Here is a 57,671-nt window from a genome sequence, read left to right on the forward strand (position 1 = left end):
ATCTTCACCCAGCGCTGGACCCACGGGCAGATCGCGCTGCAGGCGCTGCGCGCGGGCAAGCACGTGTACTCCGCGGTGCCGATGGCGATCAAGGAGGACGAGATCCGGGCGATCACCGAGGAGGTTGCGCGCACCGGCCTCGTCTACATGATGGGCGAGACGAGCCAGTACAACGCGGCGGTCGTGCTCGCCCGCCGGATCCACCGCTCGGGCGCCTTCGGCGAGGTCTTCTACGCCGAGGGCGACTACGTGCACGACATGGACCTCGGCTTCTACGACGCCTACAAGTTCTCCGGGGGCGACGACTGGAAGGCGACCGCCTCCTACCCGCCCCTGCTCTACCCGACGCACTCGATCGGCGGCGTGCTCGGCGTGCTCGAGGACCGCCACGCGGTGTCGGTCTCCGCGCTCGGCCGGCCCGACACGCGCGGCGACGGCGTCTTCGACAGGTCCGTCTCGATGTTCGACAACGACGTCTCCAACGCCTTCGCCCTGTTCGAGATGGACAACGGCGGCGCCTTCCGCACCAACGAGCTGCGGCGCGTGGGCTACCCCTCCCACAAGCGCGAGTCGCGCTTCCGGTACTTCGGCGAGAAGAGCAGCTTCGAGGAGACCGTCGACGTCACCTACTTCCACGACAAGGAGGACGTCGTGGAGGTGACGGACCTGATCCGCACCGACGCCACCATGAGCCTGGACGACCCCCGCCTCGCGGAGGTCTCGCCGACCCTGCGCGACGCCTTCGTCGCCGGTGCCGCCCCCGTCCACCATCAGGACCGCCTCCCCGACGAGTTCCAGGGCGCGCCCAACGGCCACGAGGGCGCCCATCACTTCCTCGTCGACGACTTCGCGTGCGCCGTCGCCGCGGGCGTCCAGCCCGTCGTCAACGCGTGGCGGGCCGCCCGCTACACGCTGCCGGGCGTCATCGCCCACGAGTCGATGCGCCGCGGCGGCGAGCGCCTGCCCATCCCCGACCTCGGCGACTGCCCGCTGCCCGTCCAGGACCTCGACGCCGACCAGTCGGCTCTCGACAAGGACGCGCTCGAGGCCCTCGTGGCCTCTCCCGACAGCGCGAGCTGAGGCTCAGGCGAGGCGCTCGGCCAGGTCCTCCGTCTCGTCCGGGTCGAGCACCGCGGCGGGATGGGGGCCGGCCGCGAGCCACGCCTCGGCCTGCTCGGGGGCGATGCCGGGCCCGGCCACGAGGACGAGGTTGCCCTCGCCGAAGCGCTCGAGCAGGGTCGCGTCGGCGAGGGTCCACACCCCGGGGCGGCCGGCCTGCTCGGCCGCCTCGGCGAGGGCGAGGGCCTGGCCCGCCCAGAAGCGCAGGCCGGGCTCGTCGCCCACGTTGACGGCGAGCAGTCCCGCCTCCGTCAGGTGGTCGAGCGCCTCGGCGTAGAACTCGGTGCACGCGAGGTGGGCGGGCGAGTCGAGGCCGCTGAACACGTCGAGCACGATCGCGTCGAAGCGGGCCCCGGTCATGCCCGCGAGCGCCTCGCGGGCGTCGCCGATCACGATCTCGAGATCGGTGCCGGGGGCCAGCGGCAGCGCCGAGGCGACGAAGTCCGGGAGCTCGCGCTCGATCTCGACGACCACCTGGGGCGAGCCGGGCCGCGTGGCCTGGACGTAGCGGGGCAGCGTGAGCGCGCCCGCCCCCAGGTGCAGCACCGACAGAGGCCGGCCGGGAGCCCGGCATCCGTCGAGCACGGTGGCGATCCGACGCAGGTACTCGTGCCGGATCGTCGTCGGCTCCGCGAGGTCCACATGGGACTGGACGAGGCCGCCGATCTCGAGCCACCAGCCGTGCTCCGTCAGGCCGTCGGGGCTCACGCGGGCGGCGAGGCCGGATCCGGACAGCTGCACGGAGCGGACGCGGGGCGCGGGGGTGAAGGCCATGCTGTCATTGTGGCGCGCCGGCCGTATCGTCGTGACCATGCCTGCGCTCCGCCGTCCTCTCATCGTCTGGGGTGCGGGAGTCCTCGCCTACATCGCCGCCGTGCTCCAGCGCACGACCCTCGGGGTCTCGGGCCTCGAGGCCGCCGACTACTTCGGCACGAGCGCCTCGATCGTCGCGACCTTCGTCGTGGTCCAGCTGCTCGTCTACGCGCTCGCCCAGGTCCCCGCGGGCCTCCTGCTCGACCGCTACGGCGCGCGCGTCACCCTCACCGCGGGAGCGGTGCTCATGGCCGCCGGCCAGCTGCTCATCGCGAGCACCGACGTGATCGGGCTCGCGATCCTCGCGCGCGTGATCGTCGGCTGCGGGGACGCCCTCACCTTCGGCAGCGCGATCCGGCTCGTGCCGGCGTGGTTCCCCGCCTCGCGGGTGCCCCTGCTGACCCAGCTGACGGGCATCGTCGGCCAGCTCGGGCAGGTGCTCTCGGCGGTCCCCTTCGTCGGCATCCTGCTGGGCCACGGCTGGTCGGCGGCCTTCGGCGCGGCCGCCGCCTTCGGCCTGGTCGCCGGCGTGCTCGCCCTGGCTCTCGTGCGCGCGACCCCGCCGGGCCACGAGCGGGAGGTCGTGCGCCAGGACGTGCGGCGCCTGCCGTCGGACGTCCTGCAGATCGTGCGCCATCCGGCCACCCAGCTCGGCTTCTGGACCCATTTCACGTCGGGCTTCCCCGGCATGGTGTTCGCGATGATGTGGGGCCACCCGTACCTGACCGCGGGGGAGCACCTGCCCGTGCCCCTCGCCTCGAGCATCATGACCCTCTTCGTGCTCGCCTCGATCGCAATGGGCCCCTTCGTGGGCGCGATGACGCAGCGCCACCCGCTGCGGCGCTCGACCCTCGTGCTGCTGATCGTCTCGACGTGCGTCGCGCCGCTCGTCGTGCTCGTGGCCTGGCCCGGCCCCGCCCCGCTGTGGCTGCTCCTGGTGTGGGTGCTCGGCCTCTCCTTCGGCGGCCCGGGCTCCTCGGTCGGCTTCGACTTCCCGCGCACGAGCCTGCCCGGCCATCGCCTGGGCACCGCGACCGGCGTCGTCATCATGGGCGGTTTCCTCGCGGCGCTCGTGTGCATCCTGCTGATCGGCGTCGTGCTCGACGCCGTGGCGCCCTTGGGCGCCTACCGGCTCGGCGACTTCCGCCGCGCCTTCGCCGTCGAGCTGCCCTTCCTCGCCCTCGGCGTGGGCGGCATGCTCGTGTCGCGACGCGCCCTGCGCCGCCGCATGGCCGACCACGGCCTGCGCGTGCCGCGCTGGCGCGAGGTGGTGCGGTCCGGACGCATCACCCGGCTGTGAGCGGGGCCACACGTGCGGTAGGTTCGGGCCGTTGTGACCGTCACCTCCCCACAAGTTACGCAACCGTAGGTTAAGGTCGTGCCCGTGAGCGTCTTCCGCACCACCATCCCCGCCGACCCGCACGACGAGCCCATGCTCCAGCTCCTCGCGCCCGACGGCACCCGCACGCCCCACGACGAGCTCGACCCCGTCCTCGCGCACCTGACGGCCGACGACCTGCGCGGCTACTACCGGGACATGGTCATGATCCGCGCCGCGGACCTCGAGGCCACGAGCCTGCAGCGTCAGGGCCAGCTGGGCCTGTGGGCGAGCGCGCTGGGCCAGGAGGGCGCCCAGATCGGCGCCGGCCACGCGGCGCGCACCCAGGACTACCTCGTGCCCACCTACCGCGAGCACGGCGTCGCGTGGGCGCGCGGCATCGAGCCCATGACCCTGCTCGAGCTGTTCCGCGGCATCTCCCACTGCGGCTGGGACCCCTTCGCGATCCGCACCCACCCGTACATGATCGTGCTCGGCGCCCAGACCCCCCACGCGGTCGGCTACGGGATGGGCCTCCAGCGCGACGGCGTCGTCGGCACCGGCGACGTCGACACCGACACCGCCGTGCTCGCGCTGTTCGGCGACGGCACCTCCTCCGAGGGCGAGGTCTCGGAGTCCTTCACCTTCGCCGCGAGCTTCCAGGCGCCCGTCGTCTTCTACTCCCAGAACAACCAGTGGGCGATCTCCGTGCCCACCTCGGTGCAGACCCGGGTGCCGCTCGCCCAGCGCTCGCGCGGCTGGGGCATCCCGAGCCTCCGCGTCGACGGCAACGACGTGCTCGCGTGCCTGGCCACGACCCGCATCGCGCTCGACGCGGCCCGCGCGGGGGAGGGGCCCCGCTTCATCGAGGCGCTCACCTACCGCATGGCGGCGCACACCACGAGCGACGACCCCACCCGCTACCGGCCGCGCGCCGAGGAGGAGGAGTGGGCCGCCAAGGACCCGATCCTGCGCCTGCGCCTGCACCTCCAGCAGATCGACGAGATCGACGACGCCTATATCGCGCGCTGCGACGAGGAGGCCCACGACCTCGCCATGCGCCTGCACCACCACATCCACGAGATGCCCGACCCCGATCCGCGCACGCTGTTCGACGACGTCTACGCCGAGCCGCACCCGCTCGTCGAGGAGGAGCGCGCCGCGTACGCCCAGTACCTGTCCCAGTTCGAGGACGACGCCGAAGGAGCCGCCCGATGAGCATCGTGAAGCTCCCGATCGCCAAGGCCATCACGGCCGGTCTGCGCGACGCCATGCGCGCCGACGACCACGTGCTGCTCATGGGCGAGGACATCGGCGTGCTCGGCGGCGTGTTCCGTGTGACCGACGGCCTGCAGGCCGAGTTCGGCCCCCAGCGCGTGGTCGACACCCCCCTCGCCGAGGCCGCGATCGTCGGCACCGCCGTCGGCCTCGCCTTCCGCGGCTACCGGGCCGTGTGCGAGATCCAGTTCGACGGTTTCGTCTACCCCGCCTACAACCAGATCACGACCCAGGTCGCCAAGATGCACTACCGCACCGGCGGACGCGTGAACCTGCCGCTCGTGATCCGCATCCCGCACGGCGGCGGCATCGGCGCCGTCGAGCACCACTCCGAGAGCCCCGAGGCGCTGTTCGCGCACACCGCGGGCCTGCGCATCATCGCCCCGGCGACCGCGCAGGACGGCTACTGGATGACGCGCCAGGCGATCGAGTCCGAGGACCCCGTCATCGTGCTCGAGCCCAAGCGCCGCTACTGGATCAAGGGCGACGTCGACCCCGACGTGCGCCCCGAGCTGGGCCTGCACGAGGCCGCGGTCGTGCGCGAGGGCACGGACGCCACGCTGCTCGCGTGGGGCCCCTCGGTGCCCGCCGTGGTCGAGGCCGCCGAGACCGCGGCCGCCGACGGCATCGACCTCGAGGTGATCGACGCCCGCTCGCTCTCCCCGCTCGACATCGACACCATCGCCGACTCCGTGAGCCGCACCGGCCGCCTCGTGATCGTGCACGAGGCGCCCGTCTTCGGTGGCCTCGGCGGCGAGATCGCCGCACGCGTCACCGAGCGCTGCTTCTACAGCCTCGAGGCCCCCGTCCTGCGCGTCGGCGGCTTCCACACCCCGTACCCGCCCGCGAGGATGGAGGAGGCCTACCTGCCCGACCTCGACCGGATCCTCGACGCCGTCGACCGCGTCCTCGCCCCCTGAGCAGCTCCCGCCCCAGAAAGGCACCGCCCATGTCCCATCCCGTGCAGATCAAGCTCACCGATCCCGGCGAGGGCCTCACCGAGGCCGAGATCATCGACGTCAAGGTCTCCGTGGGCGACACGATCGAGATCAACCAGATCATCGTCGAGGTCGAGACCGCCAAGTCGGCCGTCGAGCTGCCCAGCCACGTCGCGGGCACCGTCACCCGCGTGCTCGTCGCGGTCGGCGACGAGGTCGAGGTGGGGGCGCCCCTGATCGAGGTCGACACCGACGGCGGCAGCGCGCTCGAGGCCGAGCCCGAACCCGAGCCCGCCGCGTCCGAGGCCGCGGCCGAGCCGGAGACGCCCTCGCTCCCCGAGGCCCCGGAGCAGTCCGAGGAGCCCGACGAGCCCAAGAACCTCGTCGGCTACGGCTCGCGGCCGGCCGCCTCCCGGCGCCGCCGCCGGCGCGGTGCGCAGGACGACGAGGACCAGCAGGTGCCGCTCGACCGCGTGCTCGCCAAGCCGCCCGTGCGCAAGCTCGCCCGCGACCTCGGGATCGCGCTCGCCGACGTGCTCGCGACCGGCCCCGGCGGCACGGTCACGCGCGACGACGTGCTCGCCGCCCAGCAGCGCGCGATCTCCGGCGACGAGGCCCGCGGCGGCGACTACTTCCCCGACGAGTCCCCGCAGGCGCCCGCCGGTCTCGACGCCTCGATGAAGACGAGCCGCCACCAGCCCTTCCACGGGGTCACGAGCGACGAGCGCACGACGCGCGTGCCGATCCGCTCCGTGCGCAAGCGCACCGCCGAGGCGATGGTGTCCTCGGCGTTCACGGCGCCCCACGTGACGGTGTTCAACGAGATCGACATGACGGCCACGATGGAGCTCGTCGCGCGGCTGCGGGCCGACCGCGAGTGGGCCGACGTGCACGTCTCCCCGCTCGTGATCGTCGCCAAGGCCCTGCTCGTCGCGATCCGCCGCAACCCCGAGGTCAACGCGTCGTGGGACGAGGCCGCCCAGGAGATCGTCTACAAGCACTTCGTGAACCTCGGGATCGCCGCCGCGACCCCGCGCGGGCTCATCGTGCCCAACATCAAGGACGCCCACCTGCTCACGCTGCGCGAGCTCGCCGAGCAGATCAGCGAGCTCGCCCGCACCGCGCGCGCGGGCCGCACCTCCCTCTCGGCGACGCGCGAGGGCACGATCACGATCACCAACTTCGGGGTCTTCGGCATCGACTCCGGCACCCCGATCCTCAACCCCGGGGAGTCGGTGATCCTGGGCCTGGGCGCCGTCAAGGAGAAGCCCTGGATGGTCGACGGGCAGATCGTGCCGCGCCGCATCGCCCAGCTCGCGCTGAGCTTCGACCACCGTCTCATCGACGGCGCGCTCGGCTCCGAGCTGCTGCGCGACATCTCCCGCGTGCTCGAGCAGCCCGAGATGGGGCTCGTGTGGGGCTGAGCCGTACCCTGGTGCGGTGAGCCCTGCCCCGCTGCCCCGCCGTGACGATCCACGGATGCACACCGTGGAGATGGCGGCGCTGTCCCCGGCGGACCTCGGCGAGGACGGCGGCGCCCGCCGCCCCCGTCGCGCGCCGCTGACCACCCGGCAGACGGCCCTGCTCGTCGCCGGGGGCGGGGCCCTCGGCTCCGTGCTCCGCTTCGTGCTCGAGCTCGCCCTGCCCTCGACCATCACCCCCACCCTCGTCGAGATTCCGTGGGCCACCTGGCTGGCCAACGCGGTCGGCTGCCTGGGCGTCGGGCTCGTCTCCGGGCTGATCGAGGTGCACCCGCGCGCCCCCCGCTGGCTCGAGCCGTTCGTCGTGATCGGCCTGTGCGGCGCCTTCACCGCCGTCTCGACCGTCGTGCTGCAGGTCGGCGCCATGATCGGCGCGGACTTCCCGCTCGTGGGCCTCGAGTACGGGATGGCGACCGTCGTCGTCGCGCTCGGGGCCGTCGTGCTCGGCATCGCCGCGGGTCGCCTGCTGGGCAAGCGGGTGAGCGCATGATTGTCGTGCACCTGCTCGCGGTCGCCGTGGGCGGCGCCGCCGGCACCCTCGCCCGCTGGGGCCTCACGGTGTTCTCCCGGCGCTCGCCGAGGATGCGGTCGACGCTCGGGGTCCCGTGGGCCACATTCGCGGCCAACGTGCTCGGCTGCTTCCTGCTCGGGATCTTCGTCACCGAGCTCGGCACGGCGGCCGGCGGGGTGGGCCGCACCGCCTACCTGCTCCTGGCCACCGGGTTCTGCGGGGGCCTGTCGATCCTGTCGACCTTCGCCCTCGAGGTCGTGAACCTCTCGCGCCACGGCACCGCAGTGATCGCCGTCGGCTACCTCATGCTGAGCGCCGGCACCGGGCTCGCCGCGCTGTGGGCCGGCCTGGCGCTCGCCTCATGACGTCCCGCCGCACGCGCGGGATCGCGACGACCGGCGTGGTCGTCGCGCTCGCCGTGCTCGCCCTGGTCTCCGTGCTCGCCGCCGACGCGGCGGGCGGGCCCGCCGCGACGATCCTCGCCGACGCGGGCGCGGCGGCGCGCCACGGCGGCCCCGTCGCCTCCCTCGTGGCCGACCTCGCCGGGGCCCTCGTGCTGGGCGGCGCCGTGCTCGGCGGCTGGGTGCTGGGCTCGACCGCCGACCGGACCCGCGCCCTGCTCGTCGTCGCGATCGCCGCGGGCGTGTGGACGCTCGCCCAGCTCGTGCTCATCGCGACCTCCTACGCCGTGGCCACGGGCCAGCCGATCGGCTCGGACCGCTTCGGCTCCGACCTCGGCGTCTATCTCACGACGGACCTGGGCGCGTGGCTGCTCGCGAGCCTCGTGCTCGCCGCCGTCACGACCGTCGTCGCCGTGAGCGGGAGCTCGCGCGCGACGGCGCGCGCGGTCACGGTCGCGGCGGGCGCAAGCCTCCTGGCCAAGGCGATGACGGGGCACGCGGCGGGCACGGCGAGCCACGAGACGGCGACCTCGACGATGCTCGTCCACCTGCTCGCCGTCGGCGTGTGGGTGGGCGGCCTGGCCGTGCTCCAGCTCCTGCCCGACGGCCCCCGCGACGACGCCGCCGTGGTCCGCGGCTACTCCCGCCTCGCCCTCGTGTGCTGGGCGGCCCTGTGGGCCAGCGGCGTCTGGGCGCTCGCCGTGCGCATGAACGGGATCGGGGACGTGGTCACGAGCGCCTACGTGCAGCTCGCCCTCGTCAAGGCGCTCCTGCTCGCGCTGCTGGGCGGCGCCGGCGTCGTGCAGCGCCGCCTCCTGGCCGATGCGGCCGGCGCCCCCGGCGCGGAGGGCCGCCCGCTGGACCGTCACCTGTTCCGCCGTCTCGCGCTGCTCGAGCTCGCGCTCATGGGGCTCGCGGTCGCGCTCGCCGCCGCCATGAGCAGCTCCCCGCCGCCGGCCGCGGCGGCCACCGCCCCGGGCGACCTCGCCGAGCTGCTCACGGGCTACCCGCTGCCCGCCGCCCCCGGTCTCGGCGCCGTCGCGACGGCGTGGCGGCCCGACGTGTTCGCCCTCGCGGCCTGCTGCGCGATCGCGCTCGCCTGGTGGTGGCCGACCGCACCGCGCCGCGCGCGGCCGCGCACGATCCTGCTCGTGGTCGCGCTGATCGCGGCCCTCGTCGTCCAGTGCGGGCCGCTCGCCGTCTACGGCAAGGTCCTGTTCTCGGCGCACCTGGCCCAGCACGTGCTGCTGCTGACGGTGGTGGGGCCGCTGCTCGGCGCGGCCTGGTCCTGGCGCCCGCCGCGGCGCGCGGGGGTGCTCGTCGCGGCCCTCGCCGTGGTGCTCGCGGGCGCCGCCTACGTGACGCCGCTCGTGCGCCTCACCCTCGACTCCCACGTCGCCCACCTCGCGCTCGTGGTCGGCGCGACGGCGTGCGGCGTGCTCGTCGGCGCCGCGATCGCGGCGGACCGCCGGGCCGCGCCCGCGGCCGGGATCGTGCTGGTCGCGGGCGGTCTCGTGCTCGCCCTCGGGGACCGCGTCGTCGCCCCCTCGTGGTTCGGCGCGACGGGCAGGCCGTGGCTCGCCGACGCGCTCGCCGATCAGCAGCGCGCCGGCTGGGCGCTCGTGGCGTGGGCGGTCGTCTGGACGTCCGCCGCGGCCCTCGCTCAGGCGCGGTCGGCGCGGTCCTCGAACAGCGAGCGCACGGTGCGCAGGCGCGCGAGCAGGTCCTCGCGGTCCGCGAACGGCAGCTGACCCGGCTCGGTCACCCGGGGGGGCAGGGCGCGGCGGCGCGCCGCGCCCTGGACCTGGTCGAGGCGCTCGGCGATCCGGCCCCGCCACCCCTCGGACCGCTCGGAGGCCGGCCGCACGGGCACCGCGTCGTCGCTCCCGCGGCGCAGACGCCGGAAGCCCTCGGCCGCGGCGTCGCCGTCGACCGCGGCGCGCAGGAACAGCGCCGCGAGGTCGGCCTGCTGGGCGAGCACGGGCCAGATCCCGCCCGTGACGCGCACCTGGCCGAGCACCGCGAGGTCGTCGCGACCGCGCGGGAAGGCGCCCAGGAAGAGGTCCGGGGCCCCCGAGGCGGTGCGCGGCACGACGCCCTCGCCGAGCGCGTCGACGCCGTCCTCGTAGCCGGTCGCGAGCACGATCACCGACGGCGCCCACGTGCGGCCGTCGGCGAAGGCGACCGTGCCGTCGTCGTCGAGGGAGGTCACGTCGGGCATCGGGGCGATGCGGCCCTCGCGGATGCGGCCGATCACGTCGTCGGAGACGATCACGCGGTCCTCGAGCAGGCCGGCCGCAGGGCGCGGCAGGCCCACGGCGGCGGGATCGCCCGCGACGCGCCGCACGACGGTCTCGGCGACCTTCTCGTTGAGCGCGCCGAGCACGGCGGGCTCGCGCGAGGCCGCGACGTCGCCGGGCGTGCCCGCGATCGTGCGGGGAACGATCCAGTGCCCGGTGCGCACCGACCAGCGCACCTCGAGGGCGCGCGAGGCGGCGTCGACGGCGATGTCGGCGGCGGACTGGCCCGAGCCGACCACGAGGACGGAGCGCCCCTCGAGGCCCTCGGGGCCGTGCCAGTCACGCGCGTGCACGAGCCGGACGTCGCCCGTCGGCTCACGGTCGCGGGCCCAGCCGGGCAGGTGCGGGCGGGAGCTCGTGCCGGTCGCGGCGATCACCGCGCGGTACACGCCGATCTGCCCGGTGGAGAGCTCCACCTGCCACACGCCGTCGTCGAAGGGCACGGCGCGGCGCACGGTCGTGCCGGGCTGGAAGTGCTCCGTCAGGTGGTGCCGCGCGGCATAGGCGCGCAGGTACTTGGTGAGCTGCTCGGGGCTCGGGAAGGCGGGGAACGAGGCCGGCATGACGAGGTCCTCGAACTGGGTGAGCTCCTTCGAGGACAGCGGGTGCATGCCCTCCCACACGGGGGAGCCCTCCTCCCCGTTCCAGATCCCGCCCACGTCATGGCCCGCGTCGACCAGGTCGAAGGGCAGGCCCACGGACCGCAGCGCGGCGGCGGCGGCCAGCCCGGCGGGTCCCGCGCCGATGACGAGCACCTTCTCGCGCGTGGGGACGGAGTCGTCGCGGTGATCGGACATGGAGGGGCCTTCCGGACGGGGTCGCAGACCCGTTGATTGTACGGTCCGCGCTCAGGCCGCGCGGCCCCCGGCGAGCAGCCACGCGCCCTCGATCCCCGAGGGCGCGATCGCGATCGCGGGGTGGCCGGCGGCCTCGAAGCCGCAGATCAGCTCGTCGCGGATGGGGCCGCCGCTGCACAGCACGGAGCCCGCGAGCACGAGCGGCAGCTCCGCGCCCGGGTCCAGACGCCGCACGTTCTGGCTCAGGGCGCGGATGGCCCGGTCGAGGATCTTCCGGGAGACCGGGTCGGGCAGGGTCTGGCCGGGCAGCGGGGCGAAGCGTCCCCACTGGGCGGGGGTGAGGCCGTCGAGGGCGCGGATGAGGTCCTGGCGCACGTCGCCCGTCGGGGTGTCGATCCCGTCGCGCAGCTCGAGGTCGAGCACGTCGCCGAGGGCCTCGGTGAGGGCGGTGCGCGGGCGCCGTCCGTCGATGTCGGCCGCGACCGCCTCGAGCACGTGACGCCCCAGCCACACGGCCGAGCCGATGTCCCCGAGCAGCCAGCCCATGCCGTCGACGCGCCGCACCAGACGACCGCCCTCGAAGCGGGCCGCCACGGCGCCCGTGCCCGACAGCAGCAGCACGCCGTCCTCGCCGACGTCGCCGGAGCGGAAGGCCGCGTGCTGGTCGTCGGTCACCTCGACGCGCTCGGGCGCGATGCCCAGCGGTGCGAGCAGCGCGCGCACCGCGTCGGTGATCTCCGCGTGGCGGGCGGGACCAGCACCGGAGACGGCGAGCACGGCGCGGCCGACGTCGGCGCCGTGGCGGCCCGCGAGGGCCGTCCGGATCGTCGAGACGAGGGAGGAGAGCGCGTCGGGCCCGCTCGAGCGGATGTTGCAGCCGGGCCCGAGGACCGGCTCGGGCACGGGGCCGACGGGACCCAGCGCGATCCGGCTCGAGGTGCCGCCGATGTCGGCGGCCAGGACCAGGGCGCCCGGCCCGGTCACCGGCGGGGGACCTGGATTCGCGGCGTCGTTCACAACGCCCCCTTTGTCGTGGTAACTTCACTCGACCAACAGGTGGATCGAAGGCACTTTCATCCTTCGCCCTGAGGAGCTCTCATGATCGCACGTCGGGTGCGGGACGCCGGATCCGCATCCGCCTGGGACGCCGACGCCCTCGGCGTGCTGCTCGCGTCCTTCGAGGGGCCCGAGGTGCCCGCCTGGCTCGGGGCCCCGCTGCGCGAGGGCCTCGGCGGCGTGGTCCTGTTCGGCTCGAACACCCCCGACCCCGCGGCGTGCCGTGACCTGGCACGCTCCCTGCACGCGATCGCCCCCGACCTGCTCGTCGCGATCGACGAGGAGGGCGGCGACGTCACCCGGCTGCAGGCGCGCACCGGCTCCTCGCTGCCGACGGCGTGCGCGCTCGGGAGGATCGACGACGTCGACCTGACCCGTCGGGTGGGCCGGACCCTCGGCGACCTGCTCGCCGCGTGCGACGTGGACCTCGACCTCGCCCCCGTGCTCGACGTCTCGACCGACCCGCGCAACCCCGTCATCGGCACCCGCTCCTTCGGCGACGACCCCGACCTCGTGTCCCGCCACGCACGGGCGCTCACGAGCGGGCTGCGCGAGGCCGGCGTCGGCGCGTGCGGCAAGCACTTCCCGGGCCACGGCGCGACCCACGTCGACTCCCACACCGCCCTGCCCCGCATCGACCTGCCCGCCGACGAGCTGCGCCGCGAGCACCTCGAGCCGTGGGCGCTCGCCCCGTGGCTCGACGCCGTCATGACCGGCCACCTGCTCGTGCCGGCCCTGGGGGAGGGCCCGGCCTCGATCTCGCCCTGGTCGCGTCCGCTGCTCGACGAGGTCTCGGGCTCGGGCGGGTACAGCGGGCTCGTGGTCACCGACGCCCTCGACATGGCGGCGGTCGCCGCCGACCCGGGCCCGCTCGAGGCCCCCGTGCGGGCCATCGAGGCGGGCGCGCACCTGCTGTGCCTCGGACGCGCGGGCAGCCGCGACGGCCAGGAGATGCTGCGCGAGGCGCACGGGGCGATCACGGGCGCCGTCGCGAGCGGTCGCCTCGACCGCGAGGTCCTGCACCGGCGCGCCGTCGAAGCCCGGCGGGACGTGCGCTTCCTGCGCACACGCCGCACGGCCGTCCCGGCACCCTCGTGCGAGGAGGCCCTCGAGGGCGCCCGCCGGATCGGCGCCCTCGCCGCCGCCCGTGCCGTCGAGCTGCGCCGGGCCGTGCTCGTCGGGCCGCGGGTGAGCGTGGTCGACGCCCGGGCCCGCCCCGACCACGCCGCGGGCCCGCGTCCCGAGGTGCTCGTCTCGGAGCTGCGCTCGCGCGGCTACGACGCCGCCGCGGCGCACGACGCGCACGACGTCGCGACCGCCGACACGGCCCTCGTCCTGACCCGCCTGCCCCGCGCCGACGCCGACGAGGCGCGGGCGCTCGCGGCGGTCCTCGCCGACCGTCCCGACGCGATCGTCGTGCACACGGGCGTGCCCGGCGCGGCGCCCGACTGCGAGCGTCGCGTGCTCGCCCTCGGCGGCGGCCCGGCGATGCTCGGCGCCGCCGTCGATGCGATGATCCGGGCCGGCACCCGGTGACCCGCGCGCACGCCCCGGCAGCCCCTCTCCTCTCCACCGACCCCCAGGAGCATCCATGACCGCACCGACCCCTGGGCCGCCCGCGTGGCACGCCCTCGTCGACCTCGCCTCGCCGACCGAGGAGCGCAATCCCGCGAGCATGCACCTGGACACCCTCGACGCGCCGTCCCTCGTGGACCTGATCCTCGCCGAGGACGCGCGCGTCGCCGTCGCCGTCCAGGCACAGGCGTCGGCGATCGCACGCCTCGTGGACGTGTGCGTCGCCGCGATCGACCGCGGCGCCACGGTCCACTACGTGGGGGCGGGCACGTCGGGCCGCCTGGGCGTGCTCGACGCGGTCGAGCTCGCCCCGACCTACCACGCGACCGAGGACATGGTCTGCGCGCACCTGGCGGGCGGGCCGGCCGCGATGACGGGCGCCGTCGAGGGGGCCGAGGACGACGAGGGCGCCGGCGCCGCGCTCGTCGCCGCCTGCGAGGACGGGGACGTCGTGATCGGCCTCGCCGCGAGCGGCCGCACCCCGTACGTGGGCGGCGCACTGCGCGCCGCGCGCGGGCGGGGGCTGGCCACCGCGCTCATCGCGGCGAACCCGCGCGCCCCGCTCGCCGCCGACGCCGACCTCGCGATCCTGCTCGACGTGGGCCCCGAGGTGGTCACGGGCTCGACCCGGATGAAGGCCGCGACCGCGCAGAAGATGACGCTCAACGCCCTGTCGACGGCGACCATGGTGCGGCTCGGCACGACCTACGAGAACCTCATGATCGACGTGTCCCCGACCAACGACAAGCTGCTCGCGCGCACCGTGCGCATGCTCGTGCAGGCCACCGGCGCGAGCGCCGGGACGGCGGCCGCGACGCTCGAGGAGGCCGACGGCAGCGTGCGCGTCGCCCTCGTGGCCCTGCTGTCCGGGGCGGACGTCGAGCGGGCGCGCGAGGCCGCGGCCGCCGCGCGTCCCGACCCCGGCCGCCGCGGGGACCCCGCGGGGATCCGCACGGCCGTGGCCCGCCTGACCGAGGACCGGTCGTGACGAGCCCCGTGCCCGCCGGGCCCGTCACGGTCCGTCTGCGCGGCCACCTCGGGGACCTCCAGCCGGCCCTGCGCCGCATCGCCGAGGTGGTCCTCGCCGATCCCTCCGGGGCCGGCGCCATGACGATCGGGGACCTCGCACGCGCCGCCGGCTGCTCCGAGGCCACCGTCGTGCGGCTCACCCACGAGCTCGGCTACCAGGGGTATCGCGACTTCCGCTTCCGCCTCGCCGAGGAGACCGCCGTCGCGCGCGAGCGCAGCGGGCGCACCGTGTACGAGGGCGACATCGACCCCGCCGACGACCTCGCGGCGGTCGTCGGCAAGATCGCCACGGCCGACGCCCGCGCCGTGGGCAACACCGCCCGGGTGCTCGACCTCGAGGTGCTGGGCGCCGTCGCCGACCACGTGCTGGGTGCGCGCCGGATCGCCGTGTTCGGGGTCGGCGCGTCGGGCCTCGCCGCGACCGACCTGCAGCAGAAGCTCGCGCGCATCGGCCTGCTGTGCACGGCGCACGTCGACAGCCACGACGCGCTGCCCACCGCGGCGCTCCTGGGCGAGGGCGACGTCGCGATCGGCCTGTCCCACACGGGCCGCACGGTCGACGTCGTGGACGCGCTGCGGATCGCGCGGGAGCGGGGGAGCGTGACCGTCGCGATCACGAACTCCCCGGCGAGCCCCGTGATCGAGGAGGCGGACGCCGTGCTGCTCACGGCCGCGCACGAGTCGGCGTTCCGCTCCGGGGCGACCGCGTCGCGGATCGCCCAGCTCACCGTCATCGACTGCGTGTTCGTCGCCGTGGCCCGGCAGCTGCCCGACCTCGGGCGCGAGGCGCTCCGGCGCACGCGCGCCTCGGTCGAGGACCGGCGCCTCGGCTGAGGCGCCGGCGGGGCCTCACAGCCCCAGGTCGGCCTGGACCGCGCGCAGCGCGTCGGCGGAGGCGTGCAGGCGCGCGAGCTCCTTGTCCTCCATGGGGATGTCGAGCACCCGGACCACGCCGCGGATCCCGACCACCGACGGGATCGACATCGCGACCCCCGAGATCCCCTTGTAGTCCTCGAGGACCGTGGACACGGGCAGGACGGCGTGCTCGTCGCGCAGCACCGCCTCGGCGATGCGGGCGGCGCTCACGCCGATCGCGAGGTTGGTCGCGCCCTTGCCCTTGATGACCGTGTACGCGGCCTGCGCGACCTCGCGGCCCAGCTCGTCGAGCACGTCGTCGGTGAAGTCGATCAGACCGTGCTCGCCATGGCACTCGCGCAGCGGCACCTGGCCGATCGTGGCCGTCGACCACAGGCCGAACTCGCTGTCCCCGTGCTCGCCGATGATGGTGGCGTGCACGCTGCGCGGCGACACCTCGAGAGCCGAGGCGATCTGCCAGCGCAGCCGCGAGGAGTCGAGCACGGTGCCCGAGGCGAACACGCGCCCGCGGGGCAGCCCCGAGATCTCCTGGGCCGCGACCGTGAGCACGTCGCACGGGTTGGTCACGAGCACGTAGACCGCGTCGGGCGCCTGCTCGAGCAGCTGCGGCATGAGCGAGCGCAGGATGCCCACGTTGACCCCCGCGAGGTCCAGCCGGGTCTGCCCCGGCTTCTGGGCGGCGCCCGCGGTGATGACGACGACGTCGGCGCCGGCGACGCACGAGATGTCGTCGCCGCCGATGATCCGGGCGCCCGAGGCGAGCGGGCTGCCGTGGGCGAGGTCGAGCACCTCGGCGTCGACCTTGGCCTTCTTGACGTCGTAGAGGGCGATCGTGCGGGCGGTGCCGCGCAGCATGGCGGCGTAGGCGACGGAGGAGCCGACGGCCCCGGCTCCGATGACGGCGAGCTTCGAGTTTCCGATGGACATGTCCCCATCGTCGCCCGGATCGCGGCGGGTGCCAAGGACCTTCGGGAGGAATTCGCTCGTCTCCGTGCTCCGGCGCTCGTACAGTGGTGCCCATGTGGATCTGATCGGCCCCCGCCCTGCCCGCCCCGCGACCCCGGAGCCGATCCATGCCCGCACCCCGATCCCTGCACCTGCGCCTCGACGGCGTCTCCCACTCCTACGGCGCACACCGCGTCCTGACCGACGTCTCGATGACCGTGCCCGCCGGGACCCCCACCGGCCTGCTCGGCGAGAACGGCGCCGGCAAGTCGACCCTGCTCCGCCTGATCGCGGGGGACGAGACCCCCGACCGCGGCACGATCGAGGCGCCCGGGCCGGTCGGCCTGCTCCGCCAGGATCTGCCCTTCCCCGCCGAGACGAGCATCGCCGCGGTGATCGACGACGCCCTCGCCCATGCCCGTCGGCTCGAGCGCGAGCTCGACCGCGCGGCCGCCGAGCTCGCGGAGGCCCCGGGGTCCGCCGCCGCGGCCGGGCGCTGGGACGAGCTGCTCGCGCGGGCCACGCTCGCCGAGGTGTGGGACGCCCCGCGGCGCTCCGAGGAGATCGTGGCGGGCCTCGGCCTGGCCGAGCTGCCCCGCGACCGGCCGCTCGGCGGGATCTCGGGCGGCCAGCGCGAACGCCTCGCCCTGGCCCACCTGCTCATCACCGCGCCGACCACCCTGCTGCTCGACGAGCCCACCAACCACCTCGACGACGCGGGCGCCGACTTCCTCGCCGCGCTGCTCGCCCGCCACCGCGGGCCCGTGCTCGTGGCGAGCCACGACCGTGCCTTCCTCGACCGGGCCACGACCGCCCAGATCGACCTCGACCCCGCCCCGGGGCCCCTGGACGGCCCCGCCCCGGGCGCGACCGCCTACACCGGCACCTTCACCGACTACCTGCTCGCCAGACTGTCGGCGCGCGAGCGCTGGGAGCGCCGCTTCCGCGACGAGCAGGAGGAGCTCGCACGGCTGCGGGCCCTGCAGAAGGACTCCCACCAGGTGGGGCACGAGGGGCGCGGGCCCCGCACGGAGGCGCGCGGCGCCAAGAAGTTCTACTCCGACCGCAACGCGACGGTCGTCTCCCGCCGGGTCCGCGACGCCGGTCGCCGCCTCGAGGTGCTTCAGGCGGAGCAGGTGGCCAAGCCCCCGGCGGAGCTGCACTTCACGGGGCTGCCCGTCGCTCGGCGCGGCGCCCGCGGCGGCGTGTTGCTCGCCGGGAGCGACGTGGCCGTCGACGGTCGCCTGGCCCCCGTCTCGCTCGCGCTCTCGGCCGGCGAGAAGCTCCTGGTCACCGGGGCCAACGGAAGCGGCAAGTCGACCCTGCTCGCGGTCCTGGCCGGCACGCTCGAGCCCGACCGCGGGAGCGTGCAGCGCCCGGGCGCGCTGCGCATCGGCCATCTCGCCCAGGACGAGCGCCTGGACCCGGCGGCCTCTCCGCGGCGCCTGCTGACCGCGGCCGCGCATCTCGTCCCCGACGCGACGCCCGAGCTGTTCGGGCTGCTCCACCCGCGCGACCTCGACCGCCCGCTCGCAGATCTCTCGCGCGGGCAGGTGCGCCGCGTCGCGCTCGCCGCGGTGCTCACCGACCCGCCCGACCTGCTCGTGCTCGACGAGCCGACCAACCATCTCGCGCTCGACGTCGCGACCCGCCTCGAGCGTGCGCTGCAGGACTGGGAGGGCAGCGTCGTCATCGCCTCCCACGACCGCTGGCTGCGCAGCCGCTGGAGCGGTCGGACGCTCGCCCTCGGCGCGGACCGAACGCCGTGATGTCACGCACGTTCACAGGGGTTGCCGGTCCGGACCCGGGAGCAGGCACCCTGTGCCGGACGGTCGGCATCGGCCGGCACCGTGCCCGCGCGAGAGAAGGATCGCCATGACCGAGCAGCCCCTGCACTTCGAGACCCTCGCGATCCACGCCGGCCAGGAGCCGGACCCCGCCACGGGAGCCCGCGCGCTGCCGATCTACCAGACCACGAGCTTCGTGTTCCCCGACGCCGAGACCGCGGCCAACCGCTTCGCGCTCGCCGACCTGGGGCCCATCTACACGCGCATCACCAACCCCACCCAGGCGGCCGTCGAGGACCGGATCGCCGCCCTCGAGGGCGGGGCCCTGGGCCTGCTGGTCTCCTCCGGGCAGAGCGCCATCACGCTCGCGGTCCTCAACCTCGCCGGCGCGGGCGACTCGATCGTCGTCTCGCCGAGCCTGTACGGCGGCACGTTCAACCTGTTCAAGCACACCCTGGCGCGCCTGGGCATCGAGCCGATCTTCGTCGAGGACCCCGACGACCTCGACGCGTGGCGCCGGGCGGCGCGCGAGAACACCAAGGCGTTCTTCGCCGAGACGATCCCCAACCCGCGCCAGGACGTCCTGCAGATCCGCGAGGTCGCCGACATCGCCCACGAGGCCGGGGTGCCGCTCATCGTCGACAACACGGTGGCCACGCCCTACCTGCTGCGCCCGCTCGAGCACGGCGCCGACATCGTCGTGCACTCGGCGACGAAGTTCCTGGGCGGCCACGGCACCACGATCGCGGGCGCGATCGTCGACGGCGGCACCTTCGACTTCGCGGCCGACCCGGAGCGGTTCCCGACCTTCAACGAGCCCGACGCCTCGTACAACGGCCTCGTCTACACCCAGCTCCCGCGCCCGCTCACGCCGTTCGCCATCAAGGCCCGCGTGCAGCTGCTGCGCGACCTCGGCCCCGCCGTCGCGCCCCACAGCGCCTTCCTCATCGCCCAGGGCCTCGAGACCCTGCCGCTGCGCATGGAGCGCCACGTGGCCAACGCGACGCGGGTCGCCGAGTACCTCGCCGCGCGCGACGACGTCGAGTCGGTCTCGTGGGCGGGCCTGCCCGGCTCGCCCTACCACGAGCGGGCTCAGCGCTACCTGCCGCGCGGCGCGGGCAGCGTGCTCGGCTTCACGCTCGCCGGTGGCGCGGAGGCCGGGCGCCGCTTCGTCGACTCCCTGCGCCTGCACTCCAACGTCGCCAACATCGGCGACGTCCGCTCGCTCGTCATCCACCCCGCCTCGACCACCCACTCCCAGCTGAGCGAGGACGAGCAGCGCGCCGCGGGCGTCGAGCCCGGCTTCGTGCGCCTGTCCGTGGGCCTCGAGCACATCGACGACATCCTCGCCGACCTCGACCGGGGGTTCGCCGCGCTCGCGTGAGACCCCGGCGCCGGGCCCGATACGCTGGGGGCGATGAGCACCTCACCGCTGCTGCCGTGGCCCCCTCGCGCCTGGACCCCGCTCGCCGTCGTCTTCGACTGCGACGGCCTGCTCGTGGACACCGAGTCCCCCTGGATCGAGCTGCAGGACGCCTATCTCGCCTCGCACGGGGCGGCCCTCGAGCCCGAGGTCCGGCGCCGCATCACGGGACGCAGCATGGAGACGGTGATCACCACGATCGCCGAGACCGTCGGCCGTGACGCGCACGCCGTGGCCGAGGACCTCCTGGCCCTGCACACCGAGCAGGCCGGGGCCGAGCTGATCGTCATGCCCGGGGCGCTCGAGACGGTGCGCGCGGCCGCCGCCAAGGTGCCCGTCGCGATCGCCTCGAACTCGCCGCGCGCCATGCTCGACGAGAAGCTCGAGGCCCTCGGCCTGGTCGGTCTGATCGACGCGAGCGTCGCGGTCGAGGACGTCGAGCACCCCAAGCCCGCCCCCGACCTCTACGCGCGCGGCGCCGAGCTGCTCGGCGCCGACCCCGCGCAGACGCTCGCCCTCGACGACTCCGAGACGGGCGCCCGGTCGGCGACCGCGGCAGGCCTGCGCCTGATCGCGGTGCCCTCCCTGCCCGGACAGGAGCCCGAGGCGGCCGTGACCCTGAGCAGCCTCGAGGACCCCGACCTGCACGCCTGGATCGACGCCTGGGAGACCCGCCGATGACCGAGACCGCGACCGCCCCTAGCCGCTTCGCCGAGGTGTTCGGCGACTGGTCGCCGCGCGCCGTCGTGTTCGACTGCGACGGCATGCTGCTGGACACCGAGACCGTCTGGAACGAGACCCAGGACGTGATCCTGGACCGGCTCGGGACCGAGCTCGACGCGGCCGACGCCCAGGCGATCGTCGGCTCGACCCTCGAGGACGCCGCCGCGATCATGGCGCGCGCCGCAGGGGCCGACTACGAGCGGGTGCTCGCCGAGACCCGCGAGGAGTTCATCGCGGCGCTCGCCGCGGACCTGCGCCTCATGCCGGGCGCCGAGGCCGTCGTCGCGGCCGCCGCCGCCCGGGTGCCGATCGCGTGCGCCTCCAACTCGTGGCACGACGCCCTCGTGGACAAGCTCACCCGGGCCGGCCTGATCGAGCACTTCAGCGCCCTCGAGTCGACCGACACGGTCGAGCGGGGCAAGCCCTTCCCCGACATGTACGCCCAAGGCGCCGCGGCGCTCGGCGCCGACGCCGCCCAGGCCCTCGCCTTCGAGGACTCCCGCACGGGCGCCCGCGCCGCCGTCGCCGCAGGGCTGCGGCTGATCGCCGTGCCGTCCCACGGCGAGGACCTCTCGCTCGCCGACCTCACGCTCACGTCCCTCGAGGACCCCGCGCTGCTCGCGTGGATCGACTCGTGGCCGCGCACGCGACGGTGACGGCGACGGCCACGACAACGGCGACGGCACAAGCACTGCCGCGCTCGCGACGGACCGTCCAGGTGCCGGTGATCGGCCACCTGGCACACTGGGGCGCATGACTTCTTCACCCGACGACGCCCGCGTGCGCGCGAGCGCCCTGCGCGGCCGCGGCTGGCTGAACACCGGGGGCGTCGATCTCTCCCTCGAGGACCTGCGCGGCAAGATCGTCGTCCTGGACTTCTGGACCTTCTGCTGCGTCAACTGCCTCCACGTGCTCGAGGAGCTGCGTCCCCTCGAGCACTCGTGGTCCGACGAGGTCGTCATCGTCGGCGTGCACTCGCCCAAGTTCGAGTTCGAGAAGGACCCCGACGCGCTCGCCGCGAACGTGCAGCGCTACGAGGTGGCCCACCCCGTGATCGACGACCCCGAGCTGCGCACGTGGTCGGAGTACGGCGTCAAGGCCTGGCCCACGCTCGTCGTGCTCGACACGCACGGGCGCATCGCCGCGTCGATGTCGGGGGAGGGGCACGCCGAGAACCTCGACGCCGTGATCGCACGGCTCGTCGCCGAGGGCGAGGTCGACGGCTCGCTGCGACGCGGCCCCGCGCCCACCGTGCTCGAGGAGCGCACCCCCCAGACCCTCCGCTTCCCCTCCAAGGTCGCCGAGCTGCGCGACGGGCGCGTCATCGTCTCCGACACCGGCCAGCACCGGCTCGTGATCTTCGGCCCCGACGGCGCGACCGTCGACGAGATCATCGGCGCCGGCCAGCGCGGGCACGACGACGGCGAGGGCCCCGAGGCCACCTTCACCGAGCCCAACGGCATCGCGGTCCTGCCCGACGAGGTCGCCGAGCGCGTGGGCTACGACCTCGTGGTCGCCGACACCGCCGGCAACCGCCTGCGCGGCGTGGCCCTCGGCCACGACCGCTTCCTGCGCGGACGCACTGCGACCGCCGTCACGACCCTCGCGGGCACCGGCGAGCAGTGGATGCAGGGCGCGCCCCTGCCCGCCGGCGAGGGCGACCCGCTCGGCTTCGCGCTGTCGACTCCGTGGGACCTCACCTGGTCCGACGCGCTCGGCGCCGTCGTCATCACGATGGCGGGCATCCACCAGATCTGGACCTTCGACCCGGTCGCGGGGACCCTCGCGGTGCTCGCCGGCACGACCCACGAGGGCCTCGTCGACGGGGACCTCGTGCGCTCGTGGTGGGCCCAGCCCTCCGGCGTCGCCCCCCTCGCCGACGGCCGCCTCGTCGTCGCCGACTCCGAGACCTCCGCGATCCGCGTGATCGACCCGCAGGACCTCACCGTCACGACGCTCGTGGGCGAGGGGCTGTTCGACTTCGGGCACGTCGACGGCGCCTTCGGGACCGCTCGCCTGCAGCATCCGCTCGGCGTGACCGTGCTGCCCGACGGCCGGGTCGCCGTCGCCGACACGTACAACGGCTCGATCCGCCTGCTCGACCTCGACGCGCGCACCGTCGTGACCGTCGCGACCGACCTGTCGGAGCCTTCCGACGCCCTCGTCGTGCCGCCCGTCGACGGGATCGACCAGCTCGCCGTCGTCGAGTCCGGCGCCAACCGTCTGACCTGGGTGCCCATCGCCAAGGCCGCCGAACGCCACGTGGACGAGGGGGCCCAGCAGTCCGAGCGCCCCGTCACCGAGATCGCTGCCGGCACGCTCGCGGTGCGGGTCCTGTTCACCCCGCCCGAGGGCCAGAAGCTGGACGAGTCGCTCGGCCCGTCGACCCAGGTGAGCATCTCGACCACGCCCGCCGCGATGCTGCGCTCCGGCGGCGGCACGTCGACCGCCATGACGCGCACGATCGAGCTGGACCCCGCCTATCCCGAGGGCGTCCTCCACGTGAGCGCCCGCGCCGCCTCGTGCGACGCCGACCCCGCCGTCGAGTTCCCCGCCTGCCACATGCACCAGCAGGACTGGGGGGTGCCGGTCCGCGTCGCCGACGGCGGCGCCGACGGCCTCGACCTCGCCCTGCTGGGCTGACCGCACAGGAGAACACGTGGACGTCATCACGTCATACCCGCTCGGCGACGACATCGCCTGGACCCTGCTCGCCGTCACCCTCGTCGGCGTCGCCTCCGTCGTGCTCGGCGCCGTCGTGCCGCGGCGCCTCGCGCGCGACGAGGACTCGGCGGGCCTCGACCCCGACCTCGGCACCCGCCTGGGAGCGCTCCTGTCGGCCGCCGTGCGCACCGCGCTCTCGATCGGCGTGCCCGTGCTGCTGCTCCTGCTGCTCGTGCCCGGCAGCCTCGAGGTCCGGGTGCTGCGGTCGGCGATGATGCTCGTCGGCATCCTCGCCGGCGCGGCGGCCGCCTGGCGGGCCACCGGCATCCTGGTGCCGGCCCTCGCCCTCGAGGGCGAGGCGCGGCGCCGCGGCATCTCCCGCATCGGCGCGCTGCTGATCGCCTCGACGCTCGCCCTCGCGGTCGTCCCGGTCGCCGTCATCGTGTGGTTCCTGCGCGGCGACGCCGGCACGTCCCTGCTGGCCTTCGCCCTCGGGGCTTCGGTCTTCGCCCTCTCGGCGCGGGTGACCACGTCCTTCACCGACATCGCCGCCGACGCCTCCGCCCTGCTCGGGGGCGCCGACGAGAACGAGCTCGACCGCGAGGCCGAGGACAACCCGGGCGCCGTGCACACGCGCCTGTCGGCCCTGTTCCGGCGCGGACCCGCCCGCGCCGCCGAGATCGTCGCGGTCGCGGCCGCCGTGCTGGCCGCGGGCATCGCGATCGGCGTCGCGGTCCTCACGGTCGAGGGCATGATCGTGCCGCTCCTCGGCGGCGGCATCGCGATGCTCGTCGCGCTCCTGGTGGCCGTGCTCCCGCACTTCGGGACCGAGGGCAGCGAGCGCGAGACCCTGCGCCTCGGGGCGCTCATCCCGTCGATCGTGGGCGCGGGCGCGCTCGCGGCCACCGTCGTGTTCTGGCTGCCCACGACGTACAAGTCCTTGCGCTTCGCGAAGGTCGGCCTCGACACCTTCACCGACGCGGCCCTCACGGGCGGGGACCCGGTGGCGCGCAGCGAGCTCGAGCCGCAGATCGAGCAGGCCGCCCAGCAGTTCTCCACGATGCTGTCCCAGGCCGACGAGTCCGCGGGCTCGCGGACCATCCTCGACACGATCGCGATCTACGGCGTGAACCCGGCCGTGGTGGTCGCGGTCGCGGTCGCCGTGGGCGCCGTCCTGGCCCTCGTCGCCCAGGCCCTCGTCTCCTACGCGGCCGACCGCCGCAACACCCCGACGCTCGCGATCGCGCGCACCTCCCGCACGGGCGGCGCCCTCGGCGCGCTCACGGCCCTCGGCTCGGCCGGCACGACAGCCGCCCTCGTGGTCGTCGTGCTCGTCGTCGGCCTCGTGGCGCTCGGCGTGACGGCGGGCGGCATCGGCATGCTCACCCTGCTGCTCGTCGCCTATGCCGGCCTCGGCGCCCTCATCGTCGTCGCGGGCCATGCGGCCGTGCACGTCGCCGCGTCCCTCGGGGACCGCGCCGGCTCCGAGCAGCCCCTGCGCGACGCCACCCGCTCGGCGGACGTCGCCGCCGGGACCGGCATCCAGGTCGCCGCCGTGCTCGCCGCGCTCGCGGTGCTCGCGCCGGTCACCAACGCGATCTACGCCTCCGCGCGCGCCTCGAGCCTGTGGGAGGACCGGGCGATGCACGACATGACGCCGGGCTCCGTGTTCGGCCTCGCCGGCATCGCGATCGGCATCGCGACCGTCCTGTTCGTGGGCACCTCCCTGCTCGAGTCCGGCCGGCGCATCGGCGCCACCGCGGTGATCGACACGCGCGCGGCCCTGCTCGAGAAGGGGACCGGCCGCGTGCACCTCGCCGAGCTGACCCCCCTCACCCGCAAGGCCGCCGTCGCGCCCCTCGTGATCGCCGTCGTCATGCCCGTGCTCGTGGGCTTCGGGATCGGGGCGGCGGCCCTGCCCGGCTACCTCGGCGGCGTGGTCCTGACGGCCCTCGTGCTCGCGGTGTGGACCGGCGCGGCCGACGCCTCGATGCGCTCGGCGGTCGACGTGATCGAGACCGGCCGCTACGGCGGTCGCGGCTCGTGGGGCCATTCGGCAGCGCTCGGCAACGCCGTGCTCGGCACCGGGCTGCGCGCCGCGATCGGCCAGCTCGCCCTGCCGGCCGCGATCACGACGTCGCTCGTGACCGTGATGGGGATCGGGGCGTTCGTCTCGCTGCCCACCAACGGCACGAGCGTCTACCTGCGCTGGGGCATCGCCGTGGTCGCGCTGCTCGTCGTCATCGTGGCGAGCTCGGTCACCGCCTCGGTGCCCGAGCCCGACCTCGAGGACTTCGCGGAGGATCTCGACGAGCCGCTGTTCGGGCGCCGGGTCGAGGAGACCGAGGCCGAGGCGACGGACTGGGACGCGTTCGCCGGCGACGACGAGTCCGACCGCGAGGAGGTCGTCGTGCCCCGCTCCGCGCGTGGCCGGCGGGAGACGTCGAAGAAGTCGGCGTTGACGAAGAAGCCCGCCACGTCGGGTCGGCGCCGCTCGCGGCGCTGAGGCTCAGGCGCGGGGGGCGGCGCCCAGGCCGCGCACCACGAAGGCGACGAGCGCGTCGACCTCGTGGTCGGGCATCGTCGAGCGCCCGATCAGCAGGGAGTTGACGATGCGCACGGTCGCGGGCACGTCGAGGTCCGCGGCGAGCTCGCCGGCGGCGATGCCGCGCAGCAGGATCTGGCGCAGGACGTCCTCGATCATGACGACGTGCTCGCGCATCCGCTGTGCGGTCTCGGGGGCGAGCGAGGCGCCGCCGCGGCTCGAGGGCATGTGGAAGGCGCCGCGCAGGCTCACCTGGGTGCGCACGTACAGCTCGATCGCCTCGACGGTCGAGCCGGCGCCGGCGATGCCCTCCCGCAGCCGGTCGAGGTAGCTCGAGGTCTCGTGCATCGCGAACTCGACGAGGAGGGTGTCCTTGTCGGGGAAGTGGTTGTACAGCGCGGTGCGGCCGACCCCGGCGGCCGCGGCGATGCGCGAGAACGTCAGCTCCTCGAAGTCCTCGGACTCCATCAGGTCGCCGAGCGCGGCGAAGATCCGCGCGCGGGTCTGCAGCCGATGCTCCTCGAGGGAGCCGCCGATGATCTTGGGCATGGGGAGCATTCTTCCATCCGCCCGCGCGCCGCGCTCCTAGACTGGGTCGCATGATCGATCTCGATGTCGCCACCCGTCTGCGCGATCGCGGCCTCGCATGGGAGCCCGCCGACGGCGACTGGTTCGTCATCGACGCCGAGCTGCTGCGCGATCAGGCGTTCATGCTGTCCTCGATGGTGGTCGAACGCGCCGTGGGGCGGCGGGGCGAGCCGCTCCTGCGCTTCAACGGGACGACCGAGTGGGCGCTCGACGCGATCGAGCCCCACGAGGCGATCTGGATCCCCCGCGAGGACCAGCTGCGCGAGGCCCTCGGGGAGCGCTTCGGCTCCCTCGTGCGGGATGCGGAGGGGCACTTCACGGTGAGCGTGCTCGACGGCGAGGGCCAGGTGCGCGAGATCCGCGCGCCGCACGCGGAGGACGCCTACGCGGGCGCCCTGCTCGTGGTGCTGGGGTCCTGAGGGTCTGCGGCGGGGCGGGCAGGAGGCGAGGCTCCGAAGGGAGCGGGTGACGGGAATCGAACCCGCGCTGTCAGCTTGGGAAGCTGAAGTTCTACCATTGAACTACACCCGCGCGGCACGCCCGGAAGCGTGCGGGGACCAGTGTAGCCCGCTCGCCGCACATCACGAAAACGCTGGGATAGCCTGTGCCCGTGCTGCTGAGCGACCGAGACATCCGCGCCGCGTTCGACGACGGGCGTGTGCGCCTGGACCCCTATGACCCCTCGATGATCCAGCCCGCCTCCGTGGACGTGCGCATCGACCGGTTCTTCCGGGTCTTCGACAACCACAAGTACGCGATGATCGACCCCGCCCAGGAGCAGGCCGAGCTCACGCGGGAGATCGCCGTCGACCCCGCGGACCCGTACATGCTGCACCCGGGGGAGTTCGTGCTCGCCTCGACGTACGAGCAGGTGACCCTGGGCGACGACATCGCCGCGCGGCTCGAGGGCAAGAGCTCGCTGGGCCGGCTGGGGCTGCTCACCCATTCCACGGCCGGCTTCATCGACCCGGGCTTCACCGGGCACATCACGCTCGAGCTGTCCAACGTCGCGACATTGCCCGTCGCCCTGTGGCCCGGCATGAAGATCGGCCAGCTGTGCTTCTTCCGGCTGTCCTCGCCCGCCGAGCACCCGTACGGCACGGGGCCCAACCAGAGCCGCTACCTCGGCCAGCGCGGGCCCACCCCGTCCCGGTCCTACCTGGGCTTCCACCGCACCGTCATCGAGCCGGGTCGGGAGCGCTGACCGGGACCGGGCGGCCTGCGGCGCCGAGCCGGATGGGCACGAAGGCGACCAGCCCGATCGCGAGCACCACCAGGATGCCGAGGATGCCCATGCGGGTGTCGCCGAAGAGCGTCACCGACAGGGCGAAGGCGCCCGTGCCGAGGAACCCGAGGGCCCGGCCCGTGGTCGCGTAGAGCCCGAAGTTCTCCGTCTCCCGCTGGGGGAGGGAGAGGCGCGTGAGCAGGTTGCGCGAGGCCGACTGCACGGGGCCGACGAACAGGCAGATCAGGAGCCCGCACACCCAGAACACGAGGGCGGAGTCGACCAGTAGGATCACCGTGCCGATCACGACGATGCCCGCGCATCCGGTGATGATGACGGCGCGCGAGCCCACGCGGTCGTCGACCCGGCCGCCCAGGAAGACCCCGCACCCGGCGATCAGGTTCGCGGCGATCCCGAAGATGATGACCTCGGTGGTCGAGAAGCCGTAGGCGCCGGCCGCGAGCACCCCGGCGAGGGAGAACACGGCGCCGAGGCCGTCGCGGTAGACGGCGGAGGCGACGAGGTACTGCAGCATGACGGGCTCGTGGCGGAACGCGCCCGCGATGCGGCGCCCGATCTCCGCATAGCCCTGCCAGGGCGTCCAGCGCCGGGCCTCGGGGGGTCGGGGTGTCGCGGGAGCCCGTCGCATGAGGGGGAGGGTGCCCAGCAGGATCCAGACGGCGGTGAAGATCGGGATGGCGCGCAGGTTCCAGCCGTCCTCGCCCGTGATTCCCAGCAGGCCCGTGCCCGGCATGACGAAGCCGACGAGCACGATCGCGAGGCACCCGATCGAGCCCCAGTAGCCGACGGCCCAGGCCGTGCCGGAGATCCGCCCGCGGTCGGCGGGGGTGGAGATCTGCGGCAGCACCGAGTTGACGAACACCCCGGCGAGCTCGGAGAAGGTGAGGGCCACGGCGATCAGCACGGCACCGAGCACGAGGTAGTCGGCGTCGAGCCGCACGAAGGGCATGAGGGCCACGGTCACGACGGTGCCCACCGTGGTGACGCGCAGGAGCAGGTTCCGCTTGCCGCCCGTGTCCGCGAGGTTGCCCAGCAGCGGGGCGAGCAGGGCGATCGCGACCGCCGCGACGGACTGCGCGCTCGAGAGCACCGTCGAGCCGTGGTCGCGTGCCGCCTTGATGGCCGCGTCGCCGACGGCGCCCTCGGAGGCCACGGCGTTGGTCACGTAGGTCGCGAAGACGAACGTGAGGATCACCGAGGAGAACGCCGACATGCCGCCGTCCCACAGGTTGAAGGCACGGATCTGCGAGCGGAGGGACGCCGGGGCGCCCCCGCGCCGGCGCGGGGAAGGGGAGGACATGAGCACACTGTAGGGGCGGGTGCGGTGCCCGGCGGGCACTTGAGGCATGGGGCGGAGGGCGATGCGCGGGGTGGGTTGTCGGCCCGAGGCCGATCCCGGTTTGGCGGGGCGCCCCCTCATAGGTCACGATGTGCCCAATCTCCGGCCTCGGAGGGGTGGAGCGGCGGTGTTTCCGCCGGTGGGCGAAGGAGCCTGCGATGAGCCTTGCCGGTGTCCGTGCTCGGACGGGTGATGTGTCAGGAGGACGGCGGCAAGGACATGGAGGCGCGGGTGCGCCGAGCGGGATGAGCTTTCCGGCCGTGGCGTTGCTCGATGACGAGAGCTTCCTGACCATCGATGTCGCAGATGCGCTTGACGCAGAGGTCTACGAGCTGGTGCTGCACGGAGACCTCATCTGCGTGCTCGCCGCGGACGGGTCCACCTGGGTGTGGAGCGAGCCGCCCTCGCCGACGGCATATCAGCGCGGCCATTGGCTGCGCAGTGAGGAATCGGCGGCGATCCTCTGCGCGCGAACGCGTGAGAGCGAGAGGGGCTGACATGAGCCCAGGAACACGATCTCGGTCCACGATCGCCGTCATTCTGGCCGCGGTGCTCCTCGCGTCACTCGGATGCGCATGCGTCATCGGAGTTCATGTCTACCGCGAGTTCAACCCGTGCTCGCACACGGAGGGGCGGATTCAAGCGATGGGCGCAAGGAACTCTGCGAGCTTCTCTGATGGTGTCAGATAGCCCAGCGTCTTGCGGGGGCGTCCGTTGAGGCTGTCCTGGATCGCGTCCAACTCCTCGCGGCTGACGACGCTCAGGTCGGTGCCTTTGGGTAGGTACTGGCGCAGCAGGCCGTTGGTGTTCTCGTTGCTCCCCCGCTGCCAGGGCGAGTGGGGATCGCAGAAGTAGATCGGGATTCCTGTGGCGATGGAGAACGCGGCGTGCTTGGACATCTCCGCGCCTTGGTCCCAGGTGATCGTTCGGATCAACGAGGACGGCAGCTTGCTGATTGCGGCGCGCATCGCGGCCTCGACCTGCTCGGCGCTCTTGCCGTCGGGCAGGTGCAGCAGCAGTGTCATTCGCGTCGAGCGCTCAACGAGCGTGCCGATGGCGCTGCGGCTGCCCTCGCCGAGGATGAGATCACCTTCCCAGTGGCCTGGCACGGCGCGGTCGTCGGCTTCTGCGGGGCGCTCGCTGAGCATGACCATGCCGGGGATGCGGCCGCGACCGTCCGTGGTTCGGCGGGGCTTGCGGGCCGATCTTCCGGACCGCAGGCACCGCGCCAGCTCACGGCGCAGTTCGCCTCGGCCCTGCACGAACAGCGACTGGTAGATCGTCTCGTGGCTCACGCGCATCTCCGGGTCGTCGGCGTGATCCAACCGTAGGCGCGCCGCGATCTCCTCAGGTGACCACAGTTGCTCCAGCCGGCTGGCAACCTCCTCGAGCAGCCGGCCCGACGCAAGCTTGAACGGCTTCGGTCGGCGCGCCTGCTCGCGGGCACGTTCATGACCACGCCACGCCGAGTAGCCGCAGCGACCCCCACCGCGCTTCACCTCACGGCTGACGGTCGACATCGCACGCCCCAGCTGCTCGGCGATCGCGGTGAAGGTATCGCCGCGATTGATGCCCAGCAGGATCTGCTCGCGCTCGTCGATCGTCAGACAGCCCTGACGTGGCTCCCACCCGAACGGCCTGGCGTCAAGGTGCCTGCCGGTGCGGGCCATGATGCCGACCATCGGCGCGCTGCAGCCGATCTCCTTCGCGATGTCGACCAGCCGCCAGCCCTTCCCGTGCAGCCTGAGCGCGAGCTGCTTCTGCTCCCGGCTGAGATGACCGTGCCTACCCTGCATCCGGATCCTCCTGTGATCAGTGACTGCCTCATCTCACAGGACTCGTTGCACTGACCGCTTGAATCCGCCGAAACAGTCCGACGGGACGGTCGCTCCGAAGGCGGTCCCCGACGGCGTGGAGCTGGCTTCGACCGTCACGGGCACCGAGGACGCTCCGGCGGAGGTCGCGTCCATCTCGGCAGCCGATGACGCCGACTGGAGCGTGGCCCTCGCGTGGGGTGGCACGCTGGCAGCGCCCACCCTGAAGGGGCCGACGGCCACCTATCCCCACGCCTGGCCGGGTATCGACCTGACCGTGAAGGCGTCGCGTGACGGCTTCGAGCAGTCGTTCGTGGTCACGGACAAGGCCTCCGCCGATGCGTATGCGGCGGGCCAGACGGGGGACCAGGTCGCGTGGGAGCTGCCCTTGCTGGTCGAGGGCGTGACGGCCCGGGAGGCAGACGGCGAGAGGATCGAGTTCGTCGACGCCTCGGGCGCGGTGGTCTCGACCTTCGAGGCACCCTTGGCGTGGGACGCGAAGGTGGACAAGGCCTCTCTGGAGCATGTGAACCATGTGCCCTTGCAGGTCTCCATCGCAGCGCAGGACGGCGGGCGGATCACCCTGCGCCTGTCCATGGATCGTGCGTGGCTGCTGGACGCGGATCGGCAGTTCCCCATCACGGTGGATCCCGTGTATGCGGCAGCGACCGCCCGCCCCACGTTCGATGCCTTCGTGCAGTCGGACATCTCGACGGACCGGTCCGGGGAGCAGGAGCTCAAGGTCGGGACGTATGACGGCTCCCACGTGGCGCGGTCGTTCCTGTCGATCCCGAACGCCCAGTTCAAGGGTCAGCAGATCATGTCCGCTTCCCTGAACCTGTACGAGTCGTGGTCGTACTCGTGCACGGCCGCCGGCCTGGAGGCGTGGAGCACCGGTCCGGTGGACTCCTCGGTGCGATGGACGAAGCAGCCGACGTGGCTCGCGAAGAAGGGCTCCGTCACGGTCGCGAAGGGCTTCTCGAGCTCGTGCGCGGCCGGCTGGGTCAACATCGACATCACTTCTCTGGCCAACGAGTGGTCGACCAATCCGGACCCGACCATGACCATTGGACTGCGTGCGACGTCGGAGACCTCCACGAGCGGGTGGAAGCGGTTCGCGTCGATGGAGTCGACGAACCCGCCATCGGTCACGTTCACGTACAACCGCAAGCCGAACACGGCCTCCACGCCGGTGGTCACGGGGAGCATGCAGTACAACGGCGCCACGTATGTGTCCGCCACGAAGCCCGAGGTGGCCGCGGTGCTGTCGGATCCTGACGGCAACGACGTGCGCACGACGATCCAGGCGTACACGTCCACGGCGGCGACGACGAAGGTCTCCGAGTGCACGAGCGGGTGGGTGACCTCCGGGCAGCGGGCGCTGTGCACGCTCGGCACGGTGCCGGACAACACGACGCTGTACGTGCGGGCGTCCGTCCAGGACGGCAACGGGCTCTGGGCGGGGGTGTGGTCGCCCTGGCAGGAGGTGCGCACCGGCCAGGCCACGCCGGCGGCACCGACGATCGCGTGTTCCGGCTACACGAATGGCCAATGGGCGGCGACGGCTCCCACGGCCGACGTGTCGTGCACGATCAAGGCCCCGATGACGACCGGCAACAACCAGGCGATCCGGATCAACTACCGGATCGACGGTGCCACGGACGGCACCCCCGTCGCGGTCACCCCGGGACAATCGATCACGGTGAAGCTCCCGAAGGCAGCGGGCGGTCATCAGATTCGTGCTCGCGTGTTCACGGCCTCGGGGAAGAACGAGGTGGGAGTGTTCACGACGGGCTGGGGAGGCCCGTCCGTGATCTATCCGGCCTCGTTGTCGGCCTCGAACGGCACCTTCGCGGTCACGGCGATGGCGCCGGCTCGCACGGCGTCCGAGACGTCGGTCAGTGCGCAGATGCAGTGGCGGACGGCGGGGACGAGCGACCCGTGGACCAACGCGGGAGCCGCCAAGGACGTCACGGCCGCGTTGGGCGCTCCCTCGCCTCTCGACACGACCTTCGACGCCGCCGCCGCGCTCGCCGAGGCGAACGTGACGTCGCGCGGGCCGGTGCGCATGGAGTTCCAGGTCTGCTTCACCTACACCGGGGTCACCAAGCCGTTGTGCACGAGCGATACGCGACCCACGACCCTGGTGCGGATCCCCCACGCCTTCGGCGACGGGTACCCGACGACCGATGTCGAGGCCGGTCAGGTGGCCCTCTACACGGGGGAGTTCCAGACCTCGGCCACCGATGCCACCGTCCCCGGCTACGGCTCGGACATCACGGTGACTCGCTCTCACCTCTCGTACACGGGCCCGGGCGACGTCAAGGCATGGCCGACGGATTCCGTGACGGGCGTGTTCGGGCCCGGCTTCACCGCGAACCTCGAAGGCGACGACGCAGCGGGCCTGGCCGATCTCCAGGTGATCGATCAGCGGATGACCGATGGGTCGATCTCGCTGGTCGGTGAGGACGGCGAGCCGCTCGTGTTCGTCAACCCTGACGGCAAGCTCGGCACCCCGACTCCGGCGACGCTGGTCGCCGGCACCGAGGGCACCGAGACCTCGGGTGTGACCGCGAAGCTGACCGGCACGGCGACCGCCCCGGTCCTCGCGGTCACCGAGGACGACGGGACGATCACCTCGTTCACGCCTGTGGGAACCGTGCAGGCGGGCAAGAACCTGACGTGGCATCCGGCCTCGATCGCCGAACCCGGCCAGTCGGGCAAGACCACGTTCGGGCACGATCCCGCCACGGGGGCTGTGACCCGCATCGTCGCCCCTCTGCCCGACGGGCTCGCGGGCAGCGCGTGCCCGACATCGGGCACGCTGGCTCCGGGCTGCCGTGCCATGGACATCACCTACACGACGGTCACCGATCCGAATGGCAAGCAGGCGCAGCGGATCAGTCAGATCAGCGCCGTGATGTACAACGCGACCTCGCAGCAGGTCGAGTCCAAGCCCATCACCAGTTACACCTACGACTCCCAGACCCGGCTGTCGAAGGTGACCGATGTCCGCTCCGGGCTCTCGACGACCTACACGTGGGACGGCACGAGCACCCGGATCAAGACCATCACCCCCTCCGGTCTGGCCGGGTACACGATGACCTACGCCGCGAACCCGGACGCGACGATTCCGACGCAGGTGATCAAGAACGTGTCGCGAGGCGCCCAGACCGTGGGCGGGAGCGCCGTGCAGATCGCCTCGATCGTGTACGACGTCCCCGTGTCCGGCTCCGGCCTCCCGGATCTCTCCGAGAACGGCATCGCGGCATGGGTCAAGGACGCCAAGGGCACCCCGGAGTACCTCTCGCAGAAGCCGGTCAACGGGTACGCCGTCTTCGACTCCGACCATCCCGTGACCGCGCTGGTCGGCGCCGACCTGCCGGCCGCGGACCTCCAGTACGCGGGGCTGCAGTACATCAATGCGGATGCCTACACGATCAACTCCGCGAGCTACGGCGCGGGGGCCTGGCAGATCACGGCGGATCGTTACGACGCCCAGGGCAATGTGATCCGGTCCCTCGATGCGAGCGCGATCACCGCGGCCCGGGCCGATGACTCCCTCTCCTCGGCGCAGATCGACGCGATGTCCACCCAGACGGTGTACAACGCGGACATCACCGCCGCGGACGGCACCGTCCTCACACCCGCCGGAACGCTCGTCACGGACACCTACGCCCCCGCGCGCGATGTGCTGCTCGCCGACGGCACGACGCAGGCGCGCGTGCGCCCGCACGTCCACACCACCTACGACGAGGGCGCCCCCAACGGCGGCATCAACGCCGCGACCGGCGCGCCCTACCGTCTGCCCACCACGGTCACCACGGATGCCGTCGAGTCGGCCAGCGGAACCGGCGCGCCGGCGGTCATCGAGCAGCTCTCGGTCACCACCGCCGGTTACACCCCGATCGACGGCAAGTCCGCGACCGATCCGACCTCCGGATGGACTCTCGGCGTGGCCACCACGTCGACCAACGCCATCGGCCAGACCACCCGTCAGCGCTTCGATGCCCGAGGCAAGGTCATGGAGCAGCGGCAGCCTGCTTCCAACGGCACCGACGCGGGAACCACCAAGACCATCTATTACACAGCCGCCGCGAATGCGGATGACGCCGCGTGCGGCGCCACCGATCAGGCCAAGGCCTGGGCGGGTCTCGTGTGTCGCACCTTCCCCGCCGCAGCACCCAGCAGCGGGCCGACGATGCCGGGATCACGGGTCACGGGATACGACTTCTGGCTCTCTCCGACCACCACCGTCGAGACGAGCGGGAGCGCGACACGCACGAGCGAGGTCAAGTACGACGCCGCCGGACGTGCCATCTGGACCAAGACCAGCACCTCCGGGCTCACCGGATCGCAGGCGACGCCGGCGATCTTCACCCAGTTCAACCAGACCACCGGACTGGTCGACGCCACCGGTGTCTCCAACGCGGCGGGGACGGCCATCTCAGGGGCCAAGCAGACCAACAGCTATGACCTGTGGGGCAAGCAGACGGTCTCCGTGAACGAGCTCGGCGACTCTACGACGACCACCTACGACGACAAGGCGCGCGTCACCTCGATCAAGGACCCGAAGGGGACCACCACCTTCGAGTACAACGGCTCGGACGCCAACGGGAAGATCGAGCGTCGCGGCGTGGTCACCAAGCAGACCGTGACGCGCACGTCGAGCGACGCCCTTGTCTACCAGGCGGCATACGACGCCAACGGCGCCATGACCACGGAGAAGCTCCCGGCGGGCATTACCGCCACCCATCTGGTGGACGAGGCGGGGGAGGAGACCGGGCTGGTGTACTCCGGCCAGCTCACCGACCCCGCGACGGGGACCGTGTCGGCGGGGCCGTGGATCGCCTGGTCCCAGACCAACGATGCCGCGGGGCGCGTTCGTACGGATGCCACGACCTTCGCCTCGGCGATCGCGACCACAGCAGGCATCGACCCGGGAACCGACTCGGCGGATCCCGTCACCGCCGATCAGATCGACTTCGACCACCGCTACAGCTATGACAAGGCGGGGAACCTCACCAAGGCCGAGGATCTGACGGGGCTTCCCGTCGCGGGGGCCAGCGCGTCGCCGTACACGACTCGCGAGTACACCTTCACGGCCAACGGCGCGCGCAAGTCGCTCACTGAGCAGATCCGAGCCGATGGCACCGCCAGCGGCACGGCCACGCCGGGTGTCCAGCAGCAGCTCACGTACGACACCGCCGACCGGCCCACGGGAGGCTATGTCTACGATCTCTTCGGCAGACAGACGACACTGCCCGCCGCCCATGCGCCCAACCCCGGCGCCGGGGACATCACGCTCGGCTACTTCGACAGCGACCTGCCGGCGAGTGTGAAACAGGGCGGGACCACCACGAGCTTCACCCTCGACGTGGATGACCGACGCCTGGTCCAGACCAGCGTGACGGGCTCGCAGACCACGACGACCACACGGCACTACGCCGACGGCTCGGACAACCCGTCCTGGATCGACGTGAAGGCGCCGGACGGGACCACCACGACCACCCGGTACACGAGCTCGGTCAGCGGTGACCTCGGAGCCTCCATCATGTCGGATGGGGCCGCGAGTCTGACACTTTCCAACATCCATGGGGACATCGTCACGACGATACCGATCATCGCGGCGCAGAAGGCGAGCGTGGCGGCGACGACGATCCTGGGCTGGTCGGCCTACACCGAGTACGGCACGCCGATCGACCCTGTGCAGACGAAGGCTGTGGGCACGACCGCCGGCTACGGATGGCTCGGCGCCAAGGAACGGTCAACGACCGAGGCGACCGCTGGACTCACGCTGATGGGGGTGCGGCTCTACACCGTTACCGTAGGATCATTCACATCGCCGGACCCGGTCACTGGAGGTAACTCCACTGCATACGCCTATCCCACGGATCCAGTAAATGCGCAAGACGTTTCGGGTCTTTGCCGCGGGTTCGTGATCGATTCGGTTAAGGGGGGCCCGTGCAGGGTAACCGGCTACACCAAGCACGGAATGGACCGAGCAATAGGGGATGGTTTAAAGCGCAAGGGACCCAAGCCGTCGGCGATTCGCGATACTCTAAAAAACCCTACCAAAGTTATTTTAAAGTACGACAAAGATGGCCGAAAGTCATGGCAATATAAGGGAGCCCGAGCGAATGTCGTCCTAAACTCGAAAGGTAAGATTGTGTCTACAAACCCTAGAGGGAAGGGGAATTCGCGGCAGGGAAGCAGTGGGCGCGGAGGTGGAAGGGCTACCATTGATGGCCCTTCGGGGGCTACTCGGACCGGAACGGGTGGTCGCGGAGGGCGAGCCATGGGGGGAAGTATGCGTGACGTTGGACCAATGGCTCCCCGCATGCGCGCGCTCCAGTAGGTCTACTTAGTGCATAGTGAGAGAAATATTCTCGCGCCAGAAACTTTCGAAAGCGAGGCGTCATGAAGGAGGGTGTGGTGACCAGAAATAACAGGAGCCGATTCTTGCAATTAAGAAATGCTATTCGCGAATTTGCTTGGATAACCGACCCGGCGGGTATGAAAGAATTTCGCGATGAAGCCAGCTCCGAATACGACGATCTTGCAAACAAGATTGCTGAACACTATTCTCCTGGAGCAAAACGCTATCGGGATCGAGAGGCGCTAGAAGCGTGGCTTTCCGATTTTCCCGAACCCCTCGATGGTGAGGCTTTGAAATTTCTTATGGATCTCGCATCGGTGGCTGCCAAGCACATGCAAGCGGGCTAGGAGTCATTCCCCCTGAGCACACGACAGGGGCCCTCCTTACGAAAGTACCTTGGCGTTCACGTGCGGCACAGTAGACGTCTTGGGCAAAGTGGTAATGGGTAGCCCATGGCTACCTGATGGCGGGCTTCCCGCGCCGACGCCTGTTCGGGTCCTGCCGACCGGCCCACGGGAGGCTACGTCTACGACCTCTTCGGCGACAACGATCCTGGGCTGGTCGTCCTACACCGAGCACGGCACGTCGATCGACCCTGTGCAGACGAAGGCTGTGGGCACGACCGCCGGCTACGTATGGCGGCTCTTCAGAGTTGAGTGTGGGTGCGCCGGTGGTGCGGGGTAGCTGGTGGTAGGCGTCGAGGTCCCGGATGATGAGCGGACTTCTACCTCTGCTCGCACCAAGGACCTCGACGATGCACAACCATAGTTGCGTATGCCCTGACGCGCTCGATCGCTGTGGGAGATGCGATCTTCTCCTGGACTTCCCCGGCCTTCACCTGATCGCGGTCTCGCAGGCTCCCTCAGGCCTGATGCTCGAGGTGGAGTCCTGCGATCCGGTCACGGGCTGCCCTGGCTGTGGAGTCATCGCGACTGGTCACGGCCGTGTGATGGTCGAGATGATCGATGCGCCCTGGGCCGGCAGGCCGGTGCGGATCCGGTGGCGGAAGCGCCGCTGGATCTGCCTCGAGGACATCTGTCCCGTGGCGACGTTCCTCGAACAGGATCCCGAGGTCTGCGCACCGCGGGGACTGTTGAGCATCCGTGCGGTTCGGTGGGCGATCAGCCAGCTCCGCCGTGAAGGAGCGACGATCCAGGGCCTGGCCCGGCAGCTCGGCACCACCTGGAACACGCTCTGGTCCCAGGTCCAGCCCGTCCTGACCCTGGCCGCCGAGGACCCGTCCAGGTTCGAAGGAGTGCATGTCCTGGGCGTGGACGAGCATGTCTGGCATCACCGTGATCCTCGCCGGCGTGGTCCGAAGGAACTCACCGGGATGGTCGATCTGACGCGCGGCCCCCACCCGACCGCGAGGCTTCTCGATCTCGTCCCGGGCCGATCCGGGACGGTCTATCGCAACTGGCTCGACGAGCGGGGCGAGGAGTTCCGGCAAAGTATCGACATCGCGACGCTGGATCCGTTCCAGGGATACAAGAACGCGATCGATGACCGCCTCGAGGATGCCACCTGCGTACTGGATGCGTTCCACATCGTGAAGCTCGGCGGGGCTGCGATCGACGGCGTCCGCCGCCGGATCCAGCAGGAGACCCTCGGCCACCGCGGCCGCAAGGGTGATCCTCTCTACGGGATCCGCAACGTCCTTCGCGCCGGCCGAGAACGCTTGACGAGCAGGCAACAGGTGCGTCTGGCCAGCGCTTTCGACGCCCATCCCGCTCACATCGAGGTCGAGGTCGCCTACCACTGCGTCCAGGACCTCCGAGACGTGTTCCACCAGCCCACACCCGCCCGGGGTCGTCGACTGGCCGAGCAGCTGATCGAGAAGCTGCCATCGTGCCCGATCCCCGAGATCGCGCGGCTCGGGAAGACGCTACGCCGCTGGAAGACCGCGTTCCTGGCCTACTTCGACACCGACGGCGCGAGCAACGGCGGGACAGAGGCCGTCAACGGGATCATCGAACTCGGCCGCCGCATCGCCAGAGGGTTCCGCAACTTCGAGCACTACCGACTCCGCATGCTCCTCATCACCGGCGGTCTCGACGCCTCACCCCACACTCAACTCTGAAGAGCCCGTATGGCTCTTCACAGATGAGGGTGTAGCTGTGGTGCGACCTGGGGCGGCGCGTCGGTGTCGGGGTGAGGGTCGAGGTCTTCCGATGATGGGAGTTCTCACACAACCCGTCCGGAAGACCTCGACGTGCCTGACGCTACCTTCACGCGCCCTGACCTGACTACCTTCACCCGCCTCGACGGCCTCGGTCTGGAGGTCACCGGCCAGCTGCTCGAGCCTGACCGGTCCGTGCTGGCGTGCCGGGTCGTGAAGCCGGACGACTGGTGCAGGCGGTGCGGCTGCCAGGGCGTGCCCCGTGACACGGTGAGCAGGGAGTTGGCGCACGAGCCGTTCGGGTGGCGCCCTACCACGCTGGTGCTCACCGTGCGCCGCTACCGCTGCAAGGAGTGCTCGCACGTGTGGCGTCAGGACACCACCGCTGCGGCGCCGCCGCGGGCCAAGATCTCCCGCGCCGGCCTGCGGTGGGGTCTGGTCGGGATCGTCGTCGGCCACCTGTCGATGGCCGGAGTTGCCGAAGGACTGGGCGTGGCGTGGAACACCGCCAACGACGCGGTCCTGGCTGAGGGCCGGCGTCTGCTCATCGAGGACCCGACCCGCCTGGACGGTGTCAAGGTCGTCGGGGTCGATGAGCACGTGTGGCGGCACACCCGGCGCGGTGACAAGTACGTCACCGTGATCATCGACCTCACCCCGGTCCGGGACGGCACCGGGCCCTCACGCCTGCTGGACGTGGTCGAAGGTCGGTCGAAGAAGGCGTTCAAGGACTGGCTGGCCGAGCGGGACCAGGCTTGGCGCGATGGGATCGAGGTCGTGGCCATGGATGGGTTCGCGGGCTTCAAGACGGCTCTTCATGAACGAGGGTGTAGTCGGTTGAGCGCGTCGGTGGCCGGGTAGGGGTCGAGGTCTCCCGGATGATGGAAGTTCTTCACGCTCGCCATCCCGAAAGACCTCGACGTGCTCCACCCTACTTTCGCGACCCCTGACCTGACCACGTTCTGCCGCCTCGACGAGCTCGGCCTCGTCGCCGTCGGCCAGCTGATCGAGCCGGATCGGGCCACGATCGAATGCCGCGTCGTCGAGGACGACCCGTGGTGTCGGAAGTGCGGTGTCGAGGGCGTGCCGCGGGACACGGTCACGCGTCGACTGGCGCACGAGCCGTTCGGGCACCGGCCGACGACCCTGCTGGTGCGGGTGCGCCGGTACCGGTGCGGACACTGCCGGCGCACGTGGCGGCAGGACATGACGCGGGCAGCGGCGCCGCGTGCGAAGATCTCCCGCGGCGGCCTGGAGTGGGCGCTGCGGGGCATCGTCATCGACCACCTCACCGTCACCCGCGTCGCCGCAGGTCTCGGGGTGTCCTGGAGTGCCGCGAACGCCGCCGTCCTCGCGGAAGGCAAGCGGCGCCTGATCGACGACCCCGCCCGGTTCGACGGGGTCACCACGATCGGTGTCGACGAGCACGTCTGGCGACACACGAGGCTGGGCGACAAGTACGTCACCGTGATCATCGACCTCACGCCCGCGAGGAACAAGACCGGGCCGGCGAGGCTGCTGGACATGGTCGAGGGCCGCTCCAAGGCGGTGTTCAAGCAGTGGCTCGCCGCCCGCCCTGCGGACTGGGCGAAGCGGATCGAGGTGGTCGCGATGGACGGCTTCGCCGGGTTCAAGACCGCTGCCGCCGAGGAACTCCCCGACGCCGTCCCCGTCATGGACCCGTTCCACGTGGTCCGCCTCGCCGGCGACGCGCTGGATGTCTGCCGGCGTCGGGTCCAGCAAGACACCACCGGTCACCGCGGGCTCAAGGGCGAGCCGCTCTACAAAGCCCGCCGCACCCTGCACACCGGGGCGAGCCTGCTCACCGACCGGCAGCGGGCACGCCTGGACGCAGTGTTCGCGAGCGAGGAGCACGTCGAGGTCGAGGCGACCTGGGGCATCTACCAGCGCATCGTCGCGGCCTACCGGGAGCCCGACAAGAAGAAAGCGAAGGCGATGATGCAGGAGGTGATCGCTGCGATCAGCAGCGGCGTTCCCGCGGCGCTCGTCGAGGTCCGCAAGCTCGGCCGGACCATGAAGCAGCGGGCGGGCGACATCCTCGCGTTCTTCGACCGCCCCGGCACTAGCAACGGCCCGACCGAGGCCATCAACGGGCGACTCGAACACCTCCGCGGCTCCGCCCTCGGCTTCCGCAACCTCACCCACTACATCGCTCGGTCGCTGCTCGAAGCCGGAGGGTTCAGACCCGCGCTACACCCTCGTTCGTGAAGAGCCTTCAAGACCGCCACCACCGAGGAGCTGGCGGACGCCGTCACGGTTATGGATCCCTTCCACGTCATCCGGTTGGCCGGGGACGCTCTCGATGAGTGCCGCCGCCGAGTCCAGCAGGAACTGCACGGACACCGCGGACGCAAGGGCGACCCGCTCTACACCGCGCGGCGGACCCTGCACACCGGGGCTGACCTGCTCACCGACCGCCAGCACGAGCGCCTTGACAAGCTCTTCGCTGGGGACCGGCACGTGCACGTCGAGTGCACCTGGGGGATCTACCAGCGCATGATCTCCGCCTACCGTCACCCCGACCGGGCAGCCGGCCGCGTCGAGATGAACTCCGTGATCGGTGCCCTCGCCGACAGTGTGCCTGAGGCGTTGGTAGAACTGCGCAAGCTGGGCCGCACCCTGACCAGACGCGCCTGCGACGTCCTGGCCTACTTCGACCGGCCGCGCACGAGCAACGGACCTACCGAAGCCGTGAACGGTCGCCTCGAGCACCTGCGTGGCCTGGCCCTCGGCTTCCGCAACCTCACCAACTACATCGCCCGCGCACTCCTCGAAGCCGGCGGATTCAGACCACACCTACACCCCGAATTGTGAAGAGCCGGATCAGTTCGTGGACCCATCGCCAGGACACCCGGTAGCGGCGGGCGACCTCGGCCTGCGTTTGCTGCCGCTGCGTGACGGCCAGAACAATCAGACGCGCTTTAGACATCCCTCATCGTCACGGACCACTATGAACGATGTCCCGACTCACCTATGAACGATGTCCTGAACCTGCACACCTTCAGCTCCACCAATATGTTCAGGCAATGTGTTTCAGCAATAGCCTCCGGGCTCGTCGATGTGGCCGGTGGCGAGGATTTCGCCGGTGTGCCGGCCGTCGCGGGTCAGCTGACGGCGTGAGGCGATGACCCGTTCTCGGACCGGGCGCGGCCCTCGCCGCCACGCGATTCTATGGCCTGCCCAGCCTCTGACCGATGTCTCGACTCATCCGTCCCGGTGGACCTAGGGAGTCGAGCCCTAGGTCCACCCGAGATGGATAAGACATCGCTCAGGCTCTCACGGCGTCGCGCTACCTTGGGGACTTAGGCCCAGTCCTTGTGCGGCGACGTGCCGCCGATACCGGCGTTGAACGTATTCGTCGGATCGAGCTCCTTGAAGTGCTCTTCCATGGACTCCGGCAGCTTGTAGATGCGACCGTAGTTGTGCTCGGCGGGCAGCTTCGCGCCGCGCTCCTCCAGCAGGTGCTGGATGCGGTCGTGCAGCGCCTCGGGATCCACGCCCTGCTTGGCGACATAGTCCTGGTGCATCACATGGCAGAAGAAGTGCCCGTAATACGCCTTGACCTCAAGCTGGTCGTCGATCTCCTCCGGCAGCACCTCGAGCCAGTTCCAATCGTCGCGACGCAGGGCCACATCGATGGGGATGAGCCCTGCGATGTGCCGGCGCTTCAACGCGGCGTAGCGAGTGGCGGCACTGGCCGCGCCGAACCGGTTGAGCGACGCGCTCTTTTCTTCATCAGACGTGCAGATGAAGAACTCACCAGTGTGCTCGGGCTCTGCGAAGAACTCCTTGAGCATCTTCTCGCTCGCGGCCTTCTGCGACTCGCTGACGGTGAGCAGCAGGTGATGCTCGAAACGGTTGCGGTACTCCATCATGCGCTTGGGCAGCTGGTTGGGCAGCACGCTGAACATGGCTTGCGATACCGTGTCGGCGAAGGTCGGACCAATGCCGGGAATCTTCGAGAACAAGCCGTTGGCCCACGTCTTGAACGAGAACATGCGCGTCTGCAGCGCTGGACTCATGAACTTCAGGAAGACGAAGGTGTCTTTGCCGTACTTCTCGGCCAAGTCGAAGGCACTGCGGCCCATGTACTCACCAGAGATAGGCAGCGGCATGTCGGCTTCGAGGAACAACCGACGGATCTTTTCGAGCTCGTGCGTGTTGTTCGTGCCGATGTAAAACACGGTCGGGTGCACTTCGCGAGGGAAGGTGCGGGTGCGCACCGCGAACACCATCAGCTTGCCGGCCGAGCCGGATGCCTCGAACAGGTACTCGGGGTTCGCATTGTAGCGAGCAGGCGAAGGCACGATCTTGCGCAAGCGCTCGGCGTACTCGGTCTCGTTCGAGTCTTCGGGAGCTGGGGTGACATCCTCGGGAGACCACTCGCCGCGCTGTAGACGGTCGAGTGCGACCTCAGGGTCGTCTCCGAGCGAGATGCCCAGGTGATTGACCAGCTCGACCTTGCCGTCGTCGTTGACGCGGGCGAAGATCGCTTCGCGCGTGAATGCCGGACCCTTGCGAATCTGGCTGCCGCCCGAGTTGTTCGCGATGCCGCCGATGACCGAGGCGCCGATTGATGTCGACCCGATCACCGAGTGCGGCTCGCGCTGGTGCTTGGCGAGCGCGTCGGTCAGGTGTGTCAGCGGGGTGCCCGCGAGCGAGATCGCCTCGCGCGCGTCGTTGATGAGGTGCACCTCATCGATGCGGTGAGTCGAGATGATCACAATGGGGCGATCGTAGTCTTGGAAGCCGGGGCCGGATCCACCAGTCAGGCCCGTGTTCGATGCCTGCGGGATGACGATGAGGTTGTTGTCGACGGATACCTGCAGCGCCCGCCACATCTCGACCAGCGTGCCGGGGCGCACCACGGCGAAGACTGGTCCTCCGCCGAATCGATAGCCTTTGCTGAATGGCATCGTGGCACGCTCAGAGGTCAGTACATGTTCGTCGCCGACGATTCTCTTGAACGCATCGATCGCTTCGTGCGAAGTCGTGGTGGTCTGTCCTGGTTGCGTCATCTCTAAGCTTCCTATATTCAGTTGCATCACAAGCGCGTCATGATGCTGAGGGGATGTCGCCTTGATCCGAGCTAGTCCGGCTCTTCACAGATGAGGGTGTAGCTGTGGTGCGACCTGGGGCGGCGCGTCGGTGTCGGGGTGAGGGTCGAGGTCTTCCGATGATGGGAGTTCTCACACAACCCGTCCGGAAGACCTCGACGTGCCTGACGCTACCTTCACGCGCCCTGACCTGACTACCTTCACCCGCCTCGACGGCCTCGGTCTGGAGGTCACCGGCCAGCTGCTCGAGCCTGACCGGTCCGTGCTGGCGTGCCGGGTCGTGGAGCCGGACGACTGGTGCAGGCGGTGCGGCTGCCAGGGCGTGCCCCGTGACACGGTGAGCAGGGAGTTGGCGCACGAGCCGTTCGGGTGGCGCCCTACCACGCTGGTGCTCACCGTGCGCCGCTACCGCTGCAAGGAGTGCTCGCACGTGTGGCGTCAGGACACCACCGCTGCGGCGCCGCCGCGGGCCAAGATCTCCCGCGCCGGCCTGCGGTGGGGTCTGGTCGGGATCGTCGTCGGCCACCTGTCGATGGCCGGAGTTGCCGAAGGACTGGGCGTGGCGTGGAACACCGCCAACGACGCGGTCCTGGCTGAGGGCCGGCGTCTGCTCATCGAGGACCCGACCCGCCTGGACGGTGTCAAGGTCGTCGGGGTCGATGAGCACGTGTGGCGGCACACCCGGCGCGGTGACAAGTACGTCACCGTGATCATCGACCTCACCCCGGTCCGGGACGGCACCGGGCCCTCACGCCTGCTGGACGTGGTCGAAGGTCGGTCGAAGAAGGCGTTCAAGGACTGGCTGGCCGAGCGGGACCAGGCTTGGCGCGATGGGATCGAGGTCGTGGCCATGGATGGGTTCGCGGGCTTCAAGACCGCCACCACCGAGGAGCTGGCGGACGCCGTCACGGTTATGGATCCCTTCCACGTCATCCGGTTGGCCGGGGACGCTCTCGATGAGTGCCGCCGCCGAGTCCAGCAGGAACTGCACGGACACCGCGGACGCAAGGGCGACCCGCTCTACACCGCGCGGCGGACCCTGCACACCGGGGCTGACCTGCTCACCGACCGCCAGCACGAGCGCCTTGACAAGCTCTTCGCTGGGGACCGGCACGTGCACGTCGAGTGCACCTGGGGGATCTACCAGCGCATGATCTCCGCCTACCGTCACCCCGACCGGGCAGCCGGCCGCGTCGAGATGAACTCCGTGATCGGTGCCCTCGCCGACAGTGTGCCTGAGGCGTTGGTAGAACTGCGCAAGCTGGGCCGCACCCTGACCAGACGCGCCTGCGACGTCCTGGCCTACTTCGACCGGCCGCGCACGAGCAACGGACCTACCGAAGCCGTGAACGGTCGCCTCGAGCACCTGCGTGGCCTGGCCCTCGGCTTCCGCAACCTCACCAACTACATCGCCCGCGCACTCCTCGAAGCCGGCGGATTCAGACCACACCTACACCCCGAATTGTGAAGAGCCCCTTTGGGCGAGACGATGCCCGGTGCTAGCCTTGAATGCAGAAGGCACGAAGCGACCGGTCCTCACGTTCTGGCCGCCTCCGTTGCCACAGACGTGATGCACAGTGGAGGCACTTGAATGTTCGAGGCGGTCGCGAAGTTGCTGCAGGACAATCCGTTGATCGCACTGTTCTTCTGCGTGTCGCTGGGTTATCTGATCGGGAAGTTCCGTATCAGATCGTTCAAGCTCGGCGGGATCGCAGGAACACTGATCGTCAGCGTCGTGCTCGGACAGATCGGTATCAAGCTCGACGACAGCGTGCGAGGCGTCTTCTTCGCCCTGTTCATCTACGCGGTGGGGTTCCAGGGTGGCCCGCAGTTCTTCCGGGCGCTGAACAAGCGCTCGTTGAACCAGTTGCTGTCTGCCGTACTCACCTGCGTCCTGGGGCTTGTCACTGTCCTGATCGCGGCGTGGGTGTTCGGCCTTGACAGGGGCCTGGCCGCGGGGCTCGCCGCGGGGGGCCTTACGCAGTCAGCGATCATCGGGACGGCCGGCGATGCGATCGCCAAGCTGGGACTGCCGACGGATGTCACGCAGCAGATGCAGACCAACGTCGCTGTCGGCTATGCCGTCACCTACATCTTCGGATCGCTGGGACCGATCCTCCTGATCTCCTGGTTCCTGCCCATGATCCGGCGGTGGAACATCCGCCGTGAAGCAGTGAAGCTGGCGTCGGAGCTCTCGGGAGGCCACGCAGAGCTCGAGGCCGGGCAGTACAACGCCGTGCGCCGGATCATCACTCGCTACTACGGGGTCACGGCGGAGAGCCCTTGGGTCGGGAAGACCGTCGGCGACGTCGACCGTGTGCTCGCCGACGCGAGCATCGAGGACGTCCTGCGCGGTGGCGCGCACCACGAGGCCACCGCGAGCGACGTGCTGGCGGCGGGTGACAACGTTGCGGTCACCGGGACGATCGAGCGACTCGAAGCGTTGTCCTCGACGATCGGGAAGGAAGTCGTCCCTCCACAGGGAGCGATCGAGGTCGAAGAACGTCGCGACCTCGTGGTCACCAACAAGGAGCTCGTGGGAGCCGATATCGGGTCGATCCACGCTCGGCTCAATGATGCGGCGGACTACGGCGTGTTCCTCGTTGGTGCCCGCCGCAGTGGCCACGACCTGCCGTCTCTGTCGGGCGTCGAGGTGCACCGTGGCGACGAGATCGCCGTCATCGGGCGCCCCGCCGACCTCGACAGGGCGCAGAAGCTCCTGGGGTATCCGATCGGCGCTGCCGCCGTCACCGACTTCGTGTTCTTCGGTGTCGGTGTGGCTCTGGGCATGCTGATCGGCCTGATCGAGGTCCCGATCTTCGGGGTCTCGGTGTCCATCGGCGCCGGCGGCGGCTGCCTGCTGTCGGGTCTCGTCTTCGGGTGGCTGCGCGGCGTCCACCCCCGGTTCGCGTCCCTGCCCACCGGCGCCTCCAACTTCCTACGCGACTTCGGGCTGGCGGCGTTCGTGGGCGCAGTGGGACTGGGGGCCGGCGCCCAGGCTCTCTCGGCCATTCGCGAATCCGGGCTGACGCTGCTCCTGCTGGGTGTCGCCGTCACGGTGATCCCGACCGTCCTCAGCTTCTTCCTCTCCTATACAGTCCTGCGGATTCGCAATCCGATCGATCTGCTCGCCGCCATCGCAGGCGGCCGCAGCGCGAATCCGGCGTTCGCCGCTCTGATGGAGAAAGCCGGCAACGCAACCCCGGTCGTCCCGTTCACCGTCACCTACGCCGTGGCCAACGTCTTGCTGACCCTCTGGGGGCCCGTGATCATCGCACTCGTCACCGTCAACGCCTCCTGACTCCAACCCTTATGACAAAAGGAACGCCATGTCCTCGCAACCCACCCCGTCCTCCAGCAGCTCCCGCGCCCAGCAGGTCCTGACATCGTCCCCGCCCGCTACGGAACTCAGTCCCTTCGAGCTCAAGGACCTGCTGATCAAGGCGGCCTCCTCGGACACTCATCGGCTGATGCTGAACGCCGGCCGCGGCAACCCGAACTTCCTGGCCACACAGCCACGCCATGCGTTCCTGCGGCTGGGGGAGTTCGCGCTGCGGGAGTCCGAGCGGTCCTACTCCTACCTCGACAGCGGCTTCGGCGGACTGCCCAAGGAGACAGGACTCGTCGACCGGTTCGAGGTCTTCGCCAGCGGCCACGATCACGATGAAGGCGTCGCGTTCCTACGGGCGGCGATCTCGTACGTCGATGACCAGTTGGGCATCGACGCCGAGTCCTTCCTGGCCGAGGCCGTGACGGCGTTCCTCGGATGCCAGTACCCCGTCCCTCCGCGCATGCTCCCCAACGCCGAACGGATTGTCGCACGATACCTGCGCCAGCAGATGACCGGGGACCGCCCCACGGGTGACTTCGCGGTGTTCGCGACCGAGGGTGGGACCGCCGCGATGACCTATCTCTTCGAGAGCCTGTTCGCCAACGAGCTGCTGCATCCCGGGGACAAGATCGCCATCGGGACCCCGATCTTCTCGCCGTACCTGGAGATCCCGACCCTGCCGGGATACGACCTCGAGGTCGTCGACATCCGTATGGACCAGGACCACCAGTGGCAGTACCCCCAGGACGAGCTCGATAAGCTCCTCGACCCGGCTGTGAAGGTGTTCTGCCTCGTCAATCCCTCCAACCCGCCGTCGACGAAGCTGTCTGATGCGAGCCTGCGAACCATTGCCGAGCTGATCCAGTCCCGCCGCCCGGACCTCATCGTCATCACCGATGACGTCTACGGGACCTTCGCAGACGACTTCACGTCGCTGTTCGCCCTGGCACCCCGCAACACGGTCCTCGTGTACTCCTTCTCGAAGTTCTTCGGGGCCACCGGCTGGCGCCTCGGGACGATCGCCCTGCACGAGGACAACACGATCGACGCCGCACTGGCCGCCCAGCCCGACGAGATCCGCGACCGCCTCCGGACCCGGTACTCCTCACTGACCGAGGACGCCTCCACGCTGGGGTTCATCGACCGCCTCGTTGCGGACTCCCGCGCTGTCGCACTGAACCACACAGCGGGCCTGTCTCTGCCCCAGCAGCTGCAGATGACGCTGTTCGCCCTGCATGCACTCACCGATCGACTTGGCCGGTACCAGACCGCAGCCAAGTCCCTCATCCGGCACCGCGAGGCCACTCTGTATGCGAGCGCAGGAATGCCCGTCTATGACGCACCGGAGGACGTGGACTACTACACGCTGGTGGATCTGCAGCGCCTCGCCGGCCAGCTCTACGGGCAGGACTTCGCGGCCTGGTTCGAGAAGAAGGACCTCGGTCGCGACTTCCTGTTCCGCCTCGCACGGGAAACAGGTGTCGTGCTACTGCCCGGTAATGGCTTCGAGGTCGTCGACGCCAGCGCGCGCGTGTCCCTGGCCAACCTGACCGAAGCCGAGTACGTCTCGATCGGTCGCTTCACGAGAACCGTCCTCGACGAGTACCACGCGGACTACATCGCAGGTTGACCCGAGGGTTACCGCGGAAGCATCACGTCTACCGGTGAGCCAGGTGCGAGACCACGGAACGAAGCCCGATCGCCCTTGGTGCAGATGGATCCGTCATCGTGAGAGGTCCGAATGTGGTCGATGCGTCGCATAGGTTCTTCACTCAGGCCTACCAGACCCTGGCGTACGCGGCTCGTGACTACGCGTCCAGGGCCCCCAGCGTGCTGTGCGCGCTCCGCTTCTCGGTCGTAGCGGCCGGTGCGTTGGCTCACGGGCCCGGGGCTTCCTGAAGAGGCTCCTGCTCCTCGCCGGCCGTGCGCCATCGTTGTGACACCGGGAACTAGACGTTCACCCCGCGGATCCTGTGCCCGACGGCGATGGACTCGCCCGAGATCGCACCGGCAATCGGTGATACGAGATAGGTGATGGTCGACGCCACCTGGTCGGGCGTGGACCAACCCGCGGCACCGATGCTCGGGATGGCTCCGTTCCTCTCGCCCACCGGACCCGGATTGACCGTGTTGACCGTGAGACCGCTGCCGGCATGCTCATCGGCCAATCCCTTGGCTGCGAGATTCAGGACCGCATTGCGGGCAGCGGCCATGATGCTCGATGTCGACCATGCGTTCTGTCCGCTGACGCCCACGATCCGTCCGTAATGTGCGTCGAGGAACGTCGGCAGCACCGCATTGGCGACGCGGAGAAACCCCAGTGCTTTGGTGTCGATTGCCTGGCCGACAGCGTCAGGAGCTGACGACTGGGAAGGAGCGAGGGTGCTAGCAGGCGGGGCGGCGGATACCACCAGTCCGTCGAGACGGCCATGCTCGTCGAGCACCCGACGTATGGCGCCACGCACCGAGTCGTCGTCGGCCAGGTCCATCTGCACGTCAGCTTTCGGGCTCCGGGAGCTCGACAATGCGACCGCTCCCTCTTGCCGCAAGGTATCGACCACAGCTCGTCCGACGATTCCCCTCCCGCCCACGACGAGGATGACACGGTCGTTCAGTTGCAAGTCCATCGACGACTCCTCCGAACAGTGCGACTCAACACGTCGCCACAGGGTTTCTTAAAGACTACCCACACCCACACGAGAGAGCCATTTCTCCGCGGATCCGACATGCCCGCTCGGGCGCGTTGACAACTCAGGACCGGGGCTAAGGAAGTACATCAACATCTGGTAAATATTCGAGCGGACATTCAGGCACTCGGATATCGGGTGACGCCTATCGACGAATGGTGGGTCCGCGCTGCAGCGGAGGATGATTCGGGTCGATAGCGGCGCCGCCGCGACAAAATTGTCGGCTGCGGCAGGCGGGTTCGATTCTCGGGTCGGCCTCGGTTGAATCGTCCCGGGTGCGGCCAAGGCTCCGACCCGACGGGAAGATGGTCAGCGCGGCTGCTCCGTCGCGGACATGCAGGAGCGTCAGGTCGTCAGCGGCGCGCCGCGGACATCGGCGGTGGAGGGAGCTCGTGTGGTGGGCACCGGGCATCTGCGCCCCTCGGTGGCCTGTGGATCGGTGCCGAGCGCGCGGGGCCCGGGGTCGAGGCACACGTAGAACAGCAGATGAGCGAGAAGGGAAGGTCGGAGCACGTGGACGACGCCCTCCGCCTGGAGATCTACGACGAGCTGTTCCATCTGGCAGCAGAGGAGTTCTCGTTGCGGTGCGAGATCCAGCGGGATGCTCATGGCATGAGGACGGTCGTGCTGTCCACGTCATCAGCGCACGATGGGGACGTGGCCACCGTGGAGTTCGGGGACGGGCTCTTCCGGGTGGACGCACGAGGGTTCTTCACCGCGGATGCCGACGTCTGGGACGACGATCCTCGCGATCCGGCCTCGGACTCCGCCGAGGAGATTCGCCGGATGGTCGAGATCGCGGCCACGATGCTCGAGGGGACGTGGCGGGAGGAACTGCGGCGACGGACCTGGCGCTTCTGGCGATGGAAGCGCGTCGCCCTCGTGACCCTGAGCGACGGGAGCGTCGTGGGGCTGACCGGTCCGCCGGTGCAGCGGGCGCCGTCGGCTGCGACGGTGACGCTCGCCCCACCCCCAGACCCCCATCAGCCACCGCCTCGTAGAATGGTCACGCACACCCCGGGCGCCCAGAGCACCGAGTCCCCGCTCGCGCCCGGCCCTGTCCCCTGCCCGCCGACCATCCGGACGGAGAGCGCGTGATCATCTTCCTCCTCGCCCACCTGGCAGCTGCCCTCATCGGGCCGGCCCTCGTGCGCGCGATGGGGCGCAACGCGTTCTATCCCCTGGCCCTCGCGCCGGGCGCGACCGGCGTGTGGACAGCGTTCCAGGGCCCCGCCGTCCTCGACGGTCGGCCGTACGAGCAGTCGGCGCCGTGGATCCCCGCCTTCGGGATCGACCTCGCCTTCCGGCTCGACGTCCTCTCGTGGGTGCTGCTGCTCATCGTGAGCGGGGTGGGCGCCCTCGTGCTGGCCTACTGCGCCCGCTACTTCAAGAACACCGAGGTGGGCCTCGGGCGCTTCGCGGGCGTCTTCACCGCCTTCGCGGGCGCCATGGCGGGCCTCGTGGTCGCCGACGACGTCATGGTCATGTTCACCTTCTGGGAGCTGACCACGATCTTCTCCTATCTGCTGATCGGCCACTACGCCGACAAGCAGGCCTCGCGCCGTGCCGCCATGAACGCGCTCGTCTCCACCACCGCGGGGGGTCTCGCGATGATGGTGGGCCTGCTGATGCTCGCGCACGCCGCGGGCACGATGCGCCTGAGCGGCATCCTCGCCTCGAGCATCTGGGAGCACGCCGGGCCGTTCCTCGTCACCGCCGTGGTGCTCGTGATCGCGGGCGCCGCGAGCAAGTCCGCCCTGGTCCCCACCCACTTCTGGCTCCCCGGGGCAATGGCCGCGCCGACCCCCGTCTCTGCGTACCTGCACGCCGCGGCGATGGTCAAGGCCGGCATCTACCTGATCCTGCGGCTCGGCCCCGGCCTCGGCCACGTGCCCTCGATCAGCGTGCTCATCGCGGTGCTCGGCGCCGCGACCATGCTCGTCGGCGGCTGGCGCGCCCTGCGCCAGGTCGACATCAAGCTGCTGCTCGCCTACGGCACCGTCTCCCAGCTCGGCTTCATGGCCGCCATCGCAGGCATCGGCGCCCAGGCCGCAGGGCTCGCCGCCCTCGCTCTGCTCATCTCCCATGCCCTGTTCAAGGCCCCGCTGTTCATGGTCGTCGGCATCATCGACAAGAAGTTCGGCACGCGCGACCTGCGGCGCCTGCACGACACGTGGCGCGAGGCGCCCGTCGTCGCCGTCGTCGGCGTCCTCTCGGCGGCCTCCATGGCGGCCGTCCCGCCGCTGCTCGGCTTCGTGACCAAGGAGGCCGTCTTCACCGCCCTGTGGGAGGGCCCGACGCCCCAGAAGGTCCTGCTGGTCGCGCTCGTCGCCGGGAGCGTCCTGACCGTCGCCTACTCGTGGCGCTTCGTGCGCGGCGCCTTCGGGCCCGGCACGGACGGCCCCTGCGCCACCCACCCCACCATCCCCATCGGCTTCTGGGCGCCGCCCACGCTCATCGCAAGCCTGTCGATCGTGCTGCCGTTCGTCGCGACACCCCTCGAGCACGCCCTGCACGGCTACTCCGAGACGCTCCGTGCGACCGACGCGGGCGCGCACCTCGTGATCATCCCGCACCTCGGAGCGCCGCTCGTCGCGAGCCTCGTGGCGATCGGTCTGGGCATCGTTCTCGCCGTCCTCGCCGCCCCCGTCGAACGGCTTCAGCGCGCGCTCTCGCCGCAGTCCCACGGCGCGGATATCGAGGAATGGGTCGACGCGGAGAAGACCTTCCGGCGTCTCATGCGCGGGACCGACCGCATCGCGGTCGCGGTCACCGGCCTGTTCCAGCGCGGCTCGCTGCCGTACACCCTCGGCACCATGTTCGTCGTGCTCATCGCGCTCACGGTGCCCGTCGCCCTCCAGCTCGGCGCGCTGCCCACCAACCTCGTGTGGTTCTTCCATCCCGCCGAGGCCCTCGTGCTCGTGATCGCGGCCCTCGGCGCGATCGGCGCGGCCCGCTCGCGTCGTCGCCTGCGCGCCGTGTTCCTGGTGACCGTCACCGGCTTCGTCGTCGCCGTGCTGTTCCTGATGTGGGGCGCCCCCGACATCGCGACCACGCAGGTGCTCGTCGAGACCCTGCTGACGGTCGTGATCGTGCTCGTGCTGCGGCGCCTCCCGCTGTACTTCTCGAGCCGCCCGCTCAAGTCGGACCGGTGGGTGCGCTGGGCCATCGCGATCGGCACCGCCGCGGTCCTGTGCGGGATCGCGCTCGTGGCCGCGGGCGCCCGCAACGCCGATCCCCTGGGACGGGGTCTCATCGAGGCGGCCTATCGCATCGGCGGCGGCCACAACGTCGTCAACGTCGCCCTCGTCGACGCCCGCGTGTGGGACACGATGGGCGAGATCTCGGTGCTGCTCGTGGTCGCGACGGGCGTCGCGTCCCTCATCTTCGTCACCCGGCGCGAGCAGCGGATCCCGCGGGTCCGGGACCTCGAGAACACCGATCCGATCTGGCGACGGCGCGACTCCCAACAGCTCCCGGACAACGTCCTCAACTTCGACGCCCGCCCCGACCATGTCGCGGGCAACCGCTGGCGCACCTGGCTGTCGGCCGGCCTCACCCTCGCGCCCGAGCGCCGCATGGTGATCTTCGAGGTCATCACCCGGCTCGTGTTCCCGCTCATGATGATGTTCTCCGTGTACCTGCTGATGGCGGGGCACAACCATCCCGGTGGCGGCTTCGCGGGCGGCCTCGTGGCCGGTCTCGCGCTCACCCTGCGCTACCTCGCGGGCGGTCGCTATGAGCTCACCGAGGCCGCTCCCGTCCAGGCCGGCCTCGTGCTCGGCACCGGCATGGCGATCGCCGTGCTCGCGGGCATCGCGCCCCTCGCCTTCGGCGGCGGCATCTTCGACTCGCTCAACGTGGCCCTGCACCTCCCGGTGCTGGGGGAGACCCACCTCGCCTCGGCCCTCGTGTTCGACGTGGGCGTCTACCTGGTCGTGATCGGCGTCGTCCTGGACTTCCTGCGCTCGCTGGGATCGCAGATCGACCGACAGCAGGAGGCCGAGCTCGATGCCCGTTAGTCTCGCCCTGCTGCTGACCGCGGGCGTCCTGATCGCGTGCGGCGTCTACCTGTTCCTCGAGCGCACCCTGACCCGGGTGCTGCTCGGCTTCATCCTCGCCGGCAACGGAGTGAACCTGCTGTTCCTCGTCGCCGCGGGCCCGCCCGGGCGCGCCCCGTTCCAGGGCGACGGCGACGAATCCACCATGAGCGACCCGCTGCCCTTCGCGATGGTGCTGACCGCGATCGTCATCACCCTCGGTGTGTCCGCCTTCGTCTCCGCCCTGGCCTATCGTGCCTGGCAGCTCTTCGGCCACGACGAGGTCCCCGACGACCTCGAGGACCGTCGCGTGCTGCGCCGCAGCCGCAGCCGCCGGGTCTCCCGGCGCCACGCGGTGCGCGCCGGGGCGGACCTCGCGAGCGCCGAGGGGGTCGCCGACGCGCCCGACGAGTCCGCGCCGCCCGAGGAGGGCGGCCACGCCCCCGGGGCGGGCACCCTCTCCGAGCGCCATCGTCACGGCGCGCTCGCCGAGGCCCAGGGGCGCGGCGCCGAGGCAGAGGACCTCGACACCGACGAGGCGGCCGGTGCCGAGGAGCCGGACGAGGGAGGCGACGACCCGCTGGGCGGGGACCTCTCCTCGGCCACCGACGCGCCGATGGACACGACGGAATGCGACGAGGACGAGGAGGAGCGATGAGCATCGAGCTCCTCCTGGCCCTGCCCGTCATGCTCCCGCTCGCGGGCGCCGCCTTCACGCTGCTCGTGCGCCACGTCGTGCGCCTCCAGCTGGGACTCACGATCGGCACGCTCAGCGCGATCCTGCTCGTGGCCGTGATCCTCGCGATCCACGTGAGCGAGCACGGGACCCTCGTGCTCCAGATCGGGCGATGGACCCCGCAGCTCGGGATCGTGCTCGTGATGGACCGCCTGTCGGCGCTCATGCTCGTCGTCTCCGCGGTCGTGACCCTCGCCGTCCTGATCTACTCGAGCGCACAGTTCGTCTCGGAGAACTCCGAGCGCACCCCCGTCGCGATCTACCACCCCACCTACCTCGTGCTGGTCGCGGGCGTGTCCATCGCCTTCCTCGCGGGCGACCTGTTCAACCTGTACGTCGGCTTCGAGGTGCTGCTGTCGGCCTCCTACGTGCTGCTGACCCTCGGCGGCTCGGCGAGCCGGATCCGCGCGGCGACCACCTACGTGATCGTGTCGCTGCTGTCCTCGCTGCTGTTCCTCGCGGGCATCGCGGCGATCTACGCGGCCTGCGGCACCGTCAACATGGCCGAGCTCGCGCTCCGGCTCGACCGGATCGACGCCGGTCCCCGTCTCGCGCTCGAGCTGATCCTGCTCGTCGCCTTCGCCATCAAGGCCGCGATCTTCCCGCTGTCGGCATGGTTGCCCGACTCCTATCCGACCGCGCCCGCCCCGGTGACGGCCGTGTTCGCGGGCCTGCTCACCAAGGTCGGCATCTACGCGATCATCCGCCTCGAGACGCTGTTGTTCCCCGCCTCCCAGCTGTCCCACCTGCTGCTCGCCGCGGCCGGGCTGAGCCTCGTCATCGGGATCCTGGGCGCGCTCGCCCAGACCGACCTCAAACGTGTCCTGTCCTTCACGCTCGTCTCCCACATGGGCTACATGCTGTTCGGGATCGGCCTGTCCACCCGCCTCGCGATGGGCGCGACCATCTACTACGTCGCCCACCACATCACCGTGCAGTCCACGCTGTTCCTCGCCGCGGGGCTCATCGAGCAGCGCGGCGGCACCACCAACCTCGCACGCCTGGGGGGCCTGGCCAAGCTCGCCCCCGCGATCGCGGTGCTGTTCTTCGTCCCGGCCATGAACCTCGCCGGGGTCCCGCCGCTGTCCGGGTTCATCGGGAAAGTCGGCCTGATCGAGGCCGGTATCGCCGTGGACACGACCGCCGCCTGGATCCTGGTGGGCGTCAGCGTGCTCACGAGCCTGCTCACCCTGTACGCGATGGCGAAGATCTGGAACCGCGCGTTCTGGCAGCCCGCCCCCGCGGACGCCGAGCTCGACAGCCCCGACCGGCGCGTGCCGCGCATCATGCTCGGCGCGACCGGTGCGCTCGTGGCCTTCTCCCTCCTGCTCACGGTCGCGGCCGGCCCGCTCCTGCAGTACACCGACGAGGCCGCCCGCTCCGTGCTCGCCCGCAGCCCGTACGTGAGCGCGGTGCTCGGCGACGACGCCGCGGCGGGCCTGCTGTACCGGATCGACGAGTCCGGCCAGAAGGTGGTGGAGGTCGGATGAGACAGCGCCTCCGCGAGGCCCCCTCCCACTGGCTCGAGATCCTCGGCGCGACCGTGTTCTGGTGCCTGCTGTGGGGCGGCCGCTTCAGCCCCTCGGACGTCCTGGGCGGTCTGCTCGTCGCCGCGGTCGTCGTGATCCTGTTCCCCCTGCCCCGCCTGAGCGTCGAGCTGACCCTGCGGCCCTGGTCGTTCCTCACCTTCGTCGCCCGGTTCCTCGCCGACATGTTCGTCTCCTCGCTCCAGGTCTCGTGGTATGCGCTGCGGCCCTCCGGCACTCCCGGCAACAGCGTCATCGCGGTCCAGCTCCGCTCGCGCTCGGACCTCTTCCTCACCGCGACCGGCATGCTGTGCACCCTCGTGCCCGGCTCCGTGGTGGTCGAGGCCCAGCGCTCGACGGGCACCCTGTTCCTCCATGTCATCGGGGCGTACGACACCGCGACCGTGGAGGCGGCCCGGCAGCGGGTGCTGCGCCAGGAGGAGCGCGTGCTGCGAGCCCTCGCCCGCCGCGACGTGCTCGAGGGGGCGCACCTGCCATGACCTTCGAGACCGGACTGCTCCTCGTCGCCGGGATCCTCGCGATCGCCGGCGTGCTCATCGTCGTGCGCATCATCACCGGGCCGACGATCCTGGACCGTGCCGTCGGATCCGACATGCTCGTGGTGCTCATGGTGATGGCGCTCGCCGTCTACACCGCGTCCTCACGCACCACGTACGCGGCGGCCGCGATGCTGTCGCTCACGGGCCTGTCGTTCATGGCGAGCGTCGCAGTGGCCCGCTTCGTGTCACGGGAGGACGCCTCGGGCGCCCGTCGACCCGGTGCCTCGGGTTCGGATGCGCGCGGTGATCACCGCGAGGCGATCAGTGCCCCCGGCGAGGCCGTGCTCGACGAGCACGCGGCGGCCGATCCCGAGCGCGGTGCGGACGCCCCCCGCGAGATCGGCACGGAAGCCCCCGTCGACGGGGACGGAGGTGAGCGCCATGACGGCCGCTGAGATCGTCGCCCTCGTGCTCATGCTCCTCGGTGCGCTCCAGACCCTGATCGCCGCGATCGGCCTGCAGCGCTTCCCCGAGGTGCTCACCCGCATGCATGCCGCCTCCAAGCCCCAGACCGTGGGTCTCATCCTCATCATGCTCGGCGTGGCCGTGGCGCTCGGCTCGGTCGCGGGCGTCGCCCTGGCCCTGCTCGTCGTGCTCGCGCAGATGGTCACCGTGCCCGTCTCGAGCACGATGGTCGCGCGCGCCGCCT

General features: G+C 71.1%; 44 protein-coding genes, 1 tRNA gene and 2 pseudogenes (2 of these 47 cut by a window edge). 37 read left to right on the forward strand and 10 right to left on the reverse strand.

Features of this window, described 5'->3' with window-relative positions; all coding sequences use genetic code 11:
* A protein-coding gene (locus BRM3_RS06285; RefSeq protein WP_263595226.1) for a Gfo/Idh/MocA family protein crosses the window boundary here: on the forward strand, positions 1-1,080 show its 3' portion. 216 nt of this gene lie to the left of the window's left edge; the window shows 1,080 of its 1,296 coding nt (coding positions 217-1,296); its start codon lies off the left edge, out of view; the stop codon is at positions 1,078-1,080.
* Between the two features lie 3 nt (positions 1,081-1,083).
* On the opposite strand, the gene BRM3_RS06290 is transcribed toward BRM3_RS06285, so the two are convergent.
* Entirely contained in the window at positions 1,084-1,893 is an 810-nt protein-coding gene (locus BRM3_RS06290; protein ID WP_263595227.1) for a spermidine synthase, read from the reverse strand.
* A 37-nt stretch (positions 1,894-1,930) separates the two neighbouring features.
* Between BRM3_RS06290 and BRM3_RS06295 the strand changes: the two genes are divergently transcribed.
* From BRM3_RS06295 to BRM3_RS06325, 7 genes are all read left to right on the forward strand, one after another.
* Complete coding sequence (locus BRM3_RS06295) at positions 1,931-3,232, forward strand: MFS transporter (protein WP_263595228.1); 1,302 nt, start codon at positions 1,931-1,933, stop codon at positions 3,230-3,232.
* An 84-nt stretch (positions 3,233-3,316) separates the two neighbouring features.
* The gene (locus tag BRM3_RS06300) at positions 3,317-4,468 is read left to right on the forward strand and encodes a thiamine pyrophosphate-dependent enzyme (RefSeq protein WP_396127033.1); all 1,152 of its coding nucleotides are present in this window, start codon (positions 3,317-3,319) and stop codon (positions 4,466-4,468) included.
* Entirely contained in the window at positions 4,465-5,448 is a 984-nt protein-coding gene (locus BRM3_RS06305) for an alpha-ketoacid dehydrogenase subunit beta (RefSeq protein ID WP_263595229.1), read from the forward strand. Before BRM3_RS06300 ends, BRM3_RS06305 begins: the two co-directional genes overlap by 4 nt.
* 29 nt (positions 5,449-5,477) lie before the next feature.
* Positions 5,478-6,890, forward strand: a complete 1,413-nt coding sequence (locus BRM3_RS06310) for a dihydrolipoamide acetyltransferase family protein (RefSeq protein ID WP_263595230.1) — start codon at positions 5,478-5,480, stop codon at positions 6,888-6,890.
* A 55-nt stretch (positions 6,891-6,945) separates the two neighbouring features.
* Positions 6,946-7,437, forward strand: a complete 492-nt coding sequence (locus tag BRM3_RS06315; RefSeq protein ID WP_263595231.1) for a fluoride efflux transporter FluC — start codon at positions 6,946-6,948, stop codon at positions 7,435-7,437.
* Entirely contained in the window at positions 7,434-7,823 is a 390-nt protein-coding gene (locus BRM3_RS06320) for a fluoride efflux transporter FluC (protein WP_263595232.1), read from the forward strand. The genes BRM3_RS06315 and BRM3_RS06320 overlap by 4 nt, the downstream gene beginning before the upstream one ends.
* Entirely contained in the window at positions 7,820-9,610 is a 1,791-nt protein-coding gene (locus BRM3_RS06325) for a bifunctional copper resistance protein CopD/cytochrome c oxidase assembly protein (RefSeq protein WP_263595233.1), read from the forward strand. The genes BRM3_RS06320 and BRM3_RS06325 overlap by 4 nt, the downstream gene beginning before the upstream one ends.
* Here the strand turns inward: BRM3_RS06325 and BRM3_RS06330 are convergent.
* The gene (locus tag BRM3_RS06330; RefSeq protein ID WP_263595234.1) at positions 9,523-10,956 is read right to left on the reverse strand and encodes a flavin-containing monooxygenase; all 1,434 of its coding nucleotides are present in this window, start codon (positions 10,954-10,956) and stop codon (positions 9,523-9,525) included. The genes BRM3_RS06325 and BRM3_RS06330 overlap by 88 nt on opposite strands.
* Before the next feature lie 51 nt (positions 10,957-11,007).
* Positions 11,008-11,940: an N-acetylglucosamine kinase gene (locus tag BRM3_RS06335; protein ID WP_263595235.1), complete on the reverse strand. Its 933-nt coding sequence runs from the start codon at positions 11,938-11,940 to the stop codon at positions 11,008-11,010.
* A 114-nt stretch (positions 11,941-12,054) separates the two neighbouring features.
* Here BRM3_RS06335 and BRM3_RS06340 point away from each other — a divergent pair, with 114 nt between their 5' ends.
* The 3 genes from BRM3_RS06340 to BRM3_RS06350 are packed head-to-tail and all read left to right on the forward strand — an operon-like array spanning position 12,055 to position 15,450.
* Positions 12,055-13,548 carry a glycoside hydrolase family 3 N-terminal domain-containing protein gene (locus tag BRM3_RS06340; RefSeq protein WP_263595236.1) on the forward strand — a complete coding sequence of 498 codons (1,494 nt, stop codon included), beginning with the start codon at positions 12,055-12,057 and terminating at the stop codon, positions 13,546-13,548.
* A gap of 55 nt (positions 13,549-13,603) precedes the next feature.
* Entirely contained in the window at positions 13,604-14,575 is a 972-nt protein-coding gene (locus BRM3_RS06345) for an N-acetylmuramic acid 6-phosphate etherase (RefSeq protein ID WP_263595237.1), read from the forward strand.
* A complete protein-coding gene (locus tag BRM3_RS06350) occupies positions 14,572-15,450 on the forward strand; it encodes a MurR/RpiR family transcriptional regulator (protein ID WP_263595238.1) in 879 nt (292 codons plus the stop codon). Before BRM3_RS06345 ends, BRM3_RS06350 begins: the two co-directional genes overlap by 4 nt.
* A gap of 15 nt (positions 15,451-15,465) precedes the next feature.
* Here BRM3_RS06350 and BRM3_RS06355 read toward each other — a convergent pair whose 3' ends face one another.
* Entirely contained in the window at positions 15,466-16,419 is a 954-nt protein-coding gene (locus tag BRM3_RS06355; protein WP_263595239.1) for an L-lactate dehydrogenase, read from the reverse strand.
* A gap of 146 nt (positions 16,420-16,565) precedes the next feature.
* Here BRM3_RS06355 and BRM3_RS06360 point away from each other — a divergent pair, with 146 nt between their 5' ends.
* From BRM3_RS06360 to BRM3_RS06385, 6 genes are all read left to right on the forward strand, one after another.
* Positions 16,566-18,206 (forward strand): ABC-F family ATP-binding cassette domain-containing protein, encoded by a 1,641-nt coding sequence (locus BRM3_RS06360; RefSeq protein ID WP_263595240.1) that lies wholly within the window; start codon positions 16,566-16,568, stop codon positions 18,204-18,206.
* A 106-nt stretch (positions 18,207-18,312) separates the two neighbouring features.
* Positions 18,313-19,608 carry a bifunctional o-acetylhomoserine/o-acetylserine sulfhydrylase gene (locus BRM3_RS06365; RefSeq protein WP_263595241.1) on the forward strand — a complete coding sequence of 432 codons (1,296 nt, stop codon included), beginning with the start codon at positions 18,313-18,315 and terminating at the stop codon, positions 19,606-19,608.
* A gap of 33 nt (positions 19,609-19,641) precedes the next feature.
* Positions 19,642-20,328 (forward strand): HAD family hydrolase, encoded by a 687-nt coding sequence (locus tag BRM3_RS06370; RefSeq protein ID WP_263595242.1) that lies wholly within the window; start codon positions 19,642-19,644, stop codon positions 20,326-20,328.
* Entirely contained in the window at positions 20,325-21,026 is a 702-nt protein-coding gene (locus tag BRM3_RS06375) for an HAD family hydrolase (RefSeq protein ID WP_263595243.1), read from the forward strand. The genes BRM3_RS06370 and BRM3_RS06375 overlap by 4 nt, the downstream gene beginning before the upstream one ends.
* 97 nt (positions 21,027-21,123) lie before the next feature.
* On the forward strand, positions 21,124-23,013 hold the full coding sequence (locus BRM3_RS06380) for a thioredoxin-like domain-containing protein (protein ID WP_263595244.1): 1,890 nt from the start codon (positions 21,124-21,126) through the stop codon (positions 23,011-23,013).
* A gap of 16 nt (positions 23,014-23,029) precedes the next feature.
* Positions 23,030-25,540, forward strand: a complete 2,511-nt coding sequence (locus tag BRM3_RS06385) for a sodium/proton-translocating pyrophosphatase (protein ID WP_263595245.1) — start codon at positions 23,030-23,032, stop codon at positions 25,538-25,540.
* A gap of 3 nt (positions 25,541-25,543) precedes the next feature.
* On the opposite strand, the gene BRM3_RS06390 is transcribed toward BRM3_RS06385, so the two are convergent.
* A complete protein-coding gene (locus BRM3_RS06390) occupies positions 25,544-26,128 on the reverse strand; it encodes a TetR/AcrR family transcriptional regulator (RefSeq protein WP_263595246.1) in 585 nt (194 codons plus the stop codon).
* Positions 26,129-26,178: 50 nt separating this feature from the next.
* Between BRM3_RS06390 and BRM3_RS06395 the strand changes: the two genes are divergently transcribed.
* Positions 26,179-26,586: a hypothetical protein gene (locus BRM3_RS06395; RefSeq protein WP_263595247.1), complete on the forward strand. Its 408-nt coding sequence runs from the start codon at positions 26,179-26,181 to the stop codon at positions 26,584-26,586.
* 41 nt (positions 26,587-26,627) lie between these two features.
* Here BRM3_RS06395 and BRM3_RS06400 read toward each other — a convergent pair.
* Positions 26,628-26,698, reverse strand: a tRNA-Gly gene (locus BRM3_RS06400).
* Positions 26,699-26,777: 79 nt separating this feature from the next.
* On the opposite strand from BRM3_RS06400, the gene dcd reads away from it, so the two are divergent.
* Positions 26,778-27,371 (forward strand): dCTP deaminase, encoded by a 594-nt coding sequence (dcd, locus tag BRM3_RS06405; protein WP_263595248.1) that lies wholly within the window; start codon positions 26,778-26,780, stop codon positions 27,369-27,371.
* Here the strand turns inward: dcd and BRM3_RS06410 are convergent.
* Positions 27,346-28,713 carry an MFS transporter gene (locus BRM3_RS06410; RefSeq protein ID WP_263595249.1) on the reverse strand — a complete coding sequence of 456 codons (1,368 nt, stop codon included), beginning with the start codon at positions 28,711-28,713 and terminating at the stop codon, positions 27,346-27,348. The genes dcd and BRM3_RS06410 overlap by 26 nt on opposite strands.
* Positions 28,714-28,997: 284 nt before the next feature.
* Between BRM3_RS06410 and BRM3_RS06415 the strand changes: the two genes are divergently transcribed.
* The gene (locus BRM3_RS06415) at positions 28,998-29,249 is read left to right on the forward strand and encodes a hypothetical protein (protein ID WP_263595250.1); all 252 of its coding nucleotides are present in this window, start codon (positions 28,998-29,000) and stop codon (positions 29,247-29,249) included.
* 141 nt (positions 29,250-29,390) lie between these two features.
* Here the strand turns inward: BRM3_RS06415 and BRM3_RS06420 are convergent, their stop codons facing one another.
* On the reverse strand, positions 29,391-30,548 hold the full coding sequence (locus tag BRM3_RS06420; protein ID WP_263595251.1) for an IS30-like element ISPfr16 family transposase: 1,158 nt from the start codon (positions 30,546-30,548) through the stop codon (positions 29,391-29,393).
* Between the two features lie 115 nt (positions 30,549-30,663).
* Between BRM3_RS06420 and BRM3_RS06425 the strand changes: the two genes are divergently transcribed.
* From BRM3_RS06425 to BRM3_RS06455, 7 genes and pseudogenes are all read left to right on the forward strand, one after another.
* Positions 30,664-36,924: a DNRLRE domain-containing protein gene (locus BRM3_RS06425; protein WP_263595252.1), complete on the forward strand. Its 6,261-nt coding sequence runs from the start codon at positions 30,664-30,666 to the stop codon at positions 36,922-36,924.
* Positions 36,925-37,001: 77 nt separating this feature from the next.
* On the forward strand, positions 37,002-37,292 hold the full coding sequence (locus BRM3_RS06430) for a hypothetical protein (RefSeq protein ID WP_263595253.1): 291 nt from the start codon (positions 37,002-37,004) through the stop codon (positions 37,290-37,292).
* A gap of 407 nt (positions 37,293-37,699) precedes the next feature.
* On the forward strand, positions 37,700-39,025 hold the full coding sequence (locus BRM3_RS06435; RefSeq protein ID WP_263595400.1) for an ISL3 family transposase: 1,326 nt from the start codon (positions 37,700-37,702) through the stop codon (positions 39,023-39,025).
* Between the two features lie 132 nt (positions 39,026-39,157).
* A pseudogene (locus tag BRM3_RS06440) lies at positions 39,158-39,886 on the forward strand (ISL3 family transposase); the annotation flags it as partial.
* A gap of 99 nt (positions 39,887-39,985) precedes the next feature.
* On the forward strand, positions 39,986-41,293 hold the full coding sequence (locus BRM3_RS06445; RefSeq protein WP_263594637.1) for an ISL3 family transposase: 1,308 nt from the start codon (positions 39,986-39,988) through the stop codon (positions 41,291-41,293).
* A 6-nt stretch (positions 41,294-41,299) separates the two neighbouring features.
* Positions 41,300-41,899: pseudogene (locus BRM3_RS06450) on the forward strand (ISL3 family transposase); the annotation flags it as partial.
* Between the two features lie 159 nt (positions 41,900-42,058).
* Positions 42,059-42,205: a hypothetical protein gene (locus BRM3_RS06455; protein WP_006822818.1), complete on the forward strand. Its 147-nt coding sequence runs from the start codon at positions 42,059-42,061 to the stop codon at positions 42,203-42,205.
* A gap of 182 nt (positions 42,206-42,387) precedes the next feature.
* Here BRM3_RS06455 and dld read toward each other — a convergent pair whose 3' ends face one another.
* The gene (dld, locus tag BRM3_RS06460) at positions 42,388-44,103 is read right to left on the reverse strand and encodes a D-lactate dehydrogenase (protein WP_263595254.1); all 1,716 of its coding nucleotides are present in this window, start codon (positions 44,101-44,103) and stop codon (positions 42,388-42,390) included.
* A 199-nt stretch (positions 44,104-44,302) separates the two neighbouring features.
* Here dld and BRM3_RS06465 point away from each other — a divergent pair, with 199 nt between their 5' ends.
* The 3 genes from BRM3_RS06465 (at position 44,303) to BRM3_RS06475 (ending at position 49,103) form a co-directional block, all read left to right on the forward strand.
* On the forward strand, positions 44,303-45,610 hold the full coding sequence (locus BRM3_RS06465; protein ID WP_263595255.1) for an ISL3 family transposase: 1,308 nt from the start codon (positions 44,303-44,305) through the stop codon (positions 45,608-45,610).
* Positions 45,611-45,733: 123 nt separating this feature from the next.
* Positions 45,734-47,443, forward strand: a complete 1,710-nt coding sequence (gene aspT, locus BRM3_RS06470; RefSeq protein WP_263595256.1) for an aspartate-alanine antiporter — start codon at positions 45,734-45,736, stop codon at positions 47,441-47,443.
* A 28-nt stretch (positions 47,444-47,471) separates the two neighbouring features.
* On the forward strand, positions 47,472-49,103 hold the full coding sequence (locus BRM3_RS06475) for a bifunctional aspartate transaminase/aspartate 4-decarboxylase (protein WP_263595257.1): 1,632 nt from the start codon (positions 47,472-47,474) through the stop codon (positions 49,101-49,103).
* Between the two features lie 319 nt (positions 49,104-49,422).
* Here the strand turns inward: BRM3_RS06475 and BRM3_RS06480 are convergent, their stop codons facing one another.
* Positions 49,423-50,100 (reverse strand): SDR family NAD(P)-dependent oxidoreductase, encoded by a 678-nt coding sequence (locus BRM3_RS06480; RefSeq protein ID WP_263595258.1) that lies wholly within the window; start codon positions 50,098-50,100, stop codon positions 49,423-49,425.
* A gap of 573 nt (positions 50,101-50,673) precedes the next feature.
* Here BRM3_RS06480 and BRM3_RS06485 point away from each other — a divergent pair.
* The 7 genes in view from BRM3_RS06485 to mnhG are tightly spaced (each overlapping or abutting the next) and all read left to right on the forward strand, a layout consistent with a single transcriptional unit that may run on beyond the window.
* Positions 50,674-51,258, forward strand: coding sequence for a hypothetical protein (locus BRM3_RS06485; protein WP_263595259.1), 585 nt, complete (start codon positions 50,674-50,676; stop codon positions 51,256-51,258).
* Positions 51,255-54,182 (forward strand): Na+/H+ antiporter subunit A, encoded by a 2,928-nt coding sequence (locus BRM3_RS06490; protein WP_263595260.1) that lies wholly within the window; start codon positions 51,255-51,257, stop codon positions 54,180-54,182. The genes BRM3_RS06485 and BRM3_RS06490 overlap by 4 nt, the downstream gene beginning before the upstream one ends.
* The gene (locus BRM3_RS15035) at positions 54,172-54,858 is read left to right on the forward strand and encodes a Na(+)/H(+) antiporter subunit C (protein ID WP_318152445.1); all 687 of its coding nucleotides are present in this window, start codon (positions 54,172-54,174) and stop codon (positions 54,856-54,858) included. Before BRM3_RS06490 ends, BRM3_RS15035 begins: the two co-directional genes overlap by 11 nt.
* Positions 54,855-56,426, forward strand: coding sequence for a Na+/H+ antiporter subunit D (locus tag BRM3_RS06500; RefSeq protein ID WP_263595261.1), 1,572 nt, complete (start codon positions 54,855-54,857; stop codon positions 56,424-56,426). Before BRM3_RS15035 ends, BRM3_RS06500 begins: the two co-directional genes overlap by 4 nt.
* Positions 56,423-56,962: a Na+/H+ antiporter subunit E gene (locus tag BRM3_RS06505; protein ID WP_263595262.1), complete on the forward strand. Its 540-nt coding sequence runs from the start codon at positions 56,423-56,425 to the stop codon at positions 56,960-56,962. Before BRM3_RS06500 ends, BRM3_RS06505 begins: the two co-directional genes overlap by 4 nt.
* Positions 56,959-57,417 (forward strand): monovalent cation/H+ antiporter complex subunit F, encoded by a 459-nt coding sequence (locus BRM3_RS06510; protein ID WP_263595263.1) that lies wholly within the window; start codon positions 56,959-56,961, stop codon positions 57,415-57,417. Before BRM3_RS06505 ends, BRM3_RS06510 begins: the two co-directional genes overlap by 4 nt.
* On the forward strand, positions 57,404-57,671 hold the 5' portion of the coding sequence (gene mnhG / locus BRM3_RS06515) for a monovalent cation/H(+) antiporter subunit G (RefSeq protein ID WP_263595264.1). 428 nt of this gene lie beyond the right edge of the window; 268 of the gene's 696 nt are visible here — the first part of the coding sequence; its start codon is at positions 57,404-57,406; its stop codon lies beyond the right edge, outside the window. The genes BRM3_RS06510 and mnhG overlap by 14 nt, the downstream gene beginning before the upstream one ends.

The sequence above is a fragment of the Brachybacterium huguangmaarense genome, from assembly GCF_025725725.1.
In the GTDB taxonomy this organism is placed as follows: domain Bacteria; phylum Actinomycetota; class Actinomycetes; order Actinomycetales; family Dermabacteraceae; genus Brachybacterium; species Brachybacterium huguangmaarense.

What these genes read in the sequence shown, in the direction of transcription:
- BRM3_RS06290 (WP_263595227.1), bottom strand. Translation starts at nt 1,893, where the DNA reads ATGGCCTTCACCCCCGCGCCCCGCGTCCGCTCCGTGCAGCTGTCCGGA.
- BRM3_RS06305 (WP_263595229.1), top strand. Translation starts at nt 4,465, where the DNA reads ATGAGCATCGTGAAGCTCCCGATCGCCAAGGCCATCACGGCCGGTCTG.
- BRM3_RS06510 (WP_263595263.1), top strand. Translation starts at nt 56,959, where the DNA reads ATGACCTTCGAGACCGGACTGCTCCTCGTCGCCGGGATCCTCGCGATC.
- BRM3_RS06320 (WP_263595232.1), top strand. Translation starts at nt 7,434, where the DNA reads ATGATTGTCGTGCACCTGCTCGCGGTCGCCGTGGGCGGCGCCGCCGGC.
- BRM3_RS06370 (WP_263595242.1), top strand. Translation starts at nt 19,642, where the DNA reads ATGAGCACCTCACCGCTGCTGCCGTGGCCCCCTCGCGCCTGGACCCCG.
- BRM3_RS06310 (WP_263595230.1), top strand. Translation starts at nt 5,478, where the DNA reads ATGTCCCATCCCGTGCAGATCAAGCTCACCGATCCCGGCGAGGGCCTC.
- BRM3_RS06390 (WP_263595246.1), bottom strand. Translation starts at nt 26,128, where the DNA reads ATGCCCAAGATCATCGGCGGCTCCCTCGAGGAGCATCGGCTGCAGACC.
- BRM3_RS06365 (WP_263595241.1), top strand. Translation starts at nt 18,313, where the DNA reads ATGACCGAGCAGCCCCTGCACTTCGAGACCCTCGCGATCCACGCCGGC.
- BRM3_RS06330 (WP_263595234.1), bottom strand. Translation starts at nt 10,956, where the DNA reads ATGTCCGATCACCGCGACGACTCCGTCCCCACGCGCGAGAAGGTGCTC.
- BRM3_RS06455 (WP_006822818.1), top strand. Translation starts at nt 42,059, where the DNA reads ATGAACGATGTCCTGAACCTGCACACCTTCAGCTCCACCAATATGTTC.
- BRM3_RS06380 (WP_263595244.1), top strand. Translation starts at nt 21,124, where the DNA reads ATGACTTCTTCACCCGACGACGCCCGCGTGCGCGCGAGCGCCCTGCGC.
- BRM3_RS06505 (WP_263595262.1), top strand. Translation starts at nt 56,423, where the DNA reads ATGAGACAGCGCCTCCGCGAGGCCCCCTCCCACTGGCTCGAGATCCTC.
- BRM3_RS06500 (WP_263595261.1), top strand. Translation starts at nt 54,855, where the DNA reads ATGAGCATCGAGCTCCTCCTGGCCCTGCCCGTCATGCTCCCGCTCGCG.
- BRM3_RS06295 (WP_263595228.1), top strand. Translation starts at nt 1,931, where the DNA reads ATGCCTGCGCTCCGCCGTCCTCTCATCGTCTGGGGTGCGGGAGTCCTC.
- BRM3_RS06415 (WP_263595250.1), top strand. Translation starts at nt 28,998, where the DNA reads ATGAGCTTTCCGGCCGTGGCGTTGCTCGATGACGAGAGCTTCCTGACC.
- aspT (WP_263595256.1), top strand. Translation starts at nt 45,734, where the DNA reads ATGTTCGAGGCGGTCGCGAAGTTGCTGCAGGACAATCCGTTGATCGCA.
- BRM3_RS06480 (WP_263595258.1), bottom strand. Translation starts at nt 50,100, where the DNA reads ATGGACTTGCAACTGAACGACCGTGTCATCCTCGTCGTGGGCGGGAGG.
- BRM3_RS06420 (WP_263595251.1), bottom strand. Translation starts at nt 30,548, where the DNA reads ATGCAGGGTAGGCACGGTCATCTCAGCCGGGAGCAGAAGCAGCTCGCG.
- BRM3_RS06315 (WP_263595231.1), top strand. Translation starts at nt 6,946, where the DNA reads ATGCACACCGTGGAGATGGCGGCGCTGTCCCCGGCGGACCTCGGCGAG.
- BRM3_RS15035 (WP_318152445.1), top strand. Translation starts at nt 54,172, where the DNA reads ATGCCCGTTAGTCTCGCCCTGCTGCTGACCGCGGGCGTCCTGATCGCG.
- BRM3_RS06375 (WP_263595243.1), top strand. Translation starts at nt 20,325, where the DNA reads ATGACCGAGACCGCGACCGCCCCTAGCCGCTTCGCCGAGGTGTTCGGC.
- BRM3_RS06340 (WP_263595236.1), top strand. Translation starts at nt 12,055, where the DNA reads ATGATCGCACGTCGGGTGCGGGACGCCGGATCCGCATCCGCCTGGGAC.
- BRM3_RS06410 (WP_263595249.1), bottom strand. Translation starts at nt 28,713, where the DNA reads ATGTCCTCCCCTTCCCCGCGCCGGCGCGGGGGCGCCCCGGCGTCCCTC.
- BRM3_RS06435 (WP_263595400.1), top strand. Translation starts at nt 37,700, where the DNA reads ATGCACAACCATAGTTGCGTATGCCCTGACGCGCTCGATCGCTGTGGG.
- BRM3_RS06345 (WP_263595237.1), top strand. Translation starts at nt 13,604, where the DNA reads ATGACCGCACCGACCCCTGGGCCGCCCGCGTGGCACGCCCTCGTCGAC.
- BRM3_RS06360 (WP_263595240.1), top strand. Translation starts at nt 16,566, where the DNA reads ATGCCCGCACCCCGATCCCTGCACCTGCGCCTCGACGGCGTCTCCCAC.
- BRM3_RS06355 (WP_263595239.1), bottom strand. Translation starts at nt 16,419, where the DNA reads ATGTCCATCGGAAACTCGAAGCTCGCCGTCATCGGAGCCGGGGCCGTC.
- BRM3_RS06395 (WP_263595247.1), top strand. Translation starts at nt 26,179, where the DNA reads ATGATCGATCTCGATGTCGCCACCCGTCTGCGCGATCGCGGCCTCGCA.
- dld (WP_263595254.1), bottom strand. Translation starts at nt 44,103, where the DNA reads ATGACGCAACCAGGACAGACCACCACGACTTCGCACGAAGCGATCGAT.
- BRM3_RS06325 (WP_263595233.1), top strand. Translation starts at nt 7,820, where the DNA reads ATGACGTCCCGCCGCACGCGCGGGATCGCGACGACCGGCGTGGTCGTC.
- BRM3_RS06475 (WP_263595257.1), top strand. Translation starts at nt 47,472, where the DNA reads ATGTCCTCGCAACCCACCCCGTCCTCCAGCAGCTCCCGCGCCCAGCAG.